Below are 57,671 nucleotides of genomic sequence, written 5' to 3'. Positions count from 1 at the left end.
ATGCCTCTGCACAAAAATACGGTCATGATGTCGAAACGCTTGATAAGGCAACGGGTCGAGTTATCCAAGGTGTGCGAAAAGTTTTTGCACGTATTGGTAAACCTGTTGGTATCACTCAAGAAATGGTAGATCTTACCGCAACTACGGCACTTGAGCATTTCACTGCAACCATCGCTTCACAGTTATTGGTTAACCCACATATTCAAGCTTTAATGACAGATGAAACCATGAAAAATATGTGGTTGTGGCATGCGATTGAAGAAAATGAACATAAAGCCGTGGCTTATGATGTTTTTGAAGGTGTCTTTGGTCAGGGAATTAAGGCCTACGCACTCCGAACAGGCTCATTGATTGGCGCAATGGTGACTTTATTCTTCGTACAAAGCTACTTTGTTGCTCGTTTATTAAAAGAAGATAACAAGCTTAATTTTGAAGCATTAAAAGATATTTATACCTATGGTTATAGCCCTTCAAAAGGCATCATCACTGGTATGGGTAAAGAAATGCTGATGTATTTTAAACCAGGTTTTCACCCGAATGATTTAGATACTTCAGGTTTGTTAAAAACGTGGAAAGCATATTTGGGTCTCTAATCACAGCGCTGTGGTGACTTTTTGAGAAGGGCGATGTAAATCGCTCTTTTTTTTATTCAACTTTAGAAGCAAACTTTTTATAATGCGCATACCCTAGCTATAGAAAGATAAACGAAGATGATTCGTTTGATGCAAGACGCTGATGTACAGCAGGTTTACGATATCGAGCGCCGCGTACAAAGCCATCCTTGGACCTTAAAACAATTTCAAGAATCGATTGCTGCCTATCAAAGTACGGTGATTGAGCGACAAGGAAAAGTTGTAGGTTTTTGCATTTTACAACCCGTTTTAGATGAAGCAAATTTATTGTTAATGGCGATCGATCCGAGCCAGCAAGGCAAAGGATTAGGTTTTCAATTACTCGATGAATCTATTGCCTTACTCAAAAATAACCCCATTCAAATCTTCTTAGAAGTGCGAGAAGGTAATCAACCAGCGATCCGTTTATATGAAAAAGCGGATTTTCATCAAATCGATTTGCGAAAGAATTATTATCCAAATGCCGATGGAACTCGTGAGCACGCCATTATTATGGTGAAGGCTTGTATTGATGATTTTGCAGCTTTATTTAAATAAAAGCGGTGAAGCGTCATCAGATTTAAAGAAAGCATTCGTGAATAAACGAATGCTTTTTTATTGAAGATCTTTTGTTTGATCCCTTTTATTTAATAATAGGATTATTCCAACCTGAAGGTAAGGTGGTCATCAGGGAATCCCCCAGTTGGCTAATTTCTTCTTGGGTCAGTGGTCGATTGAGTCGACGCCATTGTCCATCAAGCAGAAGTTCCAGTGGAATGTACTGAGATTTATAATTCATTTTTTGCGAATCTGGCACCCAATAGCCCAAGTAGACATATTGCAATCCAAGCTTTTGTGCATGCTCGATTTGTTTCAGAATGGCAAAAGTCCCTAGTGAGCGACGGCTTTCATCAGGATCAAAAAAGGTATATACCGCTGAAATACCATCATCGAGTGGATCACAGGTAGATACACTGATTAGTTGCTCATCCAACCATAGCTCTAAAAAGAAACTGTCAGTGCAGCTATTAATTAAAAATTTTTCAAATTGATCTTGGCTAGGTGGGTACATATCACCATCAGCATGCCGTTCATTGATATAGCGTTCGTACAGGGCATAATGCTTTGCATCGGCATCTTGAGGACGGCTAATTTTCACCGTTAAATCTTGATTCCGTTTCCACGCTTTTTTTTGCACGCTGTTCATTTGAAATTCATGAACAGGAACGCGAGAGGACAAACATTGGCGACAAAGATGACATTCAGGGCGGTAGACAAAATCCCCACTACGACGAAAACCCATGCGGGAAAGTTCAGATAACGTGACCACATCAATACGATGGACAGGATCAAGAAAGACCATCCGAGCAGATTTATTTTCTAAGTAGCTACAATCATGCGGAGGCGTGATGTAGTACTGTAATTCGTTCAACAGGGACTTCGGTTGATAGGAATTCATCGTAATATCCCTCTTTTATTGTCATGCGCTGAGACTTGCCCATTGCGCTATTGTTTTACTTGAAAATACACTGTCCTGATACTTTTTCCAATCGATAGAGGGTTGTTTAACAACATCTTGTAACGAATTAAGGTATTGTTGGCGAGAAAGTGTACTCGCACCTAAGCTTAAGAGGTGATCGTTGACCAATTGGCAATCAATCCATGGCAACTGATTCTCTTGCCCGATGAGCATTAAGGTGTAAAACGCCATTTTAGAGACATCTGTTCGTGTACTAAACATAGACTCGCCAAAGCAGCCATGGCCAATATTGACGCCATAGAGTCCTCCGACAACGGTCTCATTTTCCCAAACTTCAATGCTATAAGCATAGCCTGCTTCAAACAGCGCAGAATATCCCTGAATAATATCTTCTGAAATCCATGTTTCATTGGCATAACTACGTGGCAATGAACATGAGCGAATCATAGTTTCAAACGCATGATTAATGGTGATCTTATAGTCCATTTTTTTCATGCTGCGTAATAACGATTTGCTTGGATGATAGTCCTGCGGTCGAATAATGCAGCGGGGTTCAGGACACCACCAGCAAATCGGATCACCTTCACTAAACCACGGGAAAAGACCATGGCTATAGGCTTCAAACAATGTAGAAGGAGAGAGGTCAGCACCGATGCAAATTAAGCCTTCACCATCAGGATCGCATTCAGCTGGATCGGGGAAAGTAAATTCAGAAGGAGGGAGTATCGGCATGCCAAGCTTCTTATTGAGTTACACGGATTTTTATCATACATAAAAAAGCCGACCATCAGGTCGGCTAATTTTTAAAACTGTTTAGCTAAGCAAATGACTTAAGCAAAAGATTATTCACCGAGTGCATCAAGGTATTTTTCAGCATCGAGTGCAGCCATACAGCCTGAACCTGCAGAAGTAATGGCTTGACGGTAAATGCTGTCGGCAATATCACCCGCAGCAAATACACCCGGAATAGACGTTTGTGTTGCATTACCCGCAGTTCCGCTTTGAACTTGGATGTAGCCATCACGTAGGTTCAATTGACCATCAAAAATACCGCTGTTTGGTTTGTGACCAATCGCCACAAACATTCCAGTGACATCAACATTTTGAGTTGAATCATCTAGCGTAGATTTAATACGTACAGAAGTCACACCGGTGTTATCGCCAATGACTTCATCCACTTGGTGATTCCAAATAATACTGATTTTACCTTCTTTTTCTTTTGCAAAAAGATGATCTTGCAGAATTTTCTCTGAACGTAAAGTGTCACGACGGTGTACAAGAGTGACATGAGAAGCAATGTTTGAAAGATACAGCGCTTCTTCCACAGCAGTATTACCGCCGCCGACAACCATAACTTTTTGGTTTTTGTAGAAGAACCCGTCACATGTTGCACATGCACTCACGCCTTGACCCATGAAAGCAGCTTCTGATTCAAGACCTAAATATTGTGCAGTTGCACCTGTACAAATAATCAATGCATCACAAGTAAACTCTTCCATATCGCCTTTAAGCACGAACGGACGAACATTGAGATCTACTTCGTTGATATGGTCATACACAATTTCTGTGCCAAAACGTTCAGCATGCGCTTGCATTTGTTCCATTAGGGCAGGGCCTGTTAAACCTTCTGCACCACCTGGCCAGTTGTCTACTTCTGTCGTTGTAGTCAATTGACCGCCTAATTGAATACCTGCGATGAGTGTCGGTTTCAGGTTTGCACGGGCAGCGTATACCGCAGCGCTATAACCTGCAGGACCAGAACCTAAAATAATTAGACGTGAGTGACGAGCGCTCATCCGTAGAATCCTTTTTTTATATGATAATTTGTGGAATTATACGTCAAAGTTTGAAACGATTGTGTGAGATTAAAGTCGATATTATTGATCATCGAAATCGTTTTGAGCTATATAGAATAAAGTTAACAACTATACTTAAATTATCTTGCATCTTTTTTATTGAACAGGTGCATAATAACAGGTTTAGATTCAGCCCATTTTTGTTGTGGGTAATGACAAAAACATTCATGAAGAATTGGTTACAGGAACGTATATGACAGCGGTGTCGGGTGCATATGCACAGCGCTTAATAATGACATTATTCCTTGTTTCATTTGGGATATATCTGTTCCTTGCAACAGTCACATATACGCCATTTGATCCGGGATGGATGCATTTATCCAGTGATACTCAGCAAGTTTCAAATGCCAGCGGCGTCGCAGGTGCATGGATAGCTGACTTACTCTATGGATTTTTAGGTTGGGCAAGTCTGCTGATACCTGTCTATTTATTTCTCGAAGCAATTCAAGTGTGGTGGCCACGTAGTTTTCTAAACCGTCCATTTCGCTATGCCGCTCAGTTCTTTATTTTACTGGCAACTTCAAGTTTACTTTTCCTGTTTTGGAATGTCCCTGAAGATACTTTAGAAAATGCATCGGGCGGGATCATTGGCTATGAACTGGGTCAAAGTCTTGAACAAATATTAACGGTCTATGGTGCAGCAATATTTCTTATTGCATTTTGGATCATGTTGTTCACTTTGGCCTTTGGCATTAAGTGGAATAAGACATGGGCAACCATGAAATCCACACCAGCTTATCTGCAAGATTTGTTCTATCGTAATGTCCCTGAAGGCGATACCGCTTTTGACCGTACAGTGCCAACGACTAAAAAAGAGAGTGCTGCTGCGCATGCATCAAAAGTGGTTGCACCAGTAACACCAGCCGATGAACATCATGCGGTCGATGTCGATCCTGTGGTACGTGATCGCGTCGCTGAACGTTTATTTGATGATATTGCCGATAAAGAATGGGCAGACAAAGAATGGAACGCACAACATTCATCTGCAGTCGACTTGGCAGAGACTGCTACACCATCTGATGAAGATTTTGAACATACCTTGGCGAAAGTGCATCAGCTTGAACAAGATCAACAACGTGTTGTTGCAACAGGTGAAGTTTGGCGCGCATTACATTCCAATGATGACCAACGCCACAAACAAGATATTGATGCTTTACTGAAAGCTGCAGAAGAAGAGCAGCCTGCCAATCAAACTGAATATTTCAACAAAACAGCAGATGTGCATTCGACTTCTCCGACAGAAGCGGTGACAGCGGCTAAAAAATCAGTAGATTGGGATGATGATGAGATCTTTGATGAGCTGTTAGCGGCTGTCCCGAATAGTAAAACAGCGACGGATGTACATAGCCCATTTAATACAGCGCAAAGTGAAAGTCCTGCAACGCATTCAAATGACTTTGCTACAGGTGCTGCTGCCACACTTGCAGGTTTAGGTGTAGCTGCTGCACAGATTACACCGCTGACCACACAAAAAAATATCAGTGCTGAAACTGAATTTAATGATCTCGATGATTTGCTGGTTGAAGAAGCAGAGCGAGCGATAGAACAGGCGCAGCCGGTTCGTACAACCAGTAGTTACGCGCAATCTACGCCTTTGGTTCGTGCTGAAATCAATACGCAGCCGCAGACTTTTGTATCTGATGATGAAAAAGCCTTAATCAGCTCGAATAAAGATGCTTTCCGTGAAGTGTGGCAAGAAACGGCGGGCAAACCTGAAGACATCGATTTAGATCTCGAAGATGATTTTGACTTTGATGCTCCTTTAACCGATGCCTCTGGTCGTCCAATGTCACGTGCGATGCAAGTGGCACAAAAACGCTTGGATTTACCGACTTTGCCGGGCTTGGAAATCTTAGATCCGGTTGATCCGAACAAGAAAGTCAATTTCACTGCAGAGCAATTGTCTCGCTTGTCTGAACTTTTAGAAATTAAACTGCAAGAGTTTAATGTCAAAGCCAAAGTTGTAGAGGCACAGCCGGGACCAGTCGTAACACGTTTTGAACTTGATTTAGCACCTGGTGTGAAAGCGTCGAAAGTGACCAATATTTCACGTGACTTGGCACGTTCGATGTCTATGGCCTCTGTACGTGTGGTGGAAGTGATTCCAGGTAAACCCTATATCGGGATTGAAGTTCCGAATAGTTCACGTGAAATGGTTCGACTTATTGAGCTGTTAGAAACGCCGGCATACCGTGATCCAAATGCCTTACTTAGTATGGCGATGGGTAAAGACATTTCGGGTAATCCTGTTTTGGCAGATTTGGCGAAAGCACCGCATATGTTGGTGGCAGGTACTACGGGTTCTGGTAAGTCAGTCGCAGTCAATGCCATGTTGTTGTCGATGTTGTTGAAATATACACCTGAGCAACTGCGACTCATCATGATTGACCCGAAACAGTTGGAACTTGCTAACTATAACGATATTCCACATTTATTAACGCCTGTTGTAACTGACATGAAAGATGCGGTGAGTGCATTGAACTGGTGTGTGAATGAAATGGAGCGTCGTTATAAGCTGATGTCTTTGATGAAAGTGCGTAAGCTGACTGACTTTAACCGCAAAATTGAAGAAGCAATGGCCAACGGGGAAGATCTAATCGATCCAACTTGGAAGCCAGATGACTCAGCAACGCAAAGTCGTGCGCCACGTTTACAGCCTATGCCGTTGATCGTAATTGTTGCCGACGAATTTGCCGACATGATCATGCAAGTGGGTAAAAAAGCTGAAGAAATGATTACCCGTCTTGCACAAAAATCACGTGCAGCAGGGATTCATTTGCTGTTGGCGACACAGCGTCCAACCGTAGATGTAGTAACAGGTTTGATCAAAGCCAATATTCCAACCCGTGCTGCGCTACGTGTCAACAGTAAACTGGATTCACGTACTATCTTAGATGCTGGTGGTGCAGAAGACTTACTGGGTCATGGTGATATGTTGTTCCTCGGACCGGGTAAAATTGAACCTGAGCGGGTGCATGGCGCGTTTATTTCAGACGATGAAGTGAACCGTATTTGTGATGCATGGCGTGAGCGCGGTGAACCGAATTATGTCGATGAAATCCTCACGCCTTATGATGAAGAGCCGACATCTCGCGGTTTTGAAGATGGTGATGGCGGATCAGACCGTGATGCGTTGTATGATCAATGTGTTAGTTTCGTTTTAGAAACACGTAAAGCATCGACCTCATCTTTACAGCGTAAATTCAGTCTCGGCTATAACCGTGCTGCACGGATTATTGATCAGATGGAAGAAAATGGTATCGTCAGTGGGATGGGGCCAAATGGTAAACGAGATATTTTGGTCTAAGTCCTAAAACAAAAAACCTGCTTCGGCAGGTTTTTTTATTTTTAGATTGTGAACTCTTCTTGGTAGAACATGGATTGGGCCAGTTCGATAAAAGCTTTGCAGGCCGGGCTCATGAGTTTTTGATTTTTTACGGCGAGTCCAATCTGCCGTTGGGTATTTGGAAAGAGTGGACGTTTAACCACATGTGGATGTAGCGCCAACAGCTCAGCAGGCATAGCCATATCCGCAACGATAGCAATCCCTTCCTGTAAATTCACCATGTTTAAAATGGTTAACAGTTGCGACATTTGATAGGTGATTTTAGGTTGTATTTGGTGTTGTTTAAGCAGTTTTTCGACATGGGACTGGCTGCCTGCACGGGTCATAATAAAGGGGTAGTTTTGTAGGTCTTGGATATTTAAATGACTGTGTTTGGAAACTGAATAACTATCTGGAATCAAGGCAATGAAAATATCTTGGATTAAGGGGAAGGTGAACAGTTGCGGCTTGGGGAGTACGGCAAAACCAACATCAATCTGACGTTCAGAAATCCAACGAGACACTTCTGCATCAGTACCTTCTTCGACATAGATTTCAATGTGTGGATAACGCTCTCTATATGCCTTTAATAGCTCTGGAAGCAGATGAATCGAACTAGAAGAACCAAAAGAGCCAATTCTCAGCGTTCCTTGTTGAATACCATGTGCGGCATGCACTTCTTGTTGCATGATTTGTGCGGTATTGATGACTTCTTTAGCATGCAGTAATAACTGCTGACCAATATGAGTCAGGCTAATTTCGCCTTGTTCACGGCTAAATAAGCTGACATTCCAATGCTGCTCTAAACACTTTAGGGCATGAGAGACAGCTGACTGAGTAATTCCCAGCTGTCGAGCAGCGAGAGTAAAGCTTTGTTGTTCTGCGACTTTAATAAAGATTTCAAGCTGAGAAAATGTCATTGCCATGAGTAATTACTCATTTTGTTATGAGTCTAGATGAGGATTATATTGTGCTACATAAATGGTTAAAGATGAAATAGCTACTTTATTTCAAGGCGTACAGCATGAATATCGTCGTCGCATTGTTTCCCCTCGTTGCATTAATCGCGATGGGCTATGTGCTTAAATATACACAGTTTGTTCAGAATGAATTTTGGGCAAATTCAGAAAAACTCAATTACTACGTTTTATTTCCTGTGCTGCTATTTTTGAATGTATCAGCCGTGCAATTGGATATGAACACTGTTTCACGAATGTTGACAGTACTGGTTGCGGGCACCTGTTTGATCAGCATCGTGTTGTGGGGGATCAAGCAGTTTATGCATATCCCCGTGCAGCGTTTTGGCGTGTATATCCAAAGTCATATTCGTTTTAATACCTATATTGGTTTGTCGCTCATGGGTGCTTTATTTGGCTCCACAGGCATGCAGATGTTTGCCATGTTAATTGCCGTTGCTGTGCCCTTAGTTAATATTATTTCAGTCTTGGCGTTTTCAAATTTAAGTGTGAAGCAATTGGGGCAGACTTGTCAGTCCATCGCAAAAAATCCCTTAATTTTAGGCTGTGTTGCAGGGGTATTGTTTAATTTATCAGGCTTGAGTCTGTTTGAAGGCTTACCTGAACTATTAAAAATCTTGGCAGCCATGAGTTTACCGCTCGGACTACTTTCTGTTGGGGCAGCATTACAGTTTCAGCAAATGCGCGCCGATCTACGTCGTTTAAGTTTAAATACGATAGGGCGTCTCATGTTAATGCCATGTATTGCTTATCTATTGAGTACTTGGATGGGTCTGACTGATTTTGAGCGAATGATTTTAGTGGTCTTTTTTGCTTTGCCAACTGCATCATCGTCTTATATTTTGACACGCTATTATCAGGGCGATTCACAACTGATGGCGGCGATTATTAGTGTGCAAACCATTGGTTTTGGCTTGATGTTTCCATTGCTCATGTTGACCGTGCATTGATTATGATGATATTCAATAACGCCGGTATTAAATAAGATAAAAAAGCCCGCATCATGCGGGCTTTTTTTGGTACTCGAAATTAAGCAAATTTTGCCAATACTTCGAGGAAACCTGCGCTTTGACGTGGATATTGAGCAATCACGTCATGAATACGCTGACCTTCAGGATTAGTTGCGTTCACATCACGACCATCGGCAACGAATTGAGTCAAAAGACGCTCATAGTCATTTGGACGCATATGTTTGAAAGCATGGTAAAGCACGTGAAAGTCGCCATTCACTCCTTCAGGAGGAAGCTGAGTAAGGTAGGCAAATACACGCTCATCTGACCATTCTTCGTTGAACGTTGCTGGCTGAGATAATGCCATCGCAATCTCCTTGCTGGTTTAAAAATACAAAAAGGCAAAAATGAGTACGCAAGTAAAATGGTTTTATTCGCCATCTCTAAGTTAAGCGACTCATTTTATGGTTGGATCAAAAGTTATTTTTTGTTATCCCGTTTACCCGAAGCAAAACTTTTGATCTGACAAAGGAATAAAACTAATCCAGCCCACTCAAAGCAAAGCTTCTCGTCTTGCGGCTGGGTAAAGCAGCGCTTTACTGATCCAGCCTCACATTTTGCCTTGATTCAATTTACTTGGCTAATCAGAATTCAGATTAACGTTCTTCAGGCAAATTGATATTCATTTCAAGCATTTCAATATTCGCTTCAGAACGAACAGACATTTGAATATGTTGCTCATCTACACCACGAACATAGCGGTTTACCACTTGCATGATTTCTTTTTTCATCATGTCGATCTTGTCTTGGCTGAGGCGTTTACCCAGACCATTTTCAGATGCCACGATGACTTTTAAACGGTCTTTTGCCGTTTGTGCGCTTGACGGTTTCTCGTCGCTGCTAAAAAGTTTGCTCCAGAATCCTGCCATGATTACGCTCCAAATAGACGTGCTAACCAACCCTTAGGTTTTACCGTAATGTGACGGTAAGGGCGCTCTTCACCAAGGAAACGTGCAACAAGGTCATCATACGCTTGGCCAGCCGCTTCTTCTGTAAACAGAATCACTGGTTTACCTTCGTTCGATGCTTGTAGAACGCTTTTACATTCAGGAATAACACCTAAAGTCGGTACGCGTAAAATATCTTTTGAAATGTCATCAATCGTCAACATCTCTTGTTTATCCGCACGTTCTGGATTGAAACGTGTAATACAGAGATGCTTACGGATACGACCTTCGTTTTGTTCTACTTTTTTGGTTTTGCTGTCGAGCATACCAATAATACGGTCAGAGTCACGTACCGAAGAAATTTCTGGGTTCGTCACAATGATCGCTTCATCAGCATGATACATTGCTAAAATTGCACCACGTTCGATACCCGCAGGTGAGTCACAAATAATGTAATCAAACTCTTGAGAAAGTTCGTCCATCACACGTGCTACACCTTCATCTGTTAACGCGTCTTTATCACGGGTTTGAGATGCAGGTAGAATGTAGAGATTTTCAATATCTTTATCGCGAATAAGCGCTTGTTGTAATCGAGCTTCGTTATTCAATACGTTTACAAAGTCATATACAACGCGGCGTTCACAGCCCATGATCAAGTCTAGGTTACGTAAACCCACATCAAAGTCGATCACAACAGTTTTGTGGCCGCGAAGGGCTAAACCTGTTGCAAAAGATGCGCTTGTAGTTGTTTTACCTACGCCACCTTTACCTGATGTTACGACAACAATTTTCGCCACCGAATCCACTCCTGTTATGGTTTAAATCCCCTTTTTTAATTAGGGGTTTGGTGATTATTTATACATTAAAATTGCAAAGCTTCAAATACTAGCTCTTGCTGGTCATTCAAATAAATATGTACTGGCTGTTTGACCACATGAGGTGGAATGTCATCAGCGACACAGTAAGTCCCTGCAATTGAAACCAATTCAGCTTCTAATGAATGGCAGAAAATACGTGCAGCCGTGTTCCCACCAGCTCCGGCAATGACTCTACCACGAGCACTACCATAAATATGTATATTTCCTGAAGCAATTACTTCTGAACCGCTATTAATACCAGCATTAATAATGATATCGCCATGGTCTTGGACTAAACATTGACCTGTACGTAAGATTTCATTGTGATACGACGTAGCATGACGAATGGTCGGTACTTCGACTGCAGCAATTTTATCTTCGGTTTTTTCTTCTGCAGGTGCGGGTTCTTCAACCACTTGTTCGCGTGTCGGTTTAACTTTTTGTAGTTTGCGATCCGCAGGAACTACGGGAAATTGGATAGCACGTGCTTGGTCCGATAGCGGACCTTCAGTGACACCAATCGGTTGAATTTCAATACTAATAAGTAGTTGAATCAGTGCAATTAGTTCTTGATCAACCGTACTTTCAATCACGGCTAATGTTCCGGGTGGAAAAGCCTTTTGGAACATTGGAGTAAGTTGCTGGCGGATCGCATCATGATCATTGGTATCGAGGTGAATGCGAATCGCATTGACCATTTTGCCTTTTATCCGTATATCAGCCATATTGAATCCTTGAGACTTCTAACTATTACTTTTGTGCCGAAGTAGTTATGTTGTAAATAGAGCAAATCCTAGAACAATTTGCATGAATACTCTAGCGGAGTTCGCAATTATTTTTGACTAAGTGTTTATTCTGTAGCTTGGTCCTGTTCCTGCATAATCTGCTGCCACTGTTTTACTTTCACTTGCTTACGAATAGCCTCTAGACTTTCAAAAACCGCAGAGCGAACCAACTCATCCAGCTGGACATTATTTTCGATTTCAATACGGCTAACACGCTGTGAAATGTCTAAATATAGATTGGGTTTTTGAGCCGTAGATGTATTGGGATAAGCCAATGGGGAAATTAAACCTTGGGTAATATTTTCACCCAAACGTTGCCCGATACTTTGAATCTGCTGTTCAATGCGGCTGCCAACGATTGGCACTAAGCGCAATAGCTGCGTGAGCTCGGGGGTATCTTCAATGGCCTGACTGACGATTTGTCCGACATTTTTGGCGATCAATTCACGTTCAGTACGTAGCTCTTTGCTTAAATTTTCTTGCAAAATCTCAGCTAAAACTTGGGTGAACATCTCACGGTGATGCTGCACAAGATTACTAATTAGGTCTTTATGGGTTGTACTGGTATTGAGCTCATGCTTAACACCATCTAACACGGTAAGTACCACACGATCTGACAGTTCTTCCATCACGACTCGATAGTAGAACAATGCCTTTTTCTGCCATGCAGAAGGCACGATTTGATAGCCCATTTCATACAGTCGATAAGCAATAATGCCCGCACGAAATAAACGCAGGAAACGTAAATGCGGCACAATAGCTAAAATTTCGTACCAATGTATAAACGGGAAGAAGAACCAGCGCTGATGGTGCTTGTTGATGATGGCAATCGCCCAGCGCACCAACAATTCTACAATCAAAAAGATAATGAACCACGCTTCGGTAGTAATCACCCATGGATGTAAATGTTCACGGTAAAAACTCAGCACATCGGGCAGGTGGATACTGTTAAAGAACCAACTGCCAAGATTGCTCATGAGGAAAAAGTTCATGCACAGGCAGAACAAGTTAAAAACAATAATAAACACCATGAATATGTCATAAATCAAAAACAGTTTGAATGACCAACTGTTTGGATTGACATGATGATATTTAGATTTCTTGTTTTGCGGCATGCTGTTCTGCGACATAAAACTTCTTCTTAATTATTCAGTAACTGAGTATTTAGCTTTCATACGAGTAATGAGTTGGTCTTTCTCCGTCCACAGCTCATCCACCCAATGCTGAAATTTTTCACGGAATTCTGCATCATCTTCATAGTTGCCGCCATGCACCCACGTTGGAATTTCAATTTTACGTAAATCCACGGCGATACGTGGAACTTCACCTAGCCAAAATTCGCCATAACCTGGTGCACCATTTGGATAGACAATGGTCATATCTACGAGAGCATCAACTTGATCCCCTAAAATATTGAGTGCCAGTGCTAAACCACCCGCTTTTGGCTTAAGAAGGTTTTGATACGGTGACTGCTGCTGCGCATGCTTTTCAGGGGTAAAGCGAGTGCCTTCCAAATAGTTCAGCAGGGTAAAAGGCTGGCTCAATAACTGTTCACAAGATTTACGCGCTTCTTCCATATCTCGATATTTAAGTTCAGGATTTTTCGCGATTTGTTCTTTGCTATGACGTTTCATCATTGGGAAGCCTAAAATTTTAAAAGCTTGTCCAACAAATGGAATGAAAATGAGTTCCCATTTGGTAAAGAAACGCGTCAGTGGCATACGGGTTAAACCAAAATATTGGTTAACTGTTGTATCGACCCAACTCTGATGGTTACAGGTCATGAGATAGCGACCATGCAAATTTAAGTCGAGGCCTTCATCGATGGTGATATCCCATTTTGTGTTGGGTAAAACGTGATCAATTAACCAGTTATTGACCGTGAGCCAACTGTTGGTAATTTTTATGTTGGTTTCATCAACCTTTTTTGATTTTTTAAAGAGTTTGGTTAGACCAAGGGCTAGTACAGGAGGACCATGGAAAAAAGTACTGCCTGTCATAACTGAACCGACGGTAAGTCCTTTGCTAATTTTTTTTAGTGTCGGTTGCTTATTTGTTTGAGATGACATATAAAAAGTCCTAGCGGAAATTGTCCAAATAATGATTGATTCTAATAAATATAGTTCGAGTTGATTAAATAAAAAAGGGCATCTGCAGAACTGTGAAGAAATTGTGATGGAATTAACAAATAAATCTCGTATTCATATTACAAATTGTAACTAAACGTTTTATTATTAACAAAAAATCAATGGTTCAGCCATTTGTTTTACTTCATCATTTCAACCATACAACAAAACACAAAGAAGGAGGCATGCAATGCGTGCACTAGTAATTTCGGCAGTAGTTGGGGCAATGGCACTTACTGGTTGTCAAAACATGGAATATGACAAAGCAGCAATCGGTACTGGTCTAGGTGCTCTTTTAGGCGCTGGTATTGCTTATTCTAATGCTGATAAAGACAAAATGGGTCAAGCAGCAGCAATTGGTGCTGTAGTTGGCGCGGGTGCTGGTCTTCTTCTTGATAAGAAAGAACAACGTCTTAAACAAGAATTGGCTGGTACTGGTGTTGACGTAGGTCGTAATCCAGATGGTTCGATCAACCTTGTTATGCCATCAGTAACTTTCGCAACTAACTCTTCAACTATTCAATCTCAGTTCCAATCTGCGTTGAATGACGTTGCTAAAGTATTGCGTGAAGACGGTACTGCAAACAAACTTGCAATCGTTGTACACGGTCACACAGATAACACAGGTTCTGATGCGATCAACAACCCACTTTCTCAAAACCGTGCAAACTCAGTGAAAAACTACCTAGCGTCTCAAGGTATTTCTTCAACTCGTATTACTGCACGTGGTTACGGTTCAACTTCTCCAGTAGCGGATAACTCAACTGCTGCAGGTCGTGAACAAAACCGTCGCGTAGAAATCTCAGTTTACGAAACTAAATAAGTTTTAGTTCGAAACGAAAGGCCACCCTCGGGTGGCTTTTTTTATGGCATTTTTAATGACCGATAAAATACATTTTGCATTAGGCAAGATCGTTTCAGATGACTATAATCATCCTCGAATTAATAAGAGGAAAGACTATGTCACTGGCAAGTCAGTTGAACGACAAGCAACTTGAAGCAATGAAATACACTCAAGGACCCTTGTTAGTACTTGCAGGGGCAGGTTCAGGCAAAACATCGGTGATTACCCGTAAAATTGCCTATCTGGTGAAGCATTGTGGTATTCCTGCGCACCGTATCACCGCAATGACCTTTACCAACAAAGCTGCGCGTGAAATGAAAGAGCGTGTGACGAAGCTGATGAGTCGTGAAGAGGCAAAAGGGCTGTCGGTTTCTACATTCCATAACTTCGGGCTAAACATGCTTCGTTTGGAATTAAAAAATACACCGTTAAAAAATAACTTTTCTATTTTAGATGCAGATGACTGCAAACGCATTTTGATGGATTTAATGCATCGTGACAATTTGTCGGGTGCAGAAAGTAAAGAGCTGATTGCCAAAGCCATGAAAATGATTTCAGATTGGAAAAACGATCTGATTCCACCTGAGCAAGCGCACACCACTTGTGAAACAGCAGAAGATGTTCAATTTGCGCATTTGTATCAACTGTATGAGCGTAATTTACGTGCGTACAATGCCGTTGATTTTGATGATTTAATTGTCATGCCAACGCGCTTATTACAAGAAAATGCAGAAGTGCGTGATCGTTGGCAAAATCGAATCCGCTATTTATTGGTCGACGAATATCAAGATACCAACACCGCGCAATATATTTTGGTGAAATTACTCGTGGGTGTCATGGGACAATTCACTGCGGTAGGTGATGATGACCAATCGATTTATGCATGGCGTGGTGCTAAGCCTGAGAACATGGCTTTATTGAAGGAAGATTTCCGTAATCTGAAAGTGATTAAGCTTGAGCAAAACTATCGCTCGACCAGTCGTATTTTAAAAGCTGCCAATACAGTTATTGGCAATAACCCACATATTTTCGATAAAAAGCTTTGGTCAGATAAAGGCCATGGTGAAGTAATCCGCGTGATTACTTGTCGTAATGACGATGATGAATCAGAACGCGTGGTAAAAGACTTGATTACGCACAAGCTGATGAACGGTAAAAATTGGAAAGACTACGCCATTTTATACCGTGGTAATTTCCAAGCGCGTGCTCTAGAGACACAGCTACGCCAAATGCAGATCCCGTATAAATTATCGGGTGGTCAGTCTTTCTTCGCTCGTGCTGAAATTAAGGACTTGATGAGCTACTTACGTTTGATCATCAACCCTGAAGATGACAGTGCATTTTTACGAATTATCAATACGCCAAAACGTGCGATTGGTCCTGTGACTTTGGAAAAGCTTGGCTTATTTGCGCAGGAAAGTAATTTATCCTTACTCAGTGCAGCAGGTGACCAGCGCTTAAGCATGGCGATTCCGAAAAAAGCCACAACCCAATTGGCCGAATTTGCGGACTTTATTTCGACCTTTACTCGTGAATTATTAGAAGATGATGAACCTGTTCCGATCATTCGTCGCATGATGATTGAAGCAGGTTATATCGACTATGTTAAAGAATCTGCAGCTACTCCTGCGCAGGAAAAAACCAAACTGGATAATATTGAAGTGCTATATAGCAGTATTCAAAGTTTGATAAACCGCGCTGAAGATGTAGATGAAAAGAACATTGAAAGTGTGATTCGTAAAATGGTGCTGCTCGATATGTTAGAACAGCAACAAGAAGAAGAAGACACCGATAAAGTCAATTTGTTAACACTTCATGCGTCGAAAGGTCTGGAATTTCCATTCGTTTATTTGATTGGTCTGGAAGAAGAAATTCTACCGCATAAAAACTCCATTGCTGCTGACACGGTCGAGGAAGAACGACGTTTGATGTACGTGGGGATTACTCGTGCACGTCAAGGCTTAACTATGACTCTAGCAGAGCAACGTAAAGCCGGTGGTCAAATGCGACAAATGACACCAAGCCGTTTCTTGGACGAACTGCCACAAGATGAATTGGAGTGGTTAGGCCGCAAGAAAAAGCTGGCAGGGGATATCGATCCTAAACAGCAAGCACAGCATTATTTAGAAAATTTACGCGCGCTGATTAAGCGTTAAAGCTTAAAGCGTAGAATATTTTATTTATTTTTTGAAATTCGTTTTATTGAAACAGGAATGAACCATGAAAGTTCAAGTTAAAGTTCTCGACACACGTTTAGGTACGGAATGGCCAATGCCAACTTATGCCACAGCAGGTTCGGCAGGTCTTGATCTCCGTGCATGTGTAGAAGAAACCACCGTAATTGAACCGGGTCAAACTGTTCTGGTAAAAACAGGCCTATCGATTTATATCGAAGATACTAACTTTGCAGGTTTAATTCTGCCACGTTCAGGCTTAGGTCATAAACACGGAATCGTGTTGGGTAACTTGGTCGGTTTGATTGACTCAGACTACCAAGGTGAATTGATGGTATCTGTTTGGAACCGTAGCCAAACGGCATTTAGCCTAGAGCCGGGTGAGCGTTTAGCACAATATGTTTTAGTGCCAGTTGTACAAGCTCAGTTTGATATTGTGGATGAGTTTGAAGCCACTGAACGAGGAGCAGGCGGTTTTGGTCATACAGGTAAAAACTAATCAGCGCAAGACTTTTGATCCAGTGTGTTGACAAGTAAATGCCTACAATCAAGTAGCTAATAAAAACCATCCTCGTGATGGTTTTTATTTATATCATTTTAATTTATTAAAAATCAAACCTATATTTAGAGTGTTTAGGCTTTTATCAATATCGTTTATAGGCTTATCTCGAAAAATTTAATTCTGATGAAATTACTCGGTTTATATTTTAATAGAGAAGAATAAATTGAGCCTTGTTTGTTGATTTAAATTTAATCAATTTACTATATTTGTACAGAGTGGAAGAGGGGTTTAAAAATGTTTGAAAAGTAAAATAAATATAGATGAACGCGTGGTTTGATATTTTATAAATTGTAAAGTCTTGATTTATTTAAAAAATAATTTAGAGATAATAGGTGTTTTTGGATTGATTTTAAGTTTTTGATCAGTGTTTAAATATTATTAATTGATTATTAACTAAAATTGTTATAAAAAAGCTACACTTTTTTTCAGGATTTTATCCTTTAATTAAAAGCTTAAATTCTAAATAGAATTTAAGATTTTTTAATTAATAAAGATGTAATTAGAAGAACATAGTATGGGTTCACTGTTTAGTCACTTTCCGCAACATATTTTTCGTGCATATGACATTCGCGGGAAAATATCGCTCTTAAATGCTGATTTAGTTCAGTCAATTGCTTGTGGCTTAGTCAAACAATATTTAGATGTAGGGCAAAAGAGACTTGCCATTGGCTATGATGCGCGTTTAACCAGTCCAACCTATGCAAAAATAATTCAAAAAGTCTGCCATGAGGCTGGCCTTGAAGCGGAAATTATTGGCTGCTGCTCAAGCCCGATGTTGTATTTTATTGCGGGACAATTTCAAGGCAATGGCATTATGGTGACGGCGAGCCATAATCCAAAATCAGATAATGGTATCAAGTGGATTATCAAAGGTGAGCCACCTTGTCCAGAGATGATTCAACACGTTGCAGTCGAAGCACGAAATTGTTTTTCATCGGAACGTGTGCATTTGATGACTGAAATTGAGCCACACGAAATCAAGCCTGAATATTGTTTGGCCTATCAGAAATTTATTTTAGATGACATTCATTTACAGCAACCACTTAAAGTTGTGATCGATGGCATGCATGGTTCAGCTGGGCATTGTGCAGCCTTATTATTAAATAAATTAGGCTGTGAAGTTTTGGCATTACGTTGCCAAGCTGATGGACATTTCCCTGATCATGCTCCAGATCCATCACAGCTCAAACATTTAACCCATCTCCGCCAAGCCATACAGCTACAAAAAGCCGATATTGGCATTGCTTTAGATGGTGATGGTGATCGTTTAGTGCTGATTGATGAAACTGGCAAAGTCGTTTCTGCAGATCGATTATTGTGTTTATTTGCTGAAATTTGTTTGACTCAAAAACCACATGCAGAGGTGGTATTTGATGTGAAATGTTCAACAATGATTCGGGATACCGTGTGCGATTTAGATGCGCAGCCTGTCATGATTCGAACGGGCAGTAGTTTCTTGCGAAAATATATTTCCCAATCTAAAGGCAAAGCGGTTTTTGGTGGTGAATACGCAGGGCATTATGTTTTTAATGACGGTCGTGGTGGTGGCTATGACGACGGTCTATATGCTGCCTTAAGGGTCTTAGAATATATTCAAACTCAGGGGCTGACATTGTCAGAAGCTTTGGCGAAATATCCAGAGCGCTTTAGTACCGAAGATTTATATGTCAGTACGCATCAGCATGATCCAGCGGAAGTTTTAAAGCAGGTTGAAGCCAATTCTACGCGAATTCTGGCACAAATCAGTAAAATTGATGGAATACGCCTTGATTTTGATGATGGATTTGGCATCATTCGAGCATCGAATACAGGTGAGTATTTCACTTTACGCTTTGATGCCAACTCATCAGCACGCTTAAAAGAAATACGAGATCTGTTTGTTTCCATGTTAGTTGAGCACTATCCAGACATTGCTCATGACATTCCAGATGCTCAATAAGGAGAGGCAAATGCCACATCAACATACTGGCATCGACAAAGCACAAATCCTGACGGAAGCTTTGCCGTATATTCAACGTTTTGCGGGTAAGACGCTGGTAGTGAAGTATGGTGGTAATGCCATGACCGATCCTGAGCTTGAGAGCTCATTTGCACGTGATATCGTGCTGCTGAAAACGGTTGGTTTAAATCCGATTGTGGTTCATGGCGGTGGTCCACAAGTGGATTCATTCCTCAAACAATTAGGCCGTGAGTCTGATCGTATCGACGGTATGCGCGTGACTGATCCTGCAACGATGGAAGTTGTCGAGATGGTCTTGGGCGGCAGCGTGAACAAATCGATTGTGAACTTAATCAATAAACACGGTGGCCGTGCAATTGGTTTAACGGGTAAAGATGGTAATTTGATCCGTGCGCAAAAATTATTGATGGAAAAAACAGCCGAAGATGGTTCAGTAAAACAGATTGATTTAGGTCTAGTTGGCGAAGTGGTTGGTGTGAAAACTGACGTACTTGAAATGTTTACCCAAAGCGATTTTATTCCTGTTATTGCACCATTAGGTGTAGACGAAGACGGCAACACCTATAACATCAATGCTGACTTGGTTGCAGGTAAAGTGGCTGAAGCATTGGGTGCGGAAAAGCTAATTCTTTTGACCAATATCACGGGTGTTTTAGACGAAAATAAAAATCTGCTGACTGGGTTAACCACCCAAGAAGTCGATCGTTTGATTGAAACTGGCGTGATCTATGGCGGCATGATTCCGAAAGTTGGCTGTGCATTAGATGCAGTCAAAGGCAGCGTAATCAGCGCGCATATCGTTGATGGTCGTGTACCTCATGCAACATTACTTGAAATCTTTACAGATCATGGTGTGGGGACTTTAATCACCAATCGAACCAATGTGAAAAAAGCTTAAGATACTTAGCATTTTTTGATATAAAAAAGCCTCTTTTGAGGCTTTTTTATTATTTATCAGTTGGCTAGGTGACGTTTGGAAAGATCAAATAATGTATTTGCCTTGTTGGATTATAAAAACTCTTACAATGGCGCCGATTTTAGATTTACAACAACCAAAACTGTCATGCACAATAGAGAAATCATAGATTTACTGATGAAATGATCGATATGTGCCAGCTGCTCGGAATGAATTGTGCGACTCCTACCGATATAACTTTTTCGTTTCGGGGATTTTCGCAGCGAGCAGGAATTACCTCAGATCATTGTGATGGCTTTGGTATCGCTTTTTTTGAAGATAAAGCATGTCGTTTATTTGTCGACAATCAATCTGCTGTAGAGTCTCCGATTGCTGAGCTGATCCGAAACTACCCGATTAAATCTCGCAATGTGATTGCACACATTCGTAAAGCGACACAAGGCAAAATTAATCTTGAAAACTCACATCCATTTAGTCGTGAATTGTGGGGCAGACAGTGGATTTTTGCACATAATGGCGACCTACATGGCTTTCAGCCTGAGCTCACAGGGCGCTTCAGCCCCGTCGGCAATACCGACAGTGAATTGGCCTTTTGCTATTTGCTCGAGCAAATGGTGAAACGTTTTGGTTATACCGAACCTACACTCGATCAGGTGTTTGATCTGTTATTAGAAATTTCTCCTAAAATTGCAGAACATGGCACCTTTAATTTTTGTTTGTCGAATGGGCAGGCGCTATTTAGTTATGCGATTACCAAGCTGCATTGGCTGGTTCGAGAGTTTCCATTTCAGCCTGCACAGTTGATTGATATTGATGTTGAAGTCGATTTTAGTGAAGTCACTACGCCTGAAGACCGTGTTGCCGTGATTACCACTGAACCCCTAACGCAAAACGAAGTTTGGACAGCATTTGAGCCGGGTGAAATGATTTTATTTCAACATGGTCGTCCAATTCGTGCTGCAAAGACGGTTGTTGAACGTTTAGAACGTGAGCGGCTGGACCCATCTTTAAAACGTGTCACACGTGCAGATCAGTATTAATTTTGAATGAAAGATATTCATTATAAAAATGAATATCTTACACTTTATTGAATTAAGGGTGTTTTCTAAGATATTGAATTGATTAAAAAATATCTTAGCTTTATACTCGGGATTAAATAAATTAACATAATAAAAACAATTGATTACAATATAAATGGCAGTATTTCAATTAAAACCAACCTTTTTACTTCATTTTTATTTAAGTTCTTTAATTATATGATGAAATTTACGTGATAAGTCCTTCATATTTATAGGTGGTCGTAATGAAAATGAAATGGGTTCCAGAATACAATACTGGTATCGATGTGATTGACGATCAACACAAACGGATTCTTGACTACATCAATGAAATTGATGGCATTGACGCAAATACAGATCGTGATCGTGTAAAACAAATTCTGGAAAACATTATTGATTACACGCAATCACATTTTACCTTCGAAGAATCTTTACAAGAAGAAGCGGGTTATAAATATCGTGTGCCACATAAACGCGTACATGATTTATTTATTAAAAAAATTGAATCTTACCGTGACCGTTTTGAAATGGGGCATGCGATTGAAAATGAATTACATGAAGTGCTTTCAAAATGGCTGATTAACCATATTCAGCACGATGATGCTGATTATGTCGGTGCTGTTAAAGAAAATATGATGGGTATCATCAAAGAAAAAGAAAAGAAAAAAGGCAAAAATTGGTTTGCACGTTTCTTTTCATAACCTCAAAAAATGAAATAAAAACAATTAAATTCTTATAATATTATTTGCGCAGCAAATCACCTTTAAGGTGATTTGCTTTTTGTTTTTGATTTTCAAGGCACAGCAAGGCAAAATAGCGCTAGAATTTTCAAAGGAATTTGTCATGCAGGACAATGCGATGTCGAAATGGTTATCGCCACTGATGGCGTTCTGTTTATCTTTTATCATTATTGCAACTTTAGCACCGGTAACAGGTATTCAAATTGAACGTCAGCTAGATTTCTGGCTGTTGTGGCTAGGTACAATGCTTATTTTAGCTTTACCACTATGTTATTTGGAGATTGCGTTAGCAAAACGCTCAAAAACCACAGCAGTCCAAGCGCTGTCTTCGCTGACACGTGATGCAGATGCTTCGCCAAAATGGCGTTTGGTGGGATGGCTTGCCGTAGTATTTATTCCATTTCTAGCAGGTGCCATGCTTTCAGCCGCGTCGCAATATGTGGCAACTTTTACAGCCAATGGTTTTGCTTATAGCATGATTTTGGCTGTCCTTGCGGTGATTGCATTTGCATTGTCATTTGTACCACGCCAATTTTTAGTGATTTTGACCGCTATTGGTGTGATTGCTGCAGTAGTTTTAGCGAATGTTATGGGAACTGCCTTACCAGAGTGGAAAATGACTGCGCTCGAATTTAGTGAGTGGGGCAATGCAACTGTCTTGGCGCTCGTAGCAAGTGGTTTGGGGATGGGCTTGTATTGGCAGTCAAGTTTACCAGCCGTGAAGCAACAAGAGATTGCAAGCAAAACGGTATTTCCGATTTGGATCGCTCAACTTTTGGCAGTGGTTGCTTTTGCCTTTTTCGCAGCAAAAGCACAAGTATCTGCTTTAGCACTGGTTGTGGGTTTAGTCGCAGCTTCAGCATTGCTGATTCAAATGGCACGTGAACAATTACAACAACGCCAATTGGCCATAGTGGTGCAATGGGCGATTTTATTGGTTGCGGTTTTTGTATGGGCACTGAGCACTGTTGTTCCAGTATTTAATATTGCCTTGTTGATTTGGGGCTTAATTATTTGTCTGATTTATGCGATTTTCGCAGGTTGGATTATGAAGATTAGTCATCTACGTAAGTCAATGAACTTCAGTCATGAAACCTTTTATAATATTTGGCGTATTGCTGTACGTATCGTAGTGCCCTTGTCAATAATATTGGCATTGGTGGCTGTGATTGGGCAGTTATTCTAATGACAGCTCAGTTACAAGTGTGGGTGGCTTATGCGAGCGTGGAACAGCAGATATTAATTCCTCTAATCTTTAATCCCGGTATGACGGTTGAAGATGCTATTGTGCAAAGTGGCATTCGAAAACAAGTAGATTTACCAGAAGTATTAACACTAGGAATCTTCGGGGCGCGTGTAAGCGATTCATCTCAGTTACTTGAAGCAGGTGATCGTGTCGAAATCTATCGTGCATTAACCATTAATCCGAAAGATATTCGTCGTAATCGCGCCAAGAAAAATCCCGTTGGTCGTTATTGTCGAGGCAATCGTTTCAAACAATTGTACTTATAAAAAAAACCCCTAAATTTAGGGGTTTATTTTTATCTGAAAGCGACTATAGTGGTGGCGCAGTTAAAATCGCTTCTTTAGAACCTGGTAAGCCAGGTTGAGACTCTGGAATGGTTTCTAAGCCTTCAATTTTTTGAACGATACCGTTTTGGTCAAAGAAGATTTTTAAGTGTTGACCATGTGCAGCAGGAATCTTGGCTTTTTTAGCATATGTTCCTGGGGTATACTTATAAATGTAGTCCCAACGTAACGGATTCATTGGATCGGCAACAGTTGGACTACCTAGCAAAAAGCGAACTTGTTGGTGGCTCATTCCCACTTGAATTTTAGCCGCTTGTGCTTGAGTTAAAGGTGTACCTTGTGGAATATCAACTTTATAAACGCCCAAGGTTGAACAGCCTACGAGCAATGAAGTGACAAATAACGTCAGCATGATTTTTTGCATTTTGCTAAACTATCCCAAATTAATTATGATGCATTTGATCCAAGGATAGATCATACTGCATCTAAACTTTGTTGCATATTCCAACTTTAATTTTGTTGAGAGACCTTTTTTCATGCCTATTTCAAATCAAGATTTACGTAAAGCTGGACTTAAAGTTACACTTCCACGAATTAAAATATTGGAATTGCTTGAAAATTCAAGACAACATCACTTAAGCGCAGAAGATATTTATAAGACTTTACTTGAACAGGGTGAAGATGTGGGTTTAGCAACTGTGTATCGCGTGTTAACACAGTTTGAAGCTGCAGGTATTATTCAACGCCATCATTTTGAAAACAATCATTCTGTTTTTGAGATTATGCAAGAAGATCACCATGACCATATTGTGTGTCAAAACTGCAATAAAGTGGTGGAATTTACTAATGATGTGATTGAGCATGAGCAACATCAAGTGGCAGAAAAATTTGGTTTCCAACTTACAGGTCACTCATTAAATCTTTATGGCTATTGTGATGCGCCTGAATGCCAAGAAGCATATCGTAAAAAATAATCCGATGCGGATGAGAATGAATAAAAAACAGACTTCATGTGAAGTCTGTTTTTTATTTCCGAAAGCGTTTAAGCAAAATTAATGTTGACCATCAAAGGTAATATTTGAATTTGCACGCAGTAAATGCTCACCGCCTTCTTCAGACAATTTAATTTGTAGACGCAGGTCGTTCGGTGAGTCGGCATGTTTGAGCGCATCTTTGTAGCTAATTTGCTTGGCTTTATAAAGGTCATATAAGGCTTGGTCAAAGGTTTGCATACCTAGTTCACGAGAACGCTTCATCAGGTCTTTAATTTCATGCACTTCACCCTTACGGATTAAGTCTGAAATTAAAGGTGAGTTGATCAAAATCTCAATGGCAGCACGACGTGAATTACCATCAATGGTTGGAATCAACTGCTGCGCAACCATTGCTTTTAAGTTCAAAGACAAGTCCATGAATAGCTGACTATGACGATCTGCTTCAAAGAAGTGAATGATACGATCGATGGCCTGGTTGGCGTTGTTGGCATGCAGTGTTGCAAAAACCAAGTGACCGGTTTCAGCAAAGGCAATCGCATAGTCCATAGTTTCTCGTGAACGAATCTCACCAATCAGAATCACGTCAGGTGCCTGACGTAGCGTATTTTTTAAGGCAACTTCGAAAGAGTCGGTATCAATACCCACTTCACGTTGGGTAATGATACAGCCTCGGTGTTGGTGTACAAATTCAATCGGGTCTTCAATTGTAATGATATGACCTTTGCTATTTTCATTACGATAGCCAATCAAAGATGCCAAAGAGGTTGATTTACCTGTACCCGTTGCACCTACGAAAATGATAATGCCACGCTTGGTCATCGCTAATTCTTTTAAAATCGGCGGTAATTTCAACTCATCCATCGTTGGAATAACGGTTTCGATACGACGCAGCACCATACCTGGCTGGTCACGTTGTTGAAAGGCGCTGACACGAAAACGAGCAGATTTACTGGTATTACTAATGGCAAAGTTACATTCGCGCGTATCGGCAAATTCCTTACGCTGTTTGTCAGACATAATCGAATGTAAGATTTGACCGACAGTCGGGCCCGGTAACTTAGTCGAGCCAATTGGCAAAATTTGCCCATTGATCTTAATCGAGGGTTCAACATCGGCTGTAATAAACAAATCCGATGCTTTTTTCTCCACCATATAATCAAGTAAGCCGTTAAAATCCATAACGATCGCCCCAGAAAAATAAAAAAATTACAAGAAAGATTCGGGTTGTTTCGCTGCAGTCCGTGCAGTTTGCGTACTAATAATGCCTTTTGCGACAAGGTTTTTTAAGCTTTGATCGAGTGTGGTCATACCGTAGTTGGCACCCGTTTGAATCGCAGAATACATTTGCGCGACTTTGTTTTCACGAATCAAGTTACGGATCGCAGGAATACCGATCATGATTTCATGCGCAGCCACACGACCGCCACCATTTTTCTTGAGTAGGGTTTGTGAAATTACGGCTTGAAGTGATTCAGATAACATGGCACGAACCATGTCTTTTTCTTCAGCAGGGAATACGTCAATCACACGATCAATGGTTTTTGCGGCAGAGGTTGTATGGAGTGTACCGAAGACCAAGTGACCGGTTTCAGCAGCTGTCAGCGCCAAACGAATGGTTTCAAGGTCACGCATCTCACCGACTAAGATAATATCCGGGTCTTCACGCAGTGCGGAACGAAGTGCTTCGTTAAAGCCGTGCGTATCACGGTGTACTTCACGTTGGTTGACCAAGCATTTTTTTGATTCGTGTACAAATTCGATCGGGTCTTCGACCGTTAAAATATGGTCATAACGGTTGTCGTTGATGTAATCAACCATCGCAGCAAGCGTGGTTGATTTACCCGAACCTGTTGGACCGGTCACCAATACGATGCCACGTGGATATTCACAAATATCTTTGAAGATTTGGCCCATGCCAAGATCTTCAATGGTTAGTACTTTTGAAGGAATGGTACGGAATACGGCACCAGCACCACGGTTTTGGTTAAATGCGTTCACACGGAAACGAGCCACACCAGGTACTTCAAATGAAAAGTCAGTTTCTAATTTTTCTTCGTAATCACGACGCTGTTTATCGTTCATGATGTCGTAAACCAATTTGTGCACTTCTTTATGTTCAAGAGCAGGAAGGTTGATACGACGAACTTCACCATCCACACGAATCATTGGTGGCATACCAGAAGATAAATGTAAATCCGAAGCGTTATTTTTGGCAGCAAAGGCCAATAGTTCTGTAATGTCCATAAAATCCCCGAGATAAAAATTAAATCTTAATTATTTTGATAGAATAATAAGGCTTTCCCACAGCTTAACCAACACTTAGTTGCAGGGCAATGCAAAAAAAGATGAATGAAATGAGAACCCAGTCAATGAATAAACTTCAAGAAGCACGAAATCAAGTCTTGCAGCAAATTGAGCAGGCTTGCCAACTTGCGGGTCGACCACAGCAATCGGTTGAATTGTTGGCTGTATCTAAGACGCATCCTGCTGAAATGCTAAGAGAAATGTATGCAACGGGGCAACGCTCATTTGGTGAAAATTATCTGCAAGAAGCGCTTGAAAAAATTGAGGCTTTGGCAGATTTAGAGATTGATTGGCATTTCATTGGTCATGTACAGCGCAATAAAACCAAACATTTGGCTTCAAACTTTGCTTGGGTGCATGGGGTAGACCGTTTGATTATTGCGGAGCGTTTATCAAGCCAGCGAGAAGCGACGCAAGCACCTTTGAATATTTGCCTACAAGTCAATATTGATGCGCAAGATACGAAGGATGGCTGTCAGCCGAATGAAGTAGCAGGTTTGGTCGCACAGATTTCTACGCTACCGAATTTACGCTTACGTGGACTGATGGTGATTCCTGCTCCAAACAATCCGCAAGCGTTTGCTGATGCCAAAATGCTCTTTGAACACGTCAAAGCACAGCATGCGAAACCTGAAGATTGGGATACATTAAGTATGGGGATGTCAGGCGATATGACTGATGCGATTGCTGCGGGTTCAACGATGGTTCGCGTGGGGACAGCATTGTTTGGCGCACGTGATTATTCAAAATAGGACAGAAGATTCAGCCTGCTTTCAAAAACTAGGCTTATAAAGTGTAAGCACAGCAGATAAATTTTCACAATAGATGAAACCTATGGGTTCAAAGTGAGCCTTTTAATTTGAACTTTCCATTAAAGTTGAGTACAAAATAATCAGGATGTTTTTGATATTGAAGTAATTCACACTTGGACAAATAGGGAAGTTCATGACGGCATATTATCAGTTGATTCAACGCGACGTAGATGCGCAAGGCTGTGTCACGGCACATTACCATTCGACCAATTTAGCACAAGGTGCATGGAATGCACATGAGCAACACATGGCACCAGCTACAGGCATTATTTGTGCTGAATTAGACCGTTTTTCACCACGTCATGATATGCGTATCGGGCGCATTAGCCTCGATATTTTGGGCTTAATTCCTGCTGGCGAGTTTGAAATAATCACGCAAGTGATTCGTCCGGGAAAAACCATTGAACTGATTGAATCTGAAATGCGGGCTCAGGGCAAAACCTGCATTGTGGCACGCACTTGGCGCATGATGACGCAAAATAGCCAGTCCGTGAAAGGTTTGGAGGATGCTGATGTGACTGGGCCAGAAACTGCGCCGATTTGGGACGGTATCCGTCAGTGGCCGGGGGGATATATTCAGTCGATTGAAGCAAGAAGCCATGGGCGCCGTGCAGGTCAAGGCATTGTGTGGCTGAGAACACAGCATGACATGGTTGAAGGTGAGCCGACTGCTGATTTTGTCCGTTTAATGGGCATGGTTGATACCGCCAATGGTATTGTTCCGCGTCAGGATTGGCCATTTGGCTGGGGCTTTCCAAATCTGGATCTACAAATCCATTTGCACCGTTTACCACAGGGACAGTGGTTAGGTCTGGAAACCGTGCAGCAGTATGGAGCGGATGGTGTTGGTTTGAGTAGTTCTGTATTGCATGATGTCCATGGCCCATTTGGGCGTAGTGAACAGATTTTAACGCTACGTCCACTCGGGACGTAATGATCTAGAGAATCAAAAATTATAAAGCCTGCTTTAAGCAGGCTTTTTTTAAGATACGATTTGGATGGTGCTTGCACCTGCTCCGACAGGATTGACTTGAATTTGCACAGGGATTCGTTCGTGCATTTCTTGAATATGCGAGATCAATACTACTTTACGGCCTTGGTTTTGCAACTGATCTAGAGCATTCATGACCATGTGTAGACTTGAGGCATCTAGCGTGCCAAATCCTTCGTCAATAAATAGGCTTTCGATTTTCGTTGTTCCTGATGCCATGCTTGCAATGGCTAAGGATAAAGCGAGTGCTGTTAAGAACGACTCACCACCTGAAAGCGAAGAGACAGAGCGAGTTTCGCCATCCATGTCATGATCGATAATGGCTAGACTTAAGGAATTTTCAAGGCGCTTTAAGGTATAGCGCTGTGAAAGTATCGCCAATTGCTGGTTAGCATACTCGATTAAAATATCAAGGTTATATTGCTGCGCCAAATCACGGAACTTCTTGCCCGTTGCATCGCCCATTAAGCTCGAAATTTTATTCCAACGATGTTCTTCAGATTGGATCTGTTGAATCTGATCGGCAAATTGTTTTTGTTTGCTGAGGTTAGAAAAATGAACATCTAACTTACTTTTAAGTTGATCTCTAAGTTCTTGCTGTTCTGCAAGGGCTTTAAGATTTAGTGCAATGACACGCTCGATTTGTAAAATTTGTATTTCAGGCTGTGTTTTTAAATGCTGTTTCAACGTTTCTTGAATAGCCTGAATACCTGCTTGAGCATCTGAATAGGCACGTTCTGCATTTAAAACACGCTGTTTAAGCTGCTGTTCTTGTTCATATGAAATTGCACTAAGTTGCGCTAACAGCGTTTCACTAAATTCTGAATTTTGGCTCATCCATTGTTGAAGCGTATTTTCAACATGCCTCATTTGAGTGACTAATTGTGTTTGCTGGGTGAGGTATTCTTTTAAGCGACTTTGACTGGTTTCAAAGGCTTGACGTACTTGATCGAATGTTTGACGAGCCTGATTGAATCTCGTCTGTAACAGTTGTCTGTTTTGGTCAAAATCATTTAACCAATCATGTGGTTTTTCAACTTGTGTTTGGGTCATCTCAAAAATAGTTTGAATCGCAATATCACTATTTTTTTTGCCCTCAATTGTTAAATTTTCAATTAGATTTTGAGCCGTTTGAATTTTTTCCTGACTAAATTTAATTTGTTGCTGATAGTGCTCAAGCTGTTGTGAAGTTTGATTATATTGAGTATTTAACTCGTGGCGTTGCTTTAAGTAATTTTGACGTTGTTGTAGTGTGTGATAAATCTGTTTAGCCGCGCTTAAAGTCGACTGTTCCCATAATTTTTTTTCTACGTCATTCAACACAATGAGAATATGCTGAATATTGATTTCAGCTTGTTGCACACTGGATAAGTGCTGTGTGGTTTGTTGAATTGAAGTTATGAGTGCATGACTTTGTTTTTGAGCATTTTCATGTGAAATTAAGGCATCTTCAGTTTGTTTTTGCGCTTGTTGTGATTCATTGATTCTTGTCTGAATCAGTTGCGCCAAGGCTTCATGCTGATGTGAAAAATCAAAAGAAATATTTAGAATATTTAATTGTTGTTGAAGCGCATTTTTTGCCTGATCAAGTTGTATTTTTAAGGTCGCTAGCTGTTGCGCATTGGCATCCATTAACGCGGTTTGCTGAGTGGAGGTGGTTTGTAATTTTTGCCAAGCTTCGAAAGCCACTTTTTCCAATGCAAGTGCTTGTTGTTCTTGTTGCGTTTGTAGTTTCAGTAATTCATCAGAAAAAGCTTCTTTTTCTGAATAAGGATGATGGGTACTTCCACAGACTAAACACGCTTCGCCATCGACCAAATCTGCACGCAATTTTTCAATATTTTCCGTATTCAGTAAGCGCTGTTGTTGCAACATGTGTTGCAGTTTTTCACGCTCATTTTTCTGCGTTTGATAGGTAAGTTCGGCCGTTTTTAGCTGCGTATGACTTTGTTTAATTTGCTGAGCTAGTGTACGTTTCACCGTCATGAGATTGGTGTTTTCAGCATCAATATTTTGGAAGCTTTGCCATTGTTGCTGAACAACATTGAGCTGATTTAATTTTTGTAAAAGCTGGTCACGTTCGTAACGTAGTGATGAAATTTTCTGATTGAGCGCATCTTCTTGCCCAAATGTTTGCGTTAATTTTTCAAGTTGTTTTTGTTGTGTCTGTAATTGTGTATTGGCTTGTTGCACATTGCCATAATTTTTTTCAAATTGTGCATAACTTTGAATAAATCGTTGAGTCTGTGTGATATGCGCTGAAAGTGCATCATCGAGTGAGGCAAAGTGATTTGAACTTTCTAGCTGTGCCGTGTGTTGAGCAATATTGGTTTGCAGTTGCTCAAGCTGTTCCTTCATCTGTTTTTCATTGTTGATATGCGGAACAAGTTGGTTTTCAATCTCTTTAAAATCACCTTGCGCTTTGCGTAATTGATCTACCAATACAAGACGTTCAGCAATCCGGTCACGCACCAGTTTAATTTTGTCTTGATGTTGAATCTCAAATTGATGCTGTTGTTTTTGTTCTGTATCTATTTTTTCAAAGATGGTTTTTTCAGCATTGAATTGTTGTTCAATCTCTGAAAAATGCTGTTGTGCATGTGTCAATTGCGGCTGTAATTGTGCAATTTCAAGCTTGATATTTTTTTGTTGAATTACACTTGGGCGTATAGATGAAAAGCGTTCAAGTTGTTGCAGTTGTAGCTTTTCAGGCGCAAGTGCATCAAGTTGTTGTTGCTGATTTTGTAGTTGTTGCTGACGTGCTTGCACATCAGTTTCGTATTTTTGCTTTTGTTCATACCACTGTTGATTTTTTTCGAACGCTGATTTTTCTATTTCCAGCTTTTTATATTCTGTAGAAACCGTATTGAATTGATTCGTGGTTGTTATTAGATCTTCATCAGACAATATTTCAATATGTCCTAAAACATTTTCCAGCTCTTTACGCTGATTGGCAATTTGTTTAGTTTTTTCAAAGGCCAATTGACCAATTTTTCCGAAAATACTGGAATTGGTCAGATATTCCAATAGCTCGCCACGTTCATTATCACGCGCTTTTAAAAAAGCGGTCACTTCTGACTGAGCCAGTAAAACAGCACGAGTAAATTGCTCAAAACTGAGTTGAGTAATGCGTAAAATTTGGCTCTCAACCGCTTTAGTTTTATCTGCAACGACACTGCCATCCGTTAAGCATTTCAGTGAACGCTGTACGCTTTGCAATTTGCCATTTGGGTTTTCACGGGCACGTTTAATTTCCCAACGCGCTGAATAGACTTTTTGGTCTTGGGCAACAAAGCTGAGCTCGGCAAAGCCTTGACCTGTGCCACGGCGTAATACGGTTTGCGGTGAGTTGGTTGGCAACTCTGAACCATCGATATCGATCAGTTTACCATCGCTGTCTTTTAAACGTGGCACACGATTAAACAGCGCCAAACACATGGCATCTAAAATGGTTGATTTACCTGCACCAGTTTTGCCAATAATTGCTACTAAGCCTGCACTGGCTAAAGGCTCAGATTCAAAATCAATAAAATGTTCACCCGCTAAAGATGCCAAGTTTTTAATACGTATAGATAAAATTTTCATGGCAATTCCTTAAGCGTTCGCATCATCTTCAAGTGATTTTTGTGCTTCATCCACCAAACTTAAAAAATCTTTCATTACGGTATCATCAGCACCGTACCCTTGTTTTTCCCAAAGATTTTGAAATAGTTGTTCTGGTGTAGGCGGATCAAGGTTAATTGCAGCTTGCTTCGAATCATTTACATCTGTATTTAAATAACGACGACTAATCCGTACGAGACGATAACGGTTTGGCGCTAAAGCCTCTTCAAACTGCTGTCTTAAATTAGGTGCAGGCGGGGTGTCGGTATGGTATTCAATTTCGACATATTCACGCTGATCAATATCTTCAATTTCACCGCTCGCCAAAGCAGATAATTGTGCCAAAACTTCTGGAATTGTGCCTTTGATGCGATGCAATTGCACACTGCGCGGAATTGCTAAGGACCCCATTTGAAAGCGTGATTCATCTGTTTGAGTTGGATCAATACTGATCTCAAGCACTTGGTGCTTATAATTAATTTCACTAAATGACAGGGGAATCGGTGAGCCGCTATAACGGATATGGGTCTGTGCGACTTTTTGCGGTTTATGCAAATGCCCAAGTGCGACATAGTCAATTACATCATCAAATAGGGCAGTCGAAAGCGCTTCTTCATTGCCAATAATAATCGGGCGCTCTGAGTCCGACGTTTCACCGCCTTGCATGTGGGCATGTGACATTAAAATTAAGGCTTGATCTGAAGTTTTACGTGCTTTGGCTTCCGCAATTAATTGCTGATGCACATAGGTAATAGCGTTTTGGCTATTGGTGGTTTGATCATTGAATCCGGTGATCTCGGCAGCCCGTAAAAAAGGTAAGGTTAGACACCATGCCACAATATTTTTGTGTTCATCATAAATAGGCACGAGTAATCGGTCTAAATCGAGCTGACCTTCAGTATTTTTATGGACCACGCCAACAGCTTTGGCATGGTATTTTTCTAATAATGGCTCAACTTGTTCAATACGGTAACCTGAGTCATGATTGCCTGCGATCATCAGGGTTTGCATGTGCGGGGCACGCACATGCGCATCGGCTAAAAATTGATAGAGCTGTTTTTGCGCTTTGGAAGCTGGGTTGATGACATCAAAAATATCGCCAGCTATCAGCAGGGCATGCGGCTGCTTTTGTTCTATTTGTTCGAGTAACCAATGAAGAAACTGTTCGTGTTCGTAGTCACGTGAGTGGTTATAGAAGAATTGTCCTAAATGCCAATCAGAAGTATGAAAAAAACGAACAGTCATGCAAGCCCCCAAAAATCAAAAAAATTGATTGGGGTCTAAAGTATCACAGATGTTCACATTTTCGAGGGTGATTAATCATTCATACGTCAAACTAAGTCGTTCTCGACAGTTACAAGGTCATCAATCTAAGCTGTTACTGTGCATTTGAATCGACTTGTACGAGGCCAAAGGTATTGTGGTCTGGGTCTAAGAAATAGCCTTGCCAGCATTGTCCAGCTATCGCAAATTTTTCCATGGCAATTTGACCACCTTGCGCCAAAATTCTCTCAGCGATTTGGTCGAAATCTTCAACTTCAAAACTACAGGTAAAGGCATTGGTGCCACAATGCGTTGGTGGTGTCGCTGCAGGAGGTTCTAATAAGCCACCGTGAATTCCTTGCGTTTCAATTTGATAATATTGGATTGGTAACCCTTTGACTTCAGTAAAGGTCCAAGCAAAAACATATTGATAAAAACTGATTTCCCGAGCAGGATTTGAGGATTGGATTTCAAAATAACAGAGTTGATTCATTGGTATAAATACTTGTTTTTATAAAAATAAGCGAATCAGTATTCACTTTAGAATAGTTGAATCTTTAAATAGCTTAAAAAATACCAAGAACTAGGAATATTATTTTTTGTGGGTATCCTGTATATCAGTGCTTGTATGGAGAGTTAGTTGATTCGACCTGCTTGGGGAAACGTGGAGCATATGTATGCCAAATAATCCGTTTGATGAAGAAAAACTTGCCAGTAGTATGGTATATAAAACGCTGCTTGAATCTACTTTAGCCATTCCATGGTGTATTGATTGGGACAGTAAAACATTCAGCTATATTGGACCGCAAATTGAAAAGTTGCTCGGTTGGAAGCAAAATACTTGGCGCACCGTTCAGGACTGGGCATCACGTATGCATGAGGAAGACCGTGATTTTGTGCTGAATTATTGTGTTTCGCAGTCGATGGCTGGTATAGATCATGAGGCAGATTATCGCGCACTTAAAGAGGATGGTTCATATCTTTGGATACGTGATGTTGTGCATGTCGTGCGTAAACCAAATGGTGATGTAGATTGCCTCGTAGGATTTATGTTTGATATTTCCGAACGTAAAAAACAAGAAGAACAGTTACAAAAATTGCAACGTCAGCTCGAAGAATATTCATATAAAGATGGCTTAACCGGTATTGCCAATCGACGTTTGTTTGATGACTTTTATCAACGCGAATGGTTGAACGCGATACGCACACAAAAGCCACTGAGTTTAATTCTGATCGATTTGGATTATTTTAAACAATACAACGACTTGAATGGTCATGTGATTGGGGATACATGTCTGCGTCAAATTGCGAAAAGTTTGGAATCTTGTTGTACACGACCTCGTGATTTAGTCGCGCGTTTTGGTGGTGAGGAATTTGCTTGGATTTTACCAGAAACCAATGAGGCAGCAGCAGCAGTGATGGCCGATAGAATTATGGAGGCCGTGCGTGCTGCACGATTACCGCATAAAGCTTCAGCAGTGTCTGAACTCGTCACACTCAGCATGGGGGTAAAAACCATTATTCCATCAGATCTAGATAATCGAATGCAATTTTTGGATCAGGTCGATAAAAACCTCTATGTAGCGAAAAGACAGGGGCGTAATCGCTATTGTGCTGCATAACATGGCTTTGCTGTTGTGACTTATTTTAAAGTTGCAGCAAGTTTTTAGTCAGTCGATATTTTATCGGCTGATTTTTTTGGGTGTAGAATATAAAAATTAAATGCTGAATACATAAGGCACAAAATAAAAGACCGACGATTCGAGTGATGATGAAATCGTCGGTCAAAAAATCGATTTCAAATTTAAGTGATGGCTGCTGTTCATACTTAAATTCAAAATGAAACTTATTGCTTTTAAAAAGGTCACCGAAACATTGTGGATGCCGTCCAAATCATCGGTTGCTACAGACCTTGTACCCTATATAACGTAGCCGTTTACAGATTGGTTGACATGAAAATGAAAAAAAATGCATTTTTTTTTATACTAGGTGTCAACTTCTTCTTGGGTTAGGGTCATGGTGTCTTTAACACGTTATTTTTTCTTGTTTTTTTTCATTTGTTTAATCATGACCTGTATTTGCGGTGTGATCGCAGCATTATTGCCACAGGGTGTGGGTGGTATTTTAACGGTCGTACCCTATCTGATTGCCATGATCGTGGTGTTATTTCGGTTTTTAAATAAAAATCAGAGAGCACCGACACAGGCAGAACGTAAAAAATTTACCCTAGGTTTTAGCCTGATTTTTTGGTTATATAATTTTGGTTTTGTACTTTTGGGTATCGCAATTTTTTCAAGAAAAGATCCTGAAATTTGGCAAAATTTAATGCTCTATGTTCAACATCCTCAGTTTATGAGTTTAATGGTGATCATGTTATTACTGATGGCTATCCCTTTGTATTTAATCACCTATTGGTTTTATGGTCCGCAAGCACAGCGGATGGCTTCTCAAAAGTTTGGCGCATAAAGCTTGATCATCTGGTGATCTTGTTCTATAGATAACAGTATTATTTCATATAGATAAGAACAAATTATGCATCAGCCCACAGTACTGCTGACGGGTGGCAGCGGTTTTATTGGCACACATCTCATCAAGGCACTTTTAGCTGCGGATTATAAAGTGATTGGGCTCAGTCGTAAGGCTGGGCGTATTTCTAAATCACCACATTTAACTTGGGTACAGCAGCTCGATCAAATTCCTCATGACAGAATTGATTATGTGATTAATCTTGCAGGTGAAAGTATCGGCAAAGGTCGCTGGACAGAGACGCGTAAACAGCAATTATTAGAAAGTCGGGTCAAAACCACAGAAGCGCTGTATCAATATTTACGTAAACGTAAAATTTTTCCGAAATGCATTATTTCAGGTTCGGCTGTTGGCTATTATGGTATTGATATTGAAGAACAATGGACAAAAGTGTGCGATGAAAATGCTGCACCACAAGCCATTTTTATGTCAGAGCTATGCCAAAGTTGGGAGCAAGTCACACGCCAATTTCCTGAACAAAATACCATTATCACACGACTAGGTGTGGTCTTGGCTGAAGGTGGCGGAATCTTACCGCAAATGCTGCGACCGATTCAGCTCAATTTGGTCAACAAAATAGGTTCCGGTCGGCAGCCTTTTGTGTGGATACATATACAAGATGTGATCCGAAGTATGCTGTTTTTAATGAAACAAGCAGAGAAAAAACATGCATTGCTTGAACCCACGCCAATCGATCCGCATATTTTTAATTTAGTTGCGCCTGAAAAATCGACACAGGCTCAATTTGCGCAGATTGCAGCACGTCAATTAGCGAAAAAGCCGTGGCTCAATGTGCCTGCAATTGTTTTTAAAATTTTATTGGGTGAGCAATCGCAATTAATTTTAAATGGTCAACTGGTTCAGCCAGCTGCTTTATTACAGCAAGGCTTTGAGTTTAAATTTCCGACGTTAAAAGAAGCCTTGCAGGATTTATTGGCTTAGTTGAATTTGACCTATTGACCATTATTCGACGCTTAACAATGCATCTTGAAACAGGCGAGTTGGACTATAGTTGTCTGCATTGAATGAAGGCGTTTCCCCAGTCATCAGTTCAGCCAATAACTGAGCTGAAGCAGGTCCCATACATAAACCATTTCTAAAATGCCCAAAATTTGCCCATAGATTGTCGAAATTTGGCATCTGCCCAATATACGGAATCCCTTCAGGGGAAGATGGACGCAGGCCAGCCCAAGATTTCACAATCGGAAAGTTGGCAAGCTCTGGCACCATGTCAAAGCATGATTCTTGAATATGCTGCAAGGTTGTATTTGTTGTCTGAGTATCAAAGCCACATTGTCGCATACTTGAGCCGCAAACCACATGACCGTCTTGGCGTGGAATCAAGTACATGACTTTATTCATGCACATGGTCGGCAACCAGTTCTGCGGGGTTTTAAAGAGAAGCATTTGTCCCTGTACGGGTTGTACGGGTATCTCAATGTCCAGTTGTTCACTCCACGCGGCTGACCAAGCGCCCGTGGCAATAACGAATTGATCTGCTGTATGTTGTGTACCATCTGCGGTGGTGATGGACTGGATACGATTGTCCGTACGGTTTAATTGGTGGATCAGGCAATGCTCATAAATCTGAACTTTAGGATGCTGCTGTAAATAAGCCGTTAAAGACTGCAAAAGTCGCGGATTACGGATGTTGGCTAATTGTGAAAAATAAATGCCATGTGCAAAGCGTGCTGAAATGTGAGGATTAATCTGCTCAATTTGCTCGGATTGCAAATAATCCGCCTGTTGCATCGGGTCTTGGTGCAAACGGGCATAATCTAAGCCGATTTCAAAATCATCTTCGTCAAAAATCAACATGCCAGTTTCATGAATTTCAAAATCAATCCCAGTCATAGGTTTTAATTTTTCATTCCATTTTTGGTAGCTCTGCTTGCCATAACGTGCGAGCGCATTGACTTCATTGGGATATCGCCAAGGATACATCGGGGAGAGGATGCCACCACCGGCCCATGATGCAGCGGAACCTGTGCGTTGTTGGTCGAAAATCGTCACCGTACAACCACGTTCAACCAATTCCAATGCGGTGAGTAAACCACTTACACCCGCCCCAATAATGGCAATATTCATGTTCTTTTAACCGATGAATGTATGAGTTTGATCTTAACTTCAGCAACGCCGAAGTTTTTCTTCCAAGACTGTTTTTTAAATTTTACAGATATAAAAAAGCCTTCCTGAACGTTACCATTTCAGAAAGGCTTTGCAGGTTATTTCATGTCTTTCAACATGAGTGCTGCATCTTCAGCAAAGTAAGTCCAGATCCCATCTGCACCTGCACGGCGGCAGCTCATAAGCGATTCGATAATCACGTTTTCAGACAGCCAACCATTTTGAATGGCACCTGCCAACATGGCGTATTCGCCACTCACTTGATAGACAAATGTTGGAACACCGAAATTATCTTTGACTTCACGGACAATATCTAAATACGGCATACCCGGTTTTACAATCACCATGTCGGCGCCTTCTTGGATATCCAGTGCGATTTCATGTAAAGCTTCTGCACGGTTACCGATGTCCATTTGATAGTTATATTTATTGCCACCTTTGAGGTTGCTTGAAGAACCTACCGCATCACGGAATGGCCCGTAAAAGCTAGACGCATATTTTGCAGAATAAGCCATGATGTTGGTATAGATATGGCCATTGGCTTCAAGGGCTTGGCGAATTGCACCGATACGACCATCCATCATGTCACTTGGTGCAACCACATCTGCACCCGCTTCGGCATGGCTGAGTGCTTGTTTAATTAAGCATTCAACGGTTTCATCATTCAGTACATAGCCGGTATCATCAATGATACCGTCTTGACCATGTGTGGTGTATGGGTCGAGCGCACCATCAGTGATGAGAACCATTTCTGGTAGTTCTTTTTTTAATAAGCGGATGGTGCTTTGGACTAAGCCATCTTCATGCCAAGCTGCTTCAGCCGTTAAGCTTTTATCTTCCTGTGGTGTAACTGGGAACAAAGCTAATTTTGAAACACCCAATTCGAGTAAACGTTCTGCCTTTCTTAGTAACAAGTCAGCAGATAGACGCTGTACGTTTGGCATGCTTGGAATGTCTTGAGTTTGTTGCTGGCCTGGCAACACAAATACTGGATAAATGAGATGATCAGTCGTCAGTTGAGTTTCACGCACCATGGCACGAAGCTGGTCATTTTTACGAATGCGACGCATGCGGGTAGCAGGAAAAGCTGGACGATTGAACGTATAGGTCATAACAATCTCATTGATCAGTATTAAACTTTGACTATTGTAGACGCATAATGAGGGTTTGGCGCACCCCGTATTATTTTTTTATTCAATGACAGCGATTCGAGTAGGCTATGACAGATGTAAATAAGAGTTGGACCGGTAATATTGACCTAAACTCGAAGATTGAAATCGATACTTTATTAAATAACATTGCTCAAGCATTTAACAGCTCCCCATTTTTTGTACACAATGCCATGAAAATGACGGTGATTGATGGTCAGATCGAAGCACGTGTCGACATGGCCAGTAATTTAATTGGAAATGTCGCATTCCAAATTTTACATGGTGGTGTAGCGGCAACCTTACTCGACAGTATCGGTGGTATCTCTGCAATGGCAGAATTGTATAAAAAGGCCACAGCTGAAGATCTAGTAGAAACGAGTAAAAAGGTATCTCGCTTAGCGACCGTCGATATGCGTGTGGATTATTTAGCGCCAGGACGTGGACAGTATTTCGTTGCACGAGCTGAAACCTTACGTTTAGGTCGTAAGGGCTGCACCATGCGTATGACCATGGTCAATGATGAAGGTAAAGCGATTGCAACAGCGATTGCATCGTATGCTTATTAAGCCATTTTTAAGTTAACACATTCAAAATAATGAAAAAATAAAGTCCAGTATTGGCAGCAGGGCATGATTTTATCCTGTTGCCGACGAAAAAAAGACTGACGAGTTACATTTTCTATTCTCAGGATATGATTTTTTAGCTTTAAAATGCCGGAAAATTGAAGAAGATAGACTTTCTCACGACACCATTATCTGACAGCAAAGTTGACATGCTTTGCAAAGCTCATGATGCCATGACCAAGTCTGCTAGATTTAGGACAAATCTATGACAGATACCGTTAGTAACCTGCCAGAAACCCCATCTACAAAGCAGCCCACCGATCAGGAATTAAAAGCACGCAGAAAAAAAGGCCTTGGTATAGTGGCTGTATTGATCGTGATTGCTTTGGTGATGTATTTGATTTGGTCAATATTTCTAAATCATTCCGTCAGTACCGATAATGCCTATGTCGGTGCAGAAACAGCGTCGATTACCTCGATGGTCACGGGGCAAGTGGCAGAGGTTTTGGTGAGTGATACGCAGCAAGTGAAAAAAGGCGATGTGCTTGTTCGCATTGATGCTCGTGATGCTGAAATTGCCTTAGCTCAGGCACAGGCTGAATTACTTAAAGCAAAACGCCAATACAAACAAACTGCGGCGAATAGTAGTTCTTTAAACTCGCAAATCTTTGTCAGTGATGATGCAATTCATAGTGCAAGCGCACAAGTGGCCAAAGCACAAGCCGATCTGAATAAAGCACAAGATGAATTACAACGTCGTCAACAATTGGCTGCTTCAGGTGCGATTTCTAAAGAAGAATTAAGCACAGCGCAGAGTGCTGTGAATACCGCTAAAGCCAGTTTTGATGTGGCACAAGCAGGACTCGCTCAAGCCAAATCTAGTCAAAAAGCGGCACAAAGTAATAAAGCTGCGAATGATGCATTAATTCAAGACAGCAATGAAAACTCAACCCCAGATGTTTTAGTTGCGCAAGCACGTTTACAACAAGCCCAGTTGGACTTAGAACGTACACAAATCAAAGCACCCTTTGATGGTGTGGTGACACGTCGCAATATTCAAGTTGGGCAACGCATTGCACCGGGAACGTCATTAATGATGGTAGTTCCAGTCTCTCAGTTATATGTCGATGCTAACTTTAAAGAAAGTCAATTGGCAGGGGTACAAGCGGGTCAAAAAGTTGAACTGACGTCTGATCTGTATGGCGATAAAGTTAAATTTAATGGCACAGTGACTGGTTTTTCTGGTGGCACAGGCTCAGCATTTGCCTTGATTCCGGCACAAAATGCCACAGGAAACTGGATTAAAGTGGTTCAGCGTTTACCTGTGAGGATTCGTTTGGATCCAAAAGAGTTGGCAGAACATCCACTCCGTGTGGGGCTGTCTATGGAAGCGACGATTGATCTGAAATCGAAGTAATTGCCTATGAATCAGCAAATACAAATGACTGACCTGAAAGGTGGTCGTCTGATTCTCGCTGCCTTGGTCTTGGCATTGGCGAACTTTATGGTTGTGCTCGACATGACCATTGCCAATGTATCTGTGCCGCATATTACTGGTAGCCTTGCAGTATCGGCATCCCAAGGGACATGGGTCATTACTTCCTATGCCGTGGCAGAAGCGATTTGTGTGCCATTAACTGGTTGGCTCGCTGGGCGCTTTGGTTCTGTACGGGTTTTTGTGATCAGCCTGTTTGGCTTTACTGTATTTTCGATACTGTGTGGTTTATCGACCAGTTTGGAAATGTTGGTGTTTTGCCGAATTGGGCAAGGTTTGTTTGGTGGCCCGATTATGCCACTGAGCCAAACGTTGTTAATGCGTATTTTCCCTCCTGAAAAGCAATCCCAAGCCATGGGGATGTGGGCAATGACTACCGTCGTTGGTCCCATTTTAGGTCCAATTTTGGGTGGTACGATCAGTGATAATTTATCTTGGCATTGGATTTTCTTTATCAATATTCCTGTCGGGATCGGTTGTGCTATCGCAGCGATGCGCTTACTGAAAACGGCTGAAACTCCAACGCAGAAATTGAAAATAGACCGCGGTGGCTTACTGCTGTTGGTGTTGTGGATCGGTGCCTTGCAATTGATGTTGGACTTAGGCCATGAGCGAGATTGGTTTAATCATCCATTTATCGTGGTGTTGGCACTGACGGCATTTGTCGGGGTGATCGTTTTCACGATTTGGGAGTTGACTGAACGGCATCCAGTGGTGAATATACTGCTGTTTAAGTACCGAAGTTTTACCATTTCGGTCTTGGCTTTGGCCTTTGGTTTTGGTGCCTTCTTCGGCAGTATTGTCCTGATTCCGCAGTGGTTACAGATAAACTTGGGCTATACCGCAACGTGGGCAGGCTATCTCACCGCAACGATGGGCGTCGGTAGTCTGACCATGTCGCCAATTGTTGCGAAGCTTGCAACCAAATACGACCAACGTGCTTTGGCGAGTTTTGGTTTAAGTATCTTGGGCGGAGTAACCCTTATGCGCGCCTTTTGGACCACGGATGCGGACTTTATGGCTTTGGCTTTACCGCAAATATTACAAGGTTTTGCCGTGCCATTTTTCTTCATTCCCTTGTCCAATATGGCCTTAGCATCTGTACTGCCACAAGACATGGCATCTGCAGCAGGTTTGATGAACTTCTTAAGAACCATGGCAGGGGCAATTGGAGCCTCGATTGCAGTAACCATTTGGGATGATCACACCAAAGTCGCACGCAGTGAAATGGTCAGTAATTTACATGTTACTGAGGTACAAAACACCTTGGTGAATAATGGAATGAGCTCAGAAGCTGCTTTGGGATATATCTCCAGTTTGGTGGATAAAGAAGCCTTAACGCTTTCAGCCAATCATGTGTTTTTAGTACTGGCGGGTGTCTTTATATTCGCTGCACTCATCATTTGGCTCTGTCCACGACCTAAAGCAGGTGTGGGTGGCGGTCATGCACACTAAATAACATCAAGTATAAAAAACCGCTCATTCGAGCGGTTTTTTATTGCATACGGCGTTGATTGAAAAAAATCAAAGATCCGAGCGCGCCCGTTTGAGTGCAGACTGCCACTGAGCCAAATGAAATTCACGTTGATCAGCATTCATTTTTGGTTCAAAAGCACGTTCTAATTGCCATGATGCAGCAATTTCATCTAGATTTGAAAACACCCCCGCTTTGAGTCCGGCCATTGCGGCAGCGCCCCATGCAGTTGATTCTAAAAGTTTAGGACGCAGTACAGGCACATTTAAAATATCGGCCTGAAATTGCATCAGCATATCATTGCTACTGGCACCGCCATCGACCCGGAGTTCTTTAAGTGGACTAGACAGGTCTGACTGCATGGCGGTCAATACATCCGACACTTGAAAGGCAATGGCCTCTAAGGCGGCACGAGCTATGTGGGATTTATTTGTACCACGTGACATTCCACAGAGGAGGGCACGGGCATCACTATCCCAATGCGGAGCGCCTAGCCCAGTAAAGGCAGGAACCAAAACCACGCCATCGGTATGCTCCACTTGGCACGCGAGTTTTTCAACATCACTGCTTTTTTGAATAATCCCTAAACCGTCTCTTAGCCATTGCACAATGGCACCCGCCATAAAGACACTGCCTTCGAGTGCATAATGGGTTTGGTTTTGTGCTTTCCACGCCAATGTCGAGAGTAGTTTATTTTGACTATATTGAACTTCAGTGCCGGTATTAAACAACATGAAACAGCCTGTACCGTAGGTATTTTTGGCTGTACCGGCTTCAAAACAAGATTGACCAAATAGCGCAGATTGTTGATCACCTAAAATGCCGGTAATGGGAATGTTTGCGCCAAGTAAACCTGTAGCGGTATCTGCAATATATTCATCTGAACTGATGATTTTAGGAAGGACCGAAAGGGGAATATCAAATAATTCTAAGAGTTCTTCATCCCAAGCTTGTTGCTGCAAGTTCATTAGCATGGTTCGTGAGGCATTGCTTGCTTCAATCACATGCTCTGCACCTTGTGTCAGGTTCCACACCAACCAACTGTCAATCGTGCCGAAAGCCACATGACCTTGCTCTGCGAGTTCACGTAGACCTTGGGTGTGTTCTAATAACCAGACCAATTTCCCAGCACTAAAATAGGGGTCGATACGTAAACCGGTCTTTTTGTGAATGAGGTCATTGAGGTTTTGTTGAGTTAGTTGCCCACACCACTCGGTTGCACGGCGGTCTTGCCAGACAATTGCAGGAGCGAGCGGTTGACCTGTGCGTTTATCCCAAACCACAGTGGTTTCACGCTGATTGGTCAGGCCAATGGCTTTAATGTCTTTGGCGAGGATACGGGCAGAAGCGAGCGCTTGCTGTACGACGGCAATTTGGGTACTCCAAATTTCCTGAGCATCTTGCTCCACCCAACCCGAATGTGGGGTTTGAATGTGGGTTTCCCGTTGAGCTGTAGCTTGAACTTGTCCATGTTCGTTAAAAATGATCGCACGACTTGAAGTCGTTCCTTGATCGAGTGCCAATAAATAGCTCATATATTTTTCTTTTGTGGTCTTGAAAAATAAAATATTAACGCAATTATGTAATTAAGCGCAGATCAATGTGTAATTGTTTCGAAATTGCATCGCAATTTTTTGCAGTTATGCTATGATGACGCTACTTTGGGGATGTTTCTGGCTTCGACGCTGGTGATGAAACTCATAGATGCATGTCGAGAGCGCATTTTCTCTCGTAAATCAAATTTGCATATTTTAGTCGCAAACGACGAAACTTACGCTCTAGCTGCCTAAGGGCAGCTTGTCCGCATCCCTGAATACTTGTGGTTAGGGGTCCCGACTGAAGCGAACGCACACAAGTCCGTATAAGATCAAGCCTTGGGGTCTTATACTAAATCTTAAAGGATCGCGATTTGTACCCTGTTCGTCGGGTCACAAAGAGCTAAATCAATAGACGATATCTAAGCATGTAGTATTCTCGAGCGTAGTGCTGGCGGACGCGGGTTCAACTCCCGCCATCTCCACCAAAATTCAAAAAAGTCGAACCTTCGGGTTCGACTTTTTTTATGATTAATTAAAAACATTTTTTGGTACAACAATGACTCAAGTCCAGCTTCAAGAACTGCAAAAACAACTCTGGAATATTGCCAATACTTTGCGTGGTAAAATGGGGGCAGATGAATTCCGTGATTACATTTTGGGCTTGATCTTCTACAAATATTTGTCTGAAAAAATTCAAAATAATGCCAACGAAATTTTATCACCTGATCAAATTAAGTTTGCAGAATTGGTTGAAGATACTGAAATTAATCAAGCATATTTGAGTGCTGTTCGTGAAGAATGTCTTGCCAGTATGGGCTATTTCTTAGCGCCACAAGAATTGTTCCACAGTATGGCAACATTGGCTCGAGCAAAAAAATACATTTTGGATGATGTAATTAAAACCCTTAAAGCGATTGAGCAAAGTACATTGCGTACAGATGCGGCCGATGATTTTTCGCATTTGTTTGAAGACATGGATTTAAGTTCGACCAAGTTGGGAAATACGCCAGATGACCGCAATGAGCTGATTAGCCGTGTGATCATACATTTAGACGATATTAATTTTGATCTGTCTAATACTGAGTCTGATATTTTAGGCGATGCTTATGAGTTTCTCATTGGTGAATTTGCTTCAGGTGCTGGTAAAAAAGCAGGTGAGTTTTATACACCGCAAATGGTTTCGACTTTGCTTGCAAAACTTGTCACCTTAGGTAAAGAACGTCTACGCAGTGTATATGACCCGACTTGTGGTTCAGGATCTTTATTGCTACGTGTAAAGCGTGAAGTCGGCGATGTGGATGCGATTTACGGTCAAGAAATGAATCGTACGACCTATAACTTGGCGCGCATGAACATGATTTTGCATGATGTGCATTATTCAAAGTTTGAAATTAAGCAGGAAGATACTTTAAAACGTCCACAGCATATGGAACTGAAATTTGATGCGATTGTAGCGAATCCACCATTTTCTGCTAAATGGTCTGCGAGTGAGTCATACTTAAGCGATCCGCGTTTCCGTGATTTTGGCAAATTAGCTCCAAGTTCTAAGGCAGATATGGCGTTTTTACAGCACATGCTTTATCAGTTAGATGAAAATGGGACTTTGGCGATTGTACTGCCGCATGGGGTTTTGTTCCGTGGTTCGAGTGAAGGGCATATTCGTAAGCATTTAATCGAAAAGTTAAATGTGATTGATACGATTATTGGCTTGCCTGCCAATATTTTCTATGGCACGACTATTCCAACCTGTGTGTTGGTGTTGAAGAAAAACCGTGAGCATAGCGACAATATTTTATTTATTGATGCGAGTAACGAGTTTGATAAGCAAAAGAATCAAAACAAGCTTTTGCCAGAGCATTTAGACAATATTATTGGTGCATTTGAAAACCGTCAAAATATTGAAAAATATGCATACGTAGCGAGTCTGCAAGAAGTTGCTGACAATGATTTTAATTTGAATATTCCTCGTTATGTCGATACTTTTGAAGCGGAAGCTGAAATTGATTTAGATGCAATAGCGAAACAGCTTCAAGCCTTAGAGGTTGAAAGTCTAAAAACTGATGCAGAAATTTCTAAGTTTTGTGCAGAACTCTGCATTGATTCACCTTTTGCGGAGGTGAAGTAATGGCTTCACCTAAGTTACGATTTAAGGAGTTTGATGGGGATTGGAATAAGACTACTTTAGGCAAGGTCGTCGTTTTTTCTAATGGTAAACGAATTCCTTTAAGTGAGAATGATAGACAAAAACGGCAAGGTTCATACCGTTATTACGGTGCATCAGGCGTTATTGACTACATAGATGATTATATTTTTGATGGTCAATATATTTTGATTGGAGAAGATGGAGCAAATATTCTCACTAGATCATCAGCACTTGCCTTTACTGTTGTAGGAAAATTTTGGGTAAATAATCACGCACATATTTTTCAATCAAAAGATGGAGATAACTTTTTTTTAGCAACTTATTTAGAAAGTTTGAACTATGAGCGTTTTAATTCAGGAACAGCTCAACCCAAATTAAATCTTGAAAATCTTAAAAAAGTACCTGTTGCTAATCCATCCAAAGAAGAACAAACCAAAATTGCTTCTTTTCTTTCAGCTGTGGATGAAAAGATTAACCTACTAACTCAGAAATATGAACTACTGAGCCAATATAAACAAGGCATGATGCAAAAGCTGTTTAGCCAGCAGATTCGTTTTAAAGCGGATGATGGGAGTGAGTTTGGGGAGTGGGAAAATTTAAAATTTAGAGATGTTATTACTATCAAATATGGAAAAGATCATAAGGCATTAAAAGAAGGAAATATTCCTGTTCTTGGGACAGGTGGGATAATGCGATACGTTGATTCTTATCTTTACGACGGCGACAGTATTCTTATTGGTCGTAAAGGTACGATTGATAAACCTCAGTTTATATCTGGGAAATTTTGGACAGTTGATACTCTTTTTTATACGGAAATTGGTGAGAGATTAATACCTAAATTTGTTTATCAGCAACTGCTATTGGTTAATTGGTTAAATTTGAATGAAGCCACTGGTGTGCCAAGTTTAAATACAACCTCAATTGGTAATATTGAGGTCAAAGTACCTTGTTTAGAAGAACAAACCCAAATTGCCAATTTTTTATCTGCTATTGACCAAAAAATTGAAACTGTTGCACAGCAAATTGAACAAGCCAAACAGTGGAAAAAAGGCTTGTTACAGCAAATGTTTGTCTGATTGTTTATAAGGTTTCATAAAATTCCTGCATTTATTCAAATGTGGGAATTTTTTTATTTAAGAAAGTACTGAAGGATTCCTAAAAGAAAAAACAGTGATCTGTATCATCAGTTTAGATGTTTATTTGATGAATTTAAAAGATTGAAAAATATAATAAATCTATTAGAATCAATAGATATGCATACCAATAGTTAAAAACTGAGCAGTATTATAAATGTCGACCCAAAAAGAACTCGAACTCGAAAACCAATTTATAGCGCACTTAACAACTTTAGGGTACGAACGTGTTCAGTACAGAAACGAAACAGCCTTACTCCTAAATCTAAAAAAACAGATAGAAAAATTTAACGCATTGACTGCACCACTCACACATGAGCAATGGGAACAGGTGTGGAATTACCTGAGCAGTGAACATACGATTTTCGGCAAAGCCAAACTATTGCGTGGTTCATACCAGCTTAAACATGATGACGGTACGACCCAAACACTGCGCTTTTTAAGTGATGATGCGGCAAAAAACATTTTTCAAGTGACCAACCAAGTGACGGTCCAATACGGTGAGAGTGGTACAGAAACCAGCCGTTTTGATGTGACGCTATTGATCAACGGCTTTCCATTAGTACAAGTTGAACTTAAACGCAGTGGTGTAGAAATCGCACAAGCGTTTCACCAAGTGCATAACTACAGTAAAGACGCCTATACATCTGGACAAGGTCTGTTTGGATACATCCAGCTCTTTGTCATTAGCAACAGCGTAAATTGCTTATATTATTCACACGGTACGCCACTGTTTGATTTTACATTTCCGTGGGCAGATGAAAGCAACAAAGCTATTAATGACTTGAGTAAATTTACCGAAGCATTTTTAAACGCACCACATATTACGAAAATGATCAGTAAATACATCGTTCAGCATCAAACCAATGAATGCTTAATGGTGCTGCGACCTTATCAAGTCTATGCAGTTGAAAACATGATTCAGCATGTGAAAACCTCAACCGATCATGCCTATATTTGGCATACAACAGGTTCAGGTAAAACACTCACGGCATTTAAAGCCAGTGAAATCATGCGTCAGTTGCCAGAAATAGAAAAAGTTATCTTTGTCGTGGACCGAAAAGACCTAGATAATCAAACCACTAAAGAGTTCAATGCCTTTGTTCCCGACTGCGTAGACCAAACGACCAACACCAAAACATTGGTCGAACAGCTCATCGGTAAACGGCTGAACTCACGAAAAAATGAAAGCAATATACTCACAGATAAATTGGTCGTGACGACCATTCAAAAGCTGAATAACGCAATTACACTCCCTAAATTCAGAGAATTGATCGCTGATTTGGCAGATAAAAAAGTCGTATTTATTTTTGATGAATGCCACCGCAGTCAATTTGGTGATACTCACCAAAATATCAAACGCTTCTTTAAACAGGCGCAAATGTTCGGTTTTACAGGCACGCCTATTTTTCCTGTGAACTGTCAAAGCATTGGTGGGGTGAAATACACCACAGAATTTCTATTTCCTAAACGGCTGCATAAATATGTGATTGTCGATGCGATAGCAGATAAAAATGTTTTACCTTTTCAAATTGATTATGTGGGGCAATTTACCGCTCATCAGGTGAATGCTGGTGATGAAAAAATACAAGGTATCGATACTAAAGAACTGTATGACAACCCTGAGCGCTTAGAAAAAATTGTACGTTATATTTTAAAAAATCATGACAAAAAAACGGCAAAACGCGAATTTTGTTCAATGTTTTGTGTCAGCTCAGTAGATGTCCTGCTTCAATATTATGCAATATTTGCCAAAGTCCAAGCAGAGTTGGTTGCAGAAGCGGACAAGAAGGAAGAAATTTATACCCCTTTAGTGATTGGTACGATTTTTTCTTTTGGAGCGCAGGACACGACAAACGACGCCAATGACTCCACAACAGGTACGATTTCTGAAGAAGAACTTGAACAGCCGAGTCAAGTTGATATGGGGCGTAAAGCGCAACTTGAACGGATCATTGCAGAATTTAATACGCGCCATCTGACTAGCTATAACTGTGACGAAGGATTTTATGAATATTATAAAAATCTAGGTGATCGCGTTAAGTACTTCAAAGTCCCTAAACCACCTAAAGAAGTTGGGGAGTTGAAAGGTCCGCCAATTGATTTGCTGTTGGTGGTGAATATGTTCCTGACAGGTTTTGACTCATTGCCACTTAATACGATTTATGTCGACAAGAACTTAAAATATCACGGTTTAATTCAGGCTTTTTCGCGTACAAACCGTATTTATAAGCCAACAAAAGCTTTTGGCAATGTCGTGTGTTTTAGAAATTTAAAGCAGGCAACAGATAAAGCTCTTTCTACTTTTGCAGACGACCAAAATTTTGAGCAAGTGATTGTGCCACCGTTGGATCAACAATTAGCAGAATTTAATAAGTGTGTTAGTGAATTAAGAAAAATAACACCTGAGTGTCAGTCAGTAGATGATCTAAAACTCGAAAGTCAGCAGTTGCAGTTTATTCAAGCTTTTCGTGATGTGATTCGTCTACATTCACAACTGAAAATGTATACAGACTTTGATGTTGATAACGCAGTTATAGTGCCGCAAGAACTTGAAGACTATAAATCTAAATATAAAGATTTATATGACAGAATTAATAAAGGTACAGCAGTTGAAAAAGATTCAGTGCTACGTGACGTGAATTTTGCTTTAGATTTTATTATTAGTGATTATGTAAATCAGGATTATATTTATACATTATTAAATATGATTGCTGCTGCGCCACCATCCTCGATTCAAAGGGCTAAACAGCAGCAACAACTCCAATCTTTACTCAGTAATGACCGAAAAATGTATAAAAAAATGGATTTGATTCAGAAGTTTATTGATGAACAAATGCCACGAATGCTGAATGGTCAAAGTGTTCAAGATGCATTTAAGCAGTTTTGGGATGCAGAAAAACAGCAAGCCTACGATGTTTTTTGTAAAGATGAAAATCTTGTGATGGATGAGTTTAAAAAAGTGGTTAAACGATTTGATTTTACTGAACGTTTTCCGCACGCACATGAAATTCGTCCATTGCCAAAAAACAAGCCTTCAGCACTGGTGAGTAAAGTCTATTTTGAGGGATTGCATCAGAAAACCAATGCGATTTTAGAAAAATATGATTTACGGATTTAAACGTTAAGCTAAGTTATGAAAAATATTTGCTTAAAAGGAGGGTTCTTTTTTTATGGAATTTAAGAACCTTATCCTGTTTATTCAATAATTGTATGATTAAATTTCTTAGAATAAATATGATTTAAAAACAAATCACAAAGTGAGGCGAAAATTAAATTTCGCGCCAAACTTCATTCTTATCTTTCAATGAAATCATAAAGTTAAATTTGTCATCATTACTTACCAAAAGGCCTTCTGGCGTTTGCATAATCACTTTTAAAACGGTACCAGTTTCAAAAACCAAAGGACTGCAATTTTCTTTATTTAATGTAATTGGTTTGAGTAATTCAACAATTGCACTTTCCATTTTACTTCCCCAAGCATCGGTTGTTAATTGAACTTAGCATATTATTGGTGAAGAAACAGGTTTTGTAAATGACGTGAGCTACATCGCAGAAAATATTTTAGAATTTTCCATAACTTAAGTTTAAATAATGGTTAAATAAATTAAGGTTTTTTAATCTATTGATATCAAAAATAATTTTAAAATATGACAAACTTTTTAACTGTAATTATATGTCCTAAGGTGTGTTTTTTGTTCCACAAACAATGACCAGATCATCAAAAGGGCATGATTAATAATGAATTTAAGGTGAACTTCAGTTTTCATCCTTAAGCTAACCGAATGATGTGTCGTCTTGTATTTGATTGTTAAATTTCAGATTAAACAGCGTTAAATCTTCAATCTGAACAAGAAAATTAATGAAATAAAACTTATCATCAGCAACTCAAACTAAAAACAAAGATTCAGGGAAATGTAGGACCAATGTTTAAATCTTTTTTTCCAAATCCAAAATGGTTTTTTGGATCATTCCTTATATGGTTCGTGATCAATATTGTCTTGTGGTATAGCGGTGGCAATAGTTGGGGTACGATGTTTGGTTTAGCTGCAAATTATCATCAAGCAGAACTGCCTATTGGTATTAGCCGATTTTGGAGTCCCAAATTTTTATGGTTCTATGCTTGGTTTTTTGTAGCAACGGCGCTTTTTGCAGCCTTTTGGAAGATTAAATCAGATAATCCTTGGCAACGATGGTCTGTGTGGGGAACCGCATTTATCCTGTTTAATGTTTGGTTTAGTGTGGAATGTAATGTCGTAATCAATGCTTGGTATAACCCATTCTATGATCTGATCCAGAAGATGCTTTCAGGTGGTGGGGGCGAAGTGGCGACGTTATATTCAGAGACGCTGACTTTTCTCTATGTGGCCATGGTATATGTCACACTGGCGGTATTGAACCTGTTTTTCGTTAGTCATTATGTTTTTCGTTGGCGTACCGCAATGAATGACTTTTATACTGCGCATTGGGAAAAACTGAGAACCATCGAAGGTGCCTCACAGCGTATTCAAGAAGATACGATGCGTTTTGCAAGAACCACAGAAGGACTTGGGGTTAGCTTGGTTGAATCGGTGATGACCTTAATTGCATTTCTACCTGTGCTGTTAACTTTATCAACACATGTAAAGAAATTACCTGTCGTGGGGGAAATCACCTATGCATTAGTTTGGGCGGCAGTCCTTTGGGCAGTATTAGGGACGGTTATTTTAATGCTGGTGGGTTATAAACTACCGGGTTTGGAGTTTAATAATCAAAAAGTCGAAGCAGCATATCGTAAAGAATTAGTTTATGGTGAAGATCATGCAGATCGAGCAGACCCTCTCACATTAAAAGAATTATTTGGTAAAGTCCGATTTAATTATTTTAGACTGTATTTTCACTATGCTTATTTCAACCTAGTTCGTATTTGGTATATGCAGCTTGATAATATTTATGGGTTCTTTGTATTGTTTCCAAGTATTGCAGCGGGAACAATCACACTCGGTATATTAATGCAAATTTTAAATGTCTTTGGGCGTGTACGTGATTCTTTCCAATACCTGATTTCCTCGTGGACAACCATTATTGAACTGATTTCTATTTATAAGCGTTTAAGAGCATTTGAAGAAAAAATTAATAATTAATTTTTAATCTTAAAAATGACCTGTAATTAATTACAGGTTTTTTTATGACTTTAATTTTAAGTTAATATATTTCAATAAAATCAATAGATTAATATTTTTAGATGAGCTGTTTTTTTACTCGATTCCATATTGTCGCTCGAATCATGGATAGGCTCAGCTTTATATTATTATTAATAATAGAGGCTTGTTCTGATGGCAGATTTGATAAGCACATAGCGATACATAAATGCTTGCGAAATAACCTAAAAGGGAACGATGATGACCGTTCACCAAGGATAAACGAATACACTTAAATAAAATGTGAAATTCATCAAATTAAAATTAACAACATATGCACACATCTCAAACGTGTACGATTTTAGTGATTAAATTTATAAAAATAATAAATAAAATCAAGATTATAAAATTGTGAAAGATACTAAATTACGCTATTTTTTAGAGGTGAATTTTTTGAGATTTTTGCTGTGAATTTAAAAGCAATTTTATGGGTGGGGAGTATTGGATTTGCATTACATGGTTGTACCACCATGCAGAGTTTAAACCCAAATTCATTTAATCATTATGCATCACCACAAGAAGTGATCAATCAAAAAGGGCTAAATAGCTCAAATGGCAAGGCGAAAGAATACGTCTATGATTGGGGACCACAAAAGAAAAATATGGAAGCAGAATCGCTCATACCCAAGCAAAATATGAGCAGTTACTGCCAAGCCAAAAATGGCAAATTTATTCAACTGAATAAAAGCAATTTGAACCAAGTCAAAAATGCATGGAGTCGTAAATTATTAGTGACCTATAGCAGTATAAAACAGAGCACAGGTGTGTTTCAGTGTAGTCAGGCAGATGGACAGCGCTGGATGGTTGCTATTGAACCCGTTTCAGAGCGTAAATCAAATGACCGTTCTGAAACCCGCTTAGTGAGTTTGTATACAGCTATTATTGGACCTGAAGAACGTCGCAAAAACTATAATAAACAAGAAGAAACTGTAGCTAAAAAAGCCACACCAAGCAAAGCCAAAGCAACGACAACAAAAAACAATGCGAAAGATGAAGCAAAAAAAGAAGTAGAGACTAAAAAAGAAACCAAAGCCAAAGAGCCTGAAAAAAAACCTGTAGTGAAACCAGTTGCAGAAACATCGCAACAGATACAAATGCGCTTATATGTCAATGCACGACGTGACCTGAATGCCGGAAAAAATCAAGTCACCGCTTGTAATAATGCACAGCGCGCTTATAGCTATGGCAAATTAAATGGTGCAAATGCCAATAGAGCCTATGCTGAATCAGGCATGCTCGTTGCGAAATGCTTAACATCAGTGCCTGCATATAGCAAAAGTTATCCAAACGCCAATGCAAGAGCAAAAGGCATCCTACAAAACTTAGCGACCAACTATAACCACGCAGGGGCAAAAAATATGTTGAATCGTATGAAATAAACTTCAACAGGGTAAAAGCTATTTGGGGAAATAAGCTTTTATCCTGATCCAATCATGTACTCAAACAAAGTTTTAAAAATAATAAGGAAAAACCATGAGTTCAGTAATTGAAACTTATTTTAATGCACCATTATTTGATCGGGAATTGGCAGAAATAACAGTCAATATCGAGCAGACCCCCTTCTTTTTAAATGATCGTGGGCATCCAACATATTTAGCATCACTTGGGGCAGGGATTCATTTAATTACCGAGTCACCAACCAATGCGCAAATGACGATGGGAAATGCCTACGCGGTTCCTTCCGAAATTTCGACTAAAATTACCAATTGGGGGGAGCAAACTGAACTTGATTTTGACGGACAGCATTTCGAGTTTATGCCATTGGTGGCAACCAAAGAAACCGCGGCAGCTTTTGGTATTACCTTAGTGCGTGCAGGCGAAGCGATTCAGATTCATTCAAATCAAAAAATACTGTCAGAGATTCAATATGAATATGGCATGATGGCAGGGCATTATTTGCCTTATCAAAATGCAACATCAAATATAAATGGCGGCAAAACTTTAACACCATTTGTCATTACTGATTTAGAACATCATGACTTTCCGCATATTTTTAGCGCGACCGATCAGGATCAATTGCCTCTGGTCATCTCAGTGGGACGTTATTTTCCAAATCTAGGTAAGATTTACTTGGCAGATTTATGGGTCAATCCGGGAGATGCTTTATACATTCCTGCGAAACCAAAATATTCGAATCCTGAGTTTATTGACCTACATCATAACCGTAATGCAGCACTTGCCTGTTGGCGCGGTGACAGCAATAAATCGACGTTGACCACCCATAGTTTGCTCGATCCCCATGGATATTTTTACTGGTATTGGAATAGAAGACCGACAATTCATCCATTCATCCATTCATCCATTCATCCATTCATCCACTCATCCATGCACCCAATACCAAAAACGAATAGTTGAGTTACATAGACCAAACAGCAAATACAGCACTTCATGATACAAAGGTGACTCAAGTTTTGGGAGTTTGGTCTATGGCTTACGGTTTATCTAAAAAATTACATCTACGTTTTTCACGACTAGCAGGTTTGGCTTTATTGACGCTCATGATGCTTGGAACGACGCAAGTGAGTTTAGCAAGTCCGACGGTCGATCAGCTTAGTCAATGTTTAGTGAAATCGACCACTGCTGCGGATAAAACAGCGGTGCTGCAATGGACCTTTTCTGCTTTGGCAGCACATCCAGATTTAAAACAGTACAGTAATGTCAGTGATGCGCAAAAAACGCAACTCGATAAAAATTTGGCGCAGGTCATGCAACGAATCTTGGTTGAGCAATGTTCTACACAAACGCAGGCTGTAATTAAATCCGACGGTCTACAGGCTGTAGGCGAAAGTTTTCAAGAACTTGGTAGTATTACAGGCGATGAAATTTTAAAAAAACCTGAAATTAAACAACAGTTACAGGGCATACTGCGTTATGTAGATTTAAATAAATTGGTTACCACATTTTTAACGCCAGAGCTTTGGAACAAGTTGGGCGTGGTTCGTTAATTTTATTGTTCAGTGGATTTGAAAATGCTCCTTTTATACAAGGAGCATTTTTATGGATTCAACTTAAATGGATGATGATCCAATTTGCTTTAGTTTGGTGGCTAGAGCATTAAATGGTAATCGTTGCGCCTAATGCTTTAACAAACTGGGCCATCCATGCAGGATGAGCAGGCCATGCAGGTGCAGTAACTAAATGACCATCGGTCACTGCATCCGTGACTGCAATATCTGCATATTGACCACCAGCCAGTTTAACTTCGGCTGCACATGCTGGGTAAGCCGAACAGGTACGACCTTTTAGCACATCGGCTGCCGCTAGAATTTGCGCCCCATGACAAACCGCTGCAATAGGTTTTTTCGCCGCGTCAAATTCGCGTACGATTTCAATCACACGTGCATTCATACGTAAATATTCAGGCGCACGACCGCCCGGGATCACTAAGCCGACATAGTTTTCTGAGTTAACTGCATCAAAGTCATAGTTAATCGCAAAGTTATGACCGCGTTTTTCGCTATAAGTTTGTTCACCTTCAAAATCATGAATGGCTGTGGCAATGCTGTCGCCAGCTTTTTTGTCAGGACAAACGGCATGAACGGTATAACCAAGACCAACTAAAAATTGAAAAGGTACCATTGTTTCGTAGTCTTCAGCATAGTCGCCCACGAGCATAAGAATTTGTTTTGACATGATGTAACCCTCTGTTGAAATATGATTTATATCAATTTTTCATTTACCTTAGCATATTGGAATGACAGTTTTAAGCAGGCTGTAAATTCTTTAGTTGTATATTTTTATCTGGATTTATAAAAGTTATAGATGGTTATAGTTCAAATTATGATGAGTTTAGTAGGCTAGATGCTATCAATTATTAATGACTTTAGTGTTTTTCACAAAGTTTTAAAAAGTTAAATATTTACCTCTCCCTTGCGCAGCACTGCTGCTTATCTCCTAAAAGGAGAGGGGCGGATATCCAAAAAATCGTTTAAGTATTTATTCACTTTGAAAGCTCCCTCTCCCATTGGGAGAGGGATAAATCACAGCAAATCAGGATAAAATTTTTCATAGTCTAGATTTGGTTCATGCGTTACTTTCAGCTTGCCTTTAGATCCTGTGACATAGCTATTGATCTCTTTAAGTGGTTTCTCATGCCAACCGATATTGAATGCACAAAACGTATTTTCTTTTTTAAAAAATTCTAGATGACTGTATGGCAAGTGATTGTGAATCCAATATGCAATCTGTTTCCAATTATTTGGGTCTTTTTCAATTAAATCGATGAGTGAGGGAATGATAATACACGCCGTTGCACCGTAGCCTTTTGCGTCAGGATAGTCCCAAATATGGCTTGCAAAGTTTTTCTCATTGCTCGCGCAGTTGTGTCCTTTTTCATTGCCGATTTGGTTCACGCTTGGTGAACGGTACGCGGAACGAATGGCAATACGTCCAAACTTTTCTTGCAGTGGTTCAAGTAGTTCTTCGCAGAGTTTTGAGCCCATACGAATCGCAATGTCAGGGTGGTTGGGGAAGTTAGGTACACCGTACCAATTTGCGATTTCGCTATAGAGGAAATCGCGCATAAAAAATGACTTTGAAAGTTGGATATGATGTGTGCTTAAAAAACAGGAGGGTTTAACTTGGTAAACTATACATACTCATTAGGAGTTTACCATGAGCAAGAAACAGAAGACTTACACCGCAGAATTTAAAGCTGAAGCCATAAAAGCCATTG

At 40.5% G+C, this 57,671-nt stretch carries 51 protein-coding genes and 1 other RNA gene (1 of these 52 running past the window's edge); 30 read left to right on the top strand and 22 right to left on the bottom strand.

Annotated elements, in window-relative coordinates; translation table 11 throughout:
- Together FTT76_RS11955 and rimI are read left to right on the top strand one after the other, a co-directional pair.
- Window positions 1-593, top strand: partial view of a metal-dependent hydrolase gene (locus tag FTT76_RS11955; protein ID WP_078193116.1) — the 3' portion only. The gene continues 289 nt to the left of window position 1, outside the view; 593 of the gene's 882 nt are visible here — the last part of the coding sequence; its start codon lies off the left edge, out of view; the stop codon is at window positions 591-593.
- A 117-nt stretch (window positions 594-710) separates the two neighbouring features.
- Window positions 711-1,169, top strand: a complete 459-nt coding sequence (gene rimI / locus FTT76_RS11950) for a ribosomal protein S18-alanine N-acetyltransferase (RefSeq protein ID WP_180004229.1) — start codon at window positions 711-713, stop codon at window positions 1,167-1,169.
- 85 nt (window positions 1,170-1,254) lie between these two features.
- On the opposite strand, the gene FTT76_RS11945 is transcribed toward rimI, so the two are convergent.
- From FTT76_RS11945 to trxB, 3 genes are all read right to left on the bottom strand, one after another.
- Window positions 1,255-2,070: an arginyltransferase gene (locus FTT76_RS11945; protein WP_078190044.1), complete on the bottom strand. Its 816-nt coding sequence runs from the start codon at window positions 2,068-2,070 to the stop codon at window positions 1,255-1,257.
- Window positions 2,071-2,091: 21 nt separating this feature from the next.
- Window positions 2,092-2,823 (bottom strand): leucyl/phenylalanyl-tRNA--protein transferase, encoded by a 732-nt coding sequence (gene aat / locus FTT76_RS11940; RefSeq protein WP_180026551.1) that lies wholly within the window; start codon window positions 2,821-2,823, stop codon window positions 2,092-2,094.
- A 110-nt stretch (window positions 2,824-2,933) separates the two neighbouring features.
- Entirely contained in the window at window positions 2,934-3,887 is a 954-nt protein-coding gene (gene trxB, locus FTT76_RS11935; protein ID WP_180026552.1) for a thioredoxin-disulfide reductase, read from the bottom strand.
- Window positions 3,888-4,140: 253 nt separating this feature from the next.
- Between trxB and FTT76_RS11930 the strand changes: the two genes are divergently transcribed.
- Window positions 4,141-7,254, top strand: a complete 3,114-nt coding sequence (locus tag FTT76_RS11930; RefSeq protein WP_180055306.1) for a DNA translocase FtsK — start codon at window positions 4,141-4,143, stop codon at window positions 7,252-7,254.
- Between the two features lie 41 nt (window positions 7,255-7,295).
- Here FTT76_RS11930 and FTT76_RS11925 read toward each other — a convergent pair whose 3' ends face one another.
- Window positions 7,296-8,192, bottom strand: coding sequence for a LysR family transcriptional regulator (locus FTT76_RS11925; protein WP_180134782.1), 897 nt, complete (start codon window positions 8,190-8,192; stop codon window positions 7,296-7,298).
- A gap of 104 nt (window positions 8,193-8,296) precedes the next feature.
- Here FTT76_RS11925 and FTT76_RS11920 point away from each other — a divergent pair, with 104 nt between their 5' ends.
- Complete coding sequence (locus FTT76_RS11920; protein WP_180190546.1) at window positions 8,297-9,199, top strand: AEC family transporter; 903 nt, start codon at window positions 8,297-8,299, stop codon at window positions 9,197-9,199.
- Window positions 9,200-9,278: 79 nt separating this feature from the next.
- On the opposite strand, the gene FTT76_RS11915 is transcribed toward FTT76_RS11920, so the two are convergent.
- From FTT76_RS11915 to FTT76_RS11890, 6 genes are all read right to left on the bottom strand, one after another.
- A complete protein-coding gene (locus tag FTT76_RS11915) occupies window positions 9,279-9,566 on the bottom strand; it encodes a PA4642 family protein (protein ID WP_067766167.1) in 288 nt (95 codons plus the stop codon).
- Window positions 9,567-9,855: 289 nt separating this feature from the next.
- Window positions 9,856-10,128, bottom strand: a complete 273-nt coding sequence (gene minE / locus FTT76_RS11910; protein WP_078190039.1) for a cell division topological specificity factor MinE — start codon at window positions 10,126-10,128, stop codon at window positions 9,856-9,858.
- A 2-nt stretch (window positions 10,129-10,130) separates the two neighbouring features.
- On the bottom strand, window positions 10,131-10,943 hold the full coding sequence (gene minD / locus FTT76_RS11905) for a septum site-determining protein MinD (protein ID WP_067670152.1): 813 nt from the start codon (window positions 10,941-10,943) through the stop codon (window positions 10,131-10,133).
- Window positions 10,944-11,008: 65 nt separating this feature from the next.
- A complete protein-coding gene (minC, locus tag FTT76_RS11900) occupies window positions 11,009-11,728 on the bottom strand; it encodes a septum site-determining protein MinC (RefSeq protein ID WP_180190545.1) in 720 nt (239 codons plus the stop codon).
- A 125-nt stretch (window positions 11,729-11,853) separates the two neighbouring features.
- Window positions 11,854-12,918 carry a preprotein translocase subunit SecA gene (locus tag FTT76_RS11895; protein ID WP_373683471.1) on the bottom strand — a complete coding sequence of 355 codons (1,065 nt, stop codon included), beginning with the start codon at window positions 12,916-12,918 and terminating at the stop codon, window positions 11,854-11,856.
- A gap of 15 nt (window positions 12,919-12,933) precedes the next feature.
- The gene (locus FTT76_RS11890; RefSeq protein WP_180063877.1) at window positions 12,934-13,857 is read right to left on the bottom strand and encodes an acyltransferase; all 924 of its coding nucleotides are present in this window, start codon (window positions 13,855-13,857) and stop codon (window positions 12,934-12,936) included.
- Window positions 13,858-14,104: 247 nt separating this feature from the next.
- Here FTT76_RS11890 and FTT76_RS11885 point away from each other — a divergent pair, with 247 nt between their 5' ends.
- The 9 genes from FTT76_RS11885 (at window position 14,105) to FTT76_RS11845 (ending at window position 23,680) form a co-directional block, all read left to right on the top strand.
- Window positions 14,105-14,737, top strand: coding sequence for an OmpA family protein (locus FTT76_RS11885; RefSeq protein WP_078190036.1), 633 nt, complete (start codon window positions 14,105-14,107; stop codon window positions 14,735-14,737).
- A gap of 137 nt (window positions 14,738-14,874) precedes the next feature.
- Window positions 14,875-16,914 carry a UvrD-helicase domain-containing protein gene (locus tag FTT76_RS11880; protein WP_078193107.1) on the top strand — a complete coding sequence of 680 codons (2,040 nt, stop codon included), beginning with the start codon at window positions 14,875-14,877 and terminating at the stop codon, window positions 16,912-16,914.
- A gap of 64 nt (window positions 16,915-16,978) precedes the next feature.
- Window positions 16,979-17,431 (top strand): dUTP diphosphatase, encoded by a 453-nt coding sequence (dut, locus tag FTT76_RS11875; RefSeq protein ID WP_111885270.1) that lies wholly within the window; start codon window positions 16,979-16,981, stop codon window positions 17,429-17,431.
- A gap of 577 nt (window positions 17,432-18,008) precedes the next feature.
- A complete protein-coding gene (locus FTT76_RS11870) occupies window positions 18,009-19,433 on the top strand; it encodes a phosphomannomutase/phosphoglucomutase (RefSeq protein ID WP_180050362.1) in 1,425 nt (474 codons plus the stop codon).
- Window positions 19,434-19,443: 10 nt separating this feature from the next.
- Complete coding sequence (gene argB, locus FTT76_RS11865; protein ID WP_180190544.1) at window positions 19,444-20,352, top strand: acetylglutamate kinase; 909 nt, start codon at window positions 19,444-19,446, stop codon at window positions 20,350-20,352.
- A gap of 209 nt (window positions 20,353-20,561) precedes the next feature.
- A complete protein-coding gene (locus FTT76_RS11860) occupies window positions 20,562-21,410 on the top strand; it encodes a class II glutamine amidotransferase (RefSeq protein WP_111885279.1) in 849 nt (282 codons plus the stop codon).
- 263 nt (window positions 21,411-21,673) lie between these two features.
- On the top strand, window positions 21,674-22,129 hold the full coding sequence (locus FTT76_RS11855; protein ID WP_078190032.1) for a bacteriohemerythrin: 456 nt from the start codon (window positions 21,674-21,676) through the stop codon (window positions 22,127-22,129).
- Window positions 22,130-22,271: 142 nt separating this feature from the next.
- Window positions 22,272-23,354, top strand: a complete 1,083-nt coding sequence (locus FTT76_RS11850) for a hypothetical protein (protein ID WP_180190543.1) — start codon at window positions 22,272-22,274, stop codon at window positions 23,352-23,354.
- Window positions 23,354-23,680, top strand: a complete 327-nt coding sequence (locus FTT76_RS11845) for an RnfH family protein (protein WP_180004252.1) — start codon at window positions 23,354-23,356, stop codon at window positions 23,678-23,680. The genes FTT76_RS11850 and FTT76_RS11845 overlap by 1 nt, the downstream gene beginning before the upstream one ends.
- A 43-nt stretch (window positions 23,681-23,723) precedes the next feature.
- On the opposite strand, the gene FTT76_RS11840 is transcribed toward FTT76_RS11845, so the two are convergent.
- A complete protein-coding gene (locus tag FTT76_RS11840; RefSeq protein WP_078193102.1) occupies window positions 23,724-24,122 on the bottom strand; it encodes an outer membrane protein assembly factor BamE in 399 nt (132 codons plus the stop codon).
- A gap of 112 nt (window positions 24,123-24,234) precedes the next feature.
- Between FTT76_RS11840 and fur the strand changes: the two genes are divergently transcribed.
- Window positions 24,235-24,672 carry a ferric iron uptake transcriptional regulator gene (gene fur, locus FTT76_RS11835; protein ID WP_078193101.1) on the top strand — a complete coding sequence of 146 codons (438 nt, stop codon included), beginning with the start codon at window positions 24,235-24,237 and terminating at the stop codon, window positions 24,670-24,672.
- A 78-nt stretch (window positions 24,673-24,750) separates the two neighbouring features.
- Here the strand turns inward: fur and FTT76_RS11830 are convergent, their stop codons facing one another.
- Together FTT76_RS11830 and FTT76_RS11825 are read right to left on the bottom strand one after the other, a co-directional pair.
- Entirely contained in the window at window positions 24,751-25,872 is a 1,122-nt protein-coding gene (locus FTT76_RS11830) for a PilT/PilU family type 4a pilus ATPase (protein WP_168379063.1), read from the bottom strand.
- Window positions 25,873-25,899: 27 nt separating this feature from the next.
- Window positions 25,900-26,937: a type IV pilus twitching motility protein PilT gene (locus tag FTT76_RS11825; protein WP_078190026.1), complete on the bottom strand. Its 1,038-nt coding sequence runs from the start codon at window positions 26,935-26,937 to the stop codon at window positions 25,900-25,902.
- Between the two features lie 125 nt (window positions 26,938-27,062).
- Here FTT76_RS11825 and FTT76_RS11820 point away from each other — a divergent pair, with 125 nt between their 5' ends.
- Both FTT76_RS11820 and FTT76_RS11815 read left to right on the top strand, forming a co-directional pair.
- The gene (locus tag FTT76_RS11820; protein ID WP_180040456.1) at window positions 27,063-27,749 is read left to right on the top strand and encodes a YggS family pyridoxal phosphate-dependent enzyme; all 687 of its coding nucleotides are present in this window, start codon (window positions 27,063-27,065) and stop codon (window positions 27,747-27,749) included.
- A gap of 193 nt (window positions 27,750-27,942) precedes the next feature.
- Window positions 27,943-28,743, top strand: a complete 801-nt coding sequence (locus tag FTT76_RS11815; protein WP_078193098.1) for a thioesterase family protein — start codon at window positions 27,943-27,945, stop codon at window positions 28,741-28,743.
- A 48-nt stretch (window positions 28,744-28,791) separates the two neighbouring features.
- On the opposite strand, the gene FTT76_RS11810 is transcribed toward FTT76_RS11815, so the two are convergent.
- The 3 genes from FTT76_RS11810 to FTT76_RS11800 form a co-directional block, all read right to left on the bottom strand.
- Complete coding sequence (locus FTT76_RS11810; RefSeq protein WP_180063882.1) at window positions 28,792-32,385, bottom strand: AAA family ATPase; 3,594 nt, start codon at window positions 32,383-32,385, stop codon at window positions 28,792-28,794.
- A gap of 9 nt (window positions 32,386-32,394) precedes the next feature.
- Window positions 32,395-33,648, bottom strand: coding sequence for an exonuclease SbcCD subunit D C-terminal domain-containing protein (locus FTT76_RS11805; RefSeq protein WP_373685663.1), 1,254 nt, complete (start codon window positions 33,646-33,648; stop codon window positions 32,395-32,397).
- Window positions 33,649-33,781: 133 nt separating this feature from the next.
- Window positions 33,782-34,159: a VOC family protein gene (locus FTT76_RS11800; protein ID WP_180050372.1), complete on the bottom strand. Its 378-nt coding sequence runs from the start codon at window positions 34,157-34,159 to the stop codon at window positions 33,782-33,784.
- A 184-nt stretch (window positions 34,160-34,343) separates the two neighbouring features.
- Here FTT76_RS11800 and FTT76_RS11795 point away from each other — a divergent pair, with 184 nt between their 5' ends.
- The 3 genes from FTT76_RS11795 (at window position 34,344) to FTT76_RS11785 (ending at window position 37,134) form a co-directional block, all read left to right on the top strand.
- Window positions 34,344-35,288, top strand: coding sequence for a GGDEF domain-containing protein (locus FTT76_RS11795; RefSeq protein WP_180050375.1), 945 nt, complete (start codon window positions 34,344-34,346; stop codon window positions 35,286-35,288).
- Window positions 35,289-35,682: 394 nt separating this feature from the next.
- The gene (locus FTT76_RS11790) at window positions 35,683-36,132 is read left to right on the top strand and encodes an ABZJ_00895 family protein (RefSeq protein ID WP_168379056.1); all 450 of its coding nucleotides are present in this window, start codon (window positions 35,683-35,685) and stop codon (window positions 36,130-36,132) included.
- A 66-nt stretch (window positions 36,133-36,198) separates the two neighbouring features.
- Window positions 36,199-37,134 carry a TIGR01777 family oxidoreductase gene (locus FTT76_RS11785; protein ID WP_168379055.1) on the top strand — a complete coding sequence of 312 codons (936 nt, stop codon included), beginning with the start codon at window positions 36,199-36,201 and terminating at the stop codon, window positions 37,132-37,134.
- Between the two features lie 21 nt (window positions 37,135-37,155).
- Here the strand turns inward: FTT76_RS11785 and thiO are convergent, their stop codons facing one another.
- Entirely contained in the window at window positions 37,156-38,280 is a 1,125-nt protein-coding gene (thiO, locus tag FTT76_RS11780) for a glycine oxidase ThiO (RefSeq protein ID WP_180050378.1), read from the bottom strand.
- Between the two features lie 137 nt (window positions 38,281-38,417).
- Window positions 38,418-39,431, bottom strand: a complete 1,014-nt coding sequence (gene hemB, locus FTT76_RS11775) for a porphobilinogen synthase (protein ID WP_111885258.1) — start codon at window positions 39,429-39,431, stop codon at window positions 38,418-38,420.
- 107 nt (window positions 39,432-39,538) lie between these two features.
- On the opposite strand from hemB, the gene FTT76_RS11770 reads away from it, so the two are divergent.
- From FTT76_RS11770 to FTT76_RS11760, 3 genes are all read left to right on the top strand, one after another.
- Window positions 39,539-40,036, top strand: a complete 498-nt coding sequence (locus FTT76_RS11770; RefSeq protein ID WP_180026566.1) for a thioesterase family protein — start codon at window positions 39,539-39,541, stop codon at window positions 40,034-40,036.
- A 262-nt stretch (window positions 40,037-40,298) separates the two neighbouring features.
- The gene (locus tag FTT76_RS11765) at window positions 40,299-41,450 is read left to right on the top strand and encodes an efflux RND transporter periplasmic adaptor subunit (protein ID WP_180121207.1); all 1,152 of its coding nucleotides are present in this window, start codon (window positions 40,299-40,301) and stop codon (window positions 41,448-41,450) included.
- A gap of 6 nt (window positions 41,451-41,456) precedes the next feature.
- Window positions 41,457-42,983, top strand: a complete 1,527-nt coding sequence (locus tag FTT76_RS11760; protein ID WP_180190542.1) for a DHA2 family efflux MFS transporter permease subunit — start codon at window positions 41,457-41,459, stop codon at window positions 42,981-42,983.
- A 69-nt stretch (window positions 42,984-43,052) separates the two neighbouring features.
- Here the strand turns inward: FTT76_RS11760 and glpK are convergent, their stop codons facing one another.
- The gene (glpK, locus tag FTT76_RS11755; protein WP_180022282.1) at window positions 43,053-44,537 is read right to left on the bottom strand and encodes a glycerol kinase GlpK; all 1,485 of its coding nucleotides are present in this window, start codon (window positions 44,535-44,537) and stop codon (window positions 43,053-43,055) included.
- A gap of 128 nt (window positions 44,538-44,665) precedes the next feature.
- On the opposite strand from glpK, the gene ssrA reads away from it, so the two are divergent.
- The 4 genes from ssrA to FTT76_RS11735 all read left to right on the top strand — a co-directional run bounded on the left by ssrA (window position 44,666) and on the right by FTT76_RS11735 (window position 50,937).
- Window positions 44,666-45,025: a transfer-messenger RNA gene (gene ssrA / locus FTT76_RS11750) on the top strand.
- A 71-nt stretch (window positions 45,026-45,096) separates the two neighbouring features.
- On the top strand, window positions 45,097-46,665 hold the full coding sequence (locus FTT76_RS11745; protein ID WP_180190541.1) for a type I restriction-modification system subunit M: 1,569 nt from the start codon (window positions 45,097-45,099) through the stop codon (window positions 46,663-46,665).
- The gene (locus tag FTT76_RS11740; RefSeq protein ID WP_180190540.1) at window positions 46,665-47,759 is read left to right on the top strand and encodes a restriction endonuclease subunit S; all 1,095 of its coding nucleotides are present in this window, start codon (window positions 46,665-46,667) and stop codon (window positions 47,757-47,759) included. The genes FTT76_RS11745 and FTT76_RS11740 overlap by 1 nt, the downstream gene beginning before the upstream one ends.
- 214 nt (window positions 47,760-47,973) lie before the next feature.
- Entirely contained in the window at window positions 47,974-50,937 is a 2,964-nt protein-coding gene (locus FTT76_RS11735) for a type I restriction endonuclease subunit R (RefSeq protein ID WP_180190539.1), read from the top strand.
- 151 nt (window positions 50,938-51,088) lie between these two features.
- Here the strand turns inward: FTT76_RS11735 and FTT76_RS11730 are convergent, their stop codons facing one another.
- A complete protein-coding gene (locus FTT76_RS11730) occupies window positions 51,089-51,283 on the bottom strand; it encodes a hypothetical protein (protein ID WP_078189992.1) in 195 nt (64 codons plus the stop codon).
- Between the two features lie 459 nt (window positions 51,284-51,742).
- Between FTT76_RS11730 and sbmA the strand changes: the two genes are divergently transcribed.
- The 4 genes from sbmA (at window position 51,743) to FTT76_RS11710 (ending at window position 55,941) form a co-directional block, all read left to right on the top strand.
- Window positions 51,743-52,939, top strand: coding sequence for a peptide antibiotic transporter SbmA (sbmA, locus tag FTT76_RS11725; RefSeq protein WP_180190538.1), 1,197 nt, complete (start codon window positions 51,743-51,745; stop codon window positions 52,937-52,939).
- Window positions 52,940-53,403: 464 nt separating this feature from the next.
- The gene (locus FTT76_RS11720) at window positions 53,404-54,375 is read left to right on the top strand and encodes a hypothetical protein (RefSeq protein ID WP_180190537.1); all 972 of its coding nucleotides are present in this window, start codon (window positions 53,404-53,406) and stop codon (window positions 54,373-54,375) included.
- A gap of 94 nt (window positions 54,376-54,469) precedes the next feature.
- Window positions 54,470-55,351, top strand: a complete 882-nt coding sequence (locus tag FTT76_RS11715) for a hypothetical protein (RefSeq protein ID WP_257235097.1) — start codon at window positions 54,470-54,472, stop codon at window positions 55,349-55,351.
- 143 nt (window positions 55,352-55,494) lie between these two features.
- Window positions 55,495-55,941, top strand: coding sequence for a hypothetical protein (locus tag FTT76_RS11710; RefSeq protein ID WP_257235100.1), 447 nt, complete (start codon window positions 55,495-55,497; stop codon window positions 55,939-55,941).
- Between the two features lie 109 nt (window positions 55,942-56,050).
- On the opposite strand, the gene FTT76_RS11705 is transcribed toward FTT76_RS11710, so the two are convergent.
- On the bottom strand, window positions 56,051-56,629 hold the full coding sequence (locus FTT76_RS11705; RefSeq protein WP_180105727.1) for a DJ-1/PfpI family protein: 579 nt from the start codon (window positions 56,627-56,629) through the stop codon (window positions 56,051-56,053).
- Between the two features lie 347 nt (window positions 56,630-56,976).
- Window positions 56,977-57,519, bottom strand: a complete 543-nt coding sequence (locus tag FTT76_RS11700) for a hypothetical protein (RefSeq protein ID WP_257235096.1) — start codon at window positions 57,517-57,519, stop codon at window positions 56,977-56,979.
- Between the last annotated feature and the right edge of the window lie 152 nt (window positions 57,520-57,671).

Origin of the sequence: Acinetobacter sp. YH01009, assembly GCF_013420765.1 — a bacterium.
In the GTDB taxonomy this organism is placed as follows: Bacteria; Pseudomonadota; Gammaproteobacteria; order Pseudomonadales; family Moraxellaceae; genus Acinetobacter; species Acinetobacter amyesii.
The sequence above is the reverse complement of the archived record's forward strand: the minus strand, read 5'-3'. Positions and strand labels throughout refer to the sequence as shown.

What these genes read in the sequence shown, in the direction of transcription:
- rimI (WP_180004229.1), top strand. Translation starts at nt 711, where the DNA reads ATGATTCGTTTGATGCAAGACGCTGATGTACAGCAGGTTTACGATATC.
- FTT76_RS11945 (WP_078190044.1), bottom strand. Translation starts at nt 2,070, where the DNA reads ATGAATTCCTATCAACCGAAGTCCCTGTTGAACGAATTACAGTACTAC.
- aat (WP_180026551.1), bottom strand. Translation starts at nt 2,823, where the DNA reads ATGCCGATACTCCCTCCTTCTGAATTTACTTTCCCCGATCCAGCTGAA.
- trxB (WP_180026552.1), bottom strand. Translation starts at nt 3,887, where the DNA reads ATGAGCGCTCGTCACTCACGTCTAATTATTTTAGGTTCTGGTCCTGCA.
- FTT76_RS11930 (WP_180055306.1), top strand. Translation starts at nt 4,141, where the DNA reads ATGACAGCGGTGTCGGGTGCATATGCACAGCGCTTAATAATGACATTA.
- FTT76_RS11925 (WP_180134782.1), bottom strand. Translation starts at nt 8,192, where the DNA reads ATGACATTTTCTCAGCTTGAAATCTTTATTAAAGTCGCAGAACAACAA.
- FTT76_RS11920 (WP_180190546.1), top strand. Translation starts at nt 8,297, where the DNA reads ATGAATATCGTCGTCGCATTGTTTCCCCTCGTTGCATTAATCGCGATG.
- FTT76_RS11915 (WP_067766167.1), bottom strand. Translation starts at nt 9,566, where the DNA reads ATGGCATTATCTCAGCCAGCAACGTTCAACGAAGAATGGTCAGATGAG.
- minE (WP_078190039.1), bottom strand. Translation starts at nt 10,128, where the DNA reads ATGGCAGGATTCTGGAGCAAACTTTTTAGCAGCGACGAGAAACCGTCA.
- minC (WP_180190545.1), bottom strand. Translation starts at nt 11,728, where the DNA reads ATGGCTGATATACGGATAAAAGGCAAAATGGTCAATGCGATTCGCATT.
- FTT76_RS11895 (WP_373683471.1), bottom strand. Translation starts at nt 12,918, where the DNA reads ATGTCGCAGAACAGCATGCCGCAAAACAAGAAATCTAAATATCATCAT.
- FTT76_RS11890 (WP_180063877.1), bottom strand. Translation starts at nt 13,857, where the DNA reads ATGTCATCTCAAACAAATAAGCAACCGACACTAAAAAAAATTAGCAAA.
- FTT76_RS11885 (WP_078190036.1), top strand. Translation starts at nt 14,105, where the DNA reads ATGCGTGCACTAGTAATTTCGGCAGTAGTTGGGGCAATGGCACTTACT.
- FTT76_RS11880 (WP_078193107.1), top strand. Translation starts at nt 14,875, where the DNA reads ATGTCACTGGCAAGTCAGTTGAACGACAAGCAACTTGAAGCAATGAAA.
- dut (WP_111885270.1), top strand. Translation starts at nt 16,979, where the DNA reads ATGAAAGTTCAAGTTAAAGTTCTCGACACACGTTTAGGTACGGAATGG.
- FTT76_RS11870 (WP_180050362.1), top strand. Translation starts at nt 18,009, where the DNA reads ATGGGTTCACTGTTTAGTCACTTTCCGCAACATATTTTTCGTGCATAT.
- argB (WP_180190544.1), top strand. Translation starts at nt 19,444, where the DNA reads ATGCCACATCAACATACTGGCATCGACAAAGCACAAATCCTGACGGAA.
- FTT76_RS11860 (WP_111885279.1), top strand. Translation starts at nt 20,562, where the DNA reads ATGTGCCAGCTGCTCGGAATGAATTGTGCGACTCCTACCGATATAACT.
- FTT76_RS11855 (WP_078190032.1), top strand. Translation starts at nt 21,674, where the DNA reads ATGAAAATGAAATGGGTTCCAGAATACAATACTGGTATCGATGTGATT.
- FTT76_RS11850 (WP_180190543.1), top strand. Translation starts at nt 22,272, where the DNA reads ATGCAGGACAATGCGATGTCGAAATGGTTATCGCCACTGATGGCGTTC.
- FTT76_RS11845 (WP_180004252.1), top strand. Translation starts at nt 23,354, where the DNA reads ATGACAGCTCAGTTACAAGTGTGGGTGGCTTATGCGAGCGTGGAACAG.
- FTT76_RS11840 (WP_078193102.1), bottom strand. Translation starts at nt 24,122, where the DNA reads ATGCAAAAAATCATGCTGACGTTATTTGTCACTTCATTGCTCGTAGGC.
- fur (WP_078193101.1), top strand. Translation starts at nt 24,235, where the DNA reads ATGCCTATTTCAAATCAAGATTTACGTAAAGCTGGACTTAAAGTTACA.
- FTT76_RS11830 (WP_168379063.1), bottom strand. Translation starts at nt 25,872, where the DNA reads ATGGATTTTAACGGCTTACTTGATTATATGGTGGAGAAAAAAGCATCG.
- FTT76_RS11825 (WP_078190026.1), bottom strand. Translation starts at nt 26,937, where the DNA reads ATGGACATTACAGAACTATTGGCCTTTGCTGCCAAAAATAACGCTTCG.
- FTT76_RS11820 (WP_180040456.1), top strand. Translation starts at nt 27,063, where the DNA reads ATGAATAAACTTCAAGAAGCACGAAATCAAGTCTTGCAGCAAATTGAG.
- FTT76_RS11815 (WP_078193098.1), top strand. Translation starts at nt 27,943, where the DNA reads ATGACGGCATATTATCAGTTGATTCAACGCGACGTAGATGCGCAAGGC.
- FTT76_RS11810 (WP_180063882.1), bottom strand. Translation starts at nt 32,385, where the DNA reads ATGAAAATTTTATCTATACGTATTAAAAACTTGGCATCTTTAGCGGGT.
- FTT76_RS11805 (WP_373685663.1), bottom strand. Translation starts at nt 33,648, where the DNA reads ATGACTGTTCGTTTTTTTCATACTTCTGATTGGCATTTAGGACAATTC.
- FTT76_RS11800 (WP_180050372.1), bottom strand. Translation starts at nt 34,159, where the DNA reads ATGAATCAACTCTGTTATTTTGAAATCCAATCCTCAAATCCTGCTCGG.
- FTT76_RS11795 (WP_180050375.1), top strand. Translation starts at nt 34,344, where the DNA reads ATGCCAAATAATCCGTTTGATGAAGAAAAACTTGCCAGTAGTATGGTA.
- FTT76_RS11790 (WP_168379056.1), top strand. Translation starts at nt 35,683, where the DNA reads ATGGTGTCTTTAACACGTTATTTTTTCTTGTTTTTTTTCATTTGTTTA.
- FTT76_RS11785 (WP_168379055.1), top strand. Translation starts at nt 36,199, where the DNA reads ATGCATCAGCCCACAGTACTGCTGACGGGTGGCAGCGGTTTTATTGGC.
- thiO (WP_180050378.1), bottom strand. Translation starts at nt 38,280, where the DNA reads ATGAATATTGCCATTATTGGGGCGGGTGTAAGTGGTTTACTCACCGCA.
- hemB (WP_111885258.1), bottom strand. Translation starts at nt 39,431, where the DNA reads ATGACCTATACGTTCAATCGTCCAGCTTTTCCTGCTACCCGCATGCGT.
- FTT76_RS11770 (WP_180026566.1), top strand. Translation starts at nt 39,539, where the DNA reads ATGACAGATGTAAATAAGAGTTGGACCGGTAATATTGACCTAAACTCG.
- FTT76_RS11765 (WP_180121207.1), top strand. Translation starts at nt 40,299, where the DNA reads ATGACAGATACCGTTAGTAACCTGCCAGAAACCCCATCTACAAAGCAG.
- FTT76_RS11760 (WP_180190542.1), top strand. Translation starts at nt 41,457, where the DNA reads ATGAATCAGCAAATACAAATGACTGACCTGAAAGGTGGTCGTCTGATT.
- glpK (WP_180022282.1), bottom strand. Translation starts at nt 44,537, where the DNA reads ATGAGCTATTTATTGGCACTCGATCAAGGAACGACTTCAAGTCGTGCG.
- FTT76_RS11745 (WP_180190541.1), top strand. Translation starts at nt 45,097, where the DNA reads ATGACTCAAGTCCAGCTTCAAGAACTGCAAAAACAACTCTGGAATATT.
- FTT76_RS11740 (WP_180190540.1), top strand. Translation starts at nt 46,665, where the DNA reads ATGGCTTCACCTAAGTTACGATTTAAGGAGTTTGATGGGGATTGGAAT.
- FTT76_RS11735 (WP_180190539.1), top strand. Translation starts at nt 47,974, where the DNA reads ATGTCGACCCAAAAAGAACTCGAACTCGAAAACCAATTTATAGCGCAC.
- FTT76_RS11730 (WP_078189992.1), bottom strand. Translation starts at nt 51,283, where the DNA reads ATGGAAAGTGCAATTGTTGAATTACTCAAACCAATTACATTAAATAAA.
- sbmA (WP_180190538.1), top strand. Translation starts at nt 51,743, where the DNA reads ATGTTTAAATCTTTTTTTCCAAATCCAAAATGGTTTTTTGGATCATTC.
- FTT76_RS11715 (WP_257235097.1), top strand. Translation starts at nt 54,470, where the DNA reads ATGAGTTCAGTAATTGAAACTTATTTTAATGCACCATTATTTGATCGG.
- FTT76_RS11710 (WP_257235100.1), top strand. Translation starts at nt 55,495, where the DNA reads ATGATGCTTGGAACGACGCAAGTGAGTTTAGCAAGTCCGACGGTCGAT.
- FTT76_RS11705 (WP_180105727.1), bottom strand. Translation starts at nt 56,629, where the DNA reads ATGTCAAAACAAATTCTTATGCTCGTGGGCGACTATGCTGAAGACTAC.
- FTT76_RS11700 (WP_257235096.1), bottom strand. Translation starts at nt 57,519, where the DNA reads ATGCGCGATTTCCTCTATAGCGAAATCGCAAATTGGTACGGTGTACCT.